The organism is Bradyrhizobium sp. CIR18 (genome assembly GCF_014198295.1).
Classification (GTDB): domain Bacteria; phylum Pseudomonadota; class Alphaproteobacteria; order Rhizobiales; family Xanthobacteraceae; genus Bradyrhizobium.
The window spans coordinates 2,975-60,645 of record NZ_JACIHF010000025.1; the positions used below are offsets into that span (position 1 = coordinate 2,975).

36 protein-coding genes, 5 pseudogenes and 1 riboswitch (1 of these 42 cut by a window edge) are annotated in these 57,671 nt (G+C 58.6%); of the genes and pseudogenes, 22 read left to right on the plus strand and 19 right to left on the minus strand.

Translation table 11 applies throughout. The features are described from left to right. Window positions 1–1,374 (plus strand): Ulp1 family isopeptidase (locus GGD65_RS38040; RefSeq protein WP_246783558.1); only part of this gene is annotated, 1,374 nt, incomplete at its 5' end. A gap of 171 nt (window positions 1,375–1,545) precedes the next feature. On the opposite strand, the pseudogene GGD65_RS38045 reads toward GGD65_RS38040, so the two are convergent. The 3 genes and pseudogenes from GGD65_RS38045 to GGD65_RS38055 all read right to left on the minus strand — a co-directional run. Then, window positions 1,546–2,091: pseudogene (locus GGD65_RS38045) on the minus strand (transposase); the annotation flags it as partial. A 7-nt stretch (window positions 2,092–2,098) separates the two neighbouring features. Continuing rightward, on the minus strand, window positions 2,099–2,407 hold the full coding sequence (locus GGD65_RS38050) for a hypothetical protein (RefSeq protein WP_409362781.1): 309 nt from the start codon (window positions 2,405–2,407) through the stop codon (window positions 2,099–2,101). Window positions 2,408–3,130: 723 nt separating this feature from the next. Next, complete coding sequence (locus GGD65_RS38055) at window positions 3,131–4,681, minus strand: acyl-CoA dehydrogenase family protein (protein WP_183238540.1); 1,551 nt, start codon at window positions 4,679–4,681, stop codon at window positions 3,131–3,133. A gap of 477 nt (window positions 4,682–5,158) precedes the next feature. Here GGD65_RS38055 and GGD65_RS38060 point away from each other — a divergent pair, with 477 nt between their 5' ends. Then, window positions 5,159–5,776 (plus strand): alpha-L-arabinofuranosidase C-terminal domain-containing protein, encoded by a 618-nt coding sequence (locus tag GGD65_RS38060; RefSeq protein ID WP_183238541.1) that lies wholly within the window; start codon window positions 5,159–5,161, stop codon window positions 5,774–5,776. A 492-nt stretch (window positions 5,777–6,268) separates the two neighbouring features. Here the strand turns inward: GGD65_RS38060 and GGD65_RS40630 are convergent. Further along, a pseudogene (locus GGD65_RS40630) lies at window positions 6,269–6,698 on the minus strand (alpha-N-arabinofuranosidase); the annotation flags it as partial. On the opposite strand from GGD65_RS40630, the gene GGD65_RS38065 reads away from it, so the two are divergent. Both GGD65_RS38065 and GGD65_RS40635 read left to right on the plus strand, forming a co-directional pair. Beyond that, window positions 6,591–6,851: a hypothetical protein gene (locus GGD65_RS38065; protein ID WP_183238542.1), complete on the plus strand. Its 261-nt coding sequence runs from the start codon at window positions 6,591–6,593 to the stop codon at window positions 6,849–6,851. The pseudogene GGD65_RS40630 and the gene GGD65_RS38065 overlap by 108 nt on opposite strands. 64 nt (window positions 6,852–6,915) lie before the next feature. Then, a pseudogene (locus GGD65_RS40635) lies at window positions 6,916–7,215 on the plus strand (transposase); the annotation flags it as partial. A gap of 756 nt (window positions 7,216–7,971) precedes the next feature. On the opposite strand, the gene groL reads toward GGD65_RS40635, so the two are convergent. Both groL and GGD65_RS38075 read right to left on the minus strand, forming a co-directional pair. Further along, the gene (gene groL / locus GGD65_RS38070; protein WP_183238543.1) at window positions 7,972–9,612 is read right to left on the minus strand and encodes a chaperonin GroEL; all 1,641 of its coding nucleotides are present in this window, start codon (window positions 9,610–9,612) and stop codon (window positions 7,972–7,974) included. An 84-nt stretch (window positions 9,613–9,696) separates the two neighbouring features. After that, window positions 9,697–10,011 (minus strand): co-chaperone GroES, encoded by a 315-nt coding sequence (locus GGD65_RS38075; protein WP_183238544.1) that lies wholly within the window; start codon window positions 10,009–10,011, stop codon window positions 9,697–9,699. 1,081 nt (window positions 10,012–11,092) lie between these two features. On the opposite strand from GGD65_RS38075, the gene GGD65_RS38080 reads away from it, so the two are divergent. Then, window positions 11,093–11,740: an FkbM family methyltransferase gene (locus GGD65_RS38080; protein WP_183238573.1), complete on the plus strand. Its 648-nt coding sequence runs from the start codon at window positions 11,093–11,095 to the stop codon at window positions 11,738–11,740. Between the two features lie 693 nt (window positions 11,741–12,433). On the opposite strand, the gene GGD65_RS38085 is transcribed toward GGD65_RS38080, so the two are convergent. The 4 genes from GGD65_RS38085 to GGD65_RS38100 all read right to left on the minus strand — a co-directional run bounded on the left by GGD65_RS38085 (window position 12,434) and on the right by GGD65_RS38100 (window position 20,204). Continuing rightward, window positions 12,434–13,600, minus strand: a complete 1,167-nt coding sequence (locus tag GGD65_RS38085; protein ID WP_183238545.1) for an acyl-CoA dehydrogenase family protein — start codon at window positions 13,598–13,600, stop codon at window positions 12,434–12,436. 2,502 nt (window positions 13,601–16,102) lie between these two features. Next, window positions 16,103–16,840 (minus strand): carbonic anhydrase, encoded by a 738-nt coding sequence (locus tag GGD65_RS38090; protein WP_183238546.1) that lies wholly within the window; start codon window positions 16,838–16,840, stop codon window positions 16,103–16,105. Between the two features lie 10 nt (window positions 16,841–16,850). Beyond that, on the minus strand, window positions 16,851–17,606 hold the full coding sequence (locus tag GGD65_RS38095; RefSeq protein ID WP_246783564.1) for a thermonuclease family protein: 756 nt from the start codon (window positions 17,604–17,606) through the stop codon (window positions 16,851–16,853). A 1,800-nt stretch (window positions 17,607–19,406) separates the two neighbouring features. Further along, window positions 19,407–20,204 carry a nodulate formation efficiency C protein gene (locus tag GGD65_RS38100; protein ID WP_246783559.1) on the minus strand — a complete coding sequence of 266 codons (798 nt, stop codon included), beginning with the start codon at window positions 20,202–20,204 and terminating at the stop codon, window positions 19,407–19,409. 940 nt (window positions 20,205–21,144) lie between these two features. Continuing rightward, window positions 21,145–21,348: riboswitch (cobalamin riboswitch) on the plus strand. Window positions 21,349–21,451: 103 nt separating this feature from the next. On the opposite strand from GGD65_RS38100, the gene metE reads away from it, so the two are divergent. Next, a complete protein-coding gene (gene metE / locus GGD65_RS38105; protein ID WP_183238548.1) occupies window positions 21,452–23,797 on the plus strand; it encodes a 5-methyltetrahydropteroyltriglutamate--homocysteine S-methyltransferase in 2,346 nt (781 codons plus the stop codon). A gap of 1,149 nt (window positions 23,798–24,946) precedes the next feature. Here the strand turns inward: metE and GGD65_RS38110 are convergent. The 7 genes from GGD65_RS38110 to GGD65_RS38135 form a co-directional block, all read right to left on the minus strand. Further along, a complete protein-coding gene (locus GGD65_RS38110) occupies window positions 24,947–25,546 on the minus strand; it encodes a hemerythrin domain-containing protein (RefSeq protein WP_179733731.1) in 600 nt (199 codons plus the stop codon). 1,209 nt (window positions 25,547–26,755) lie between these two features. Further along, window positions 26,756–27,361 carry a response regulator FixJ gene (gene fixJ / locus GGD65_RS38115; protein WP_183238549.1) on the minus strand — a complete coding sequence of 202 codons (606 nt, stop codon included), beginning with the start codon at window positions 27,359–27,361 and terminating at the stop codon, window positions 26,756–26,758. Further along, window positions 27,358–27,720, minus strand: coding sequence for an ATP-binding protein (locus tag GGD65_RS40640; RefSeq protein WP_246783560.1), 363 nt, complete (start codon window positions 27,718–27,720; stop codon window positions 27,358–27,360). Before GGD65_RS40640 ends, fixJ begins: the two co-directional genes overlap by 4 nt. 51 nt (window positions 27,721–27,771) lie before the next feature. Further along, a complete protein-coding gene (locus GGD65_RS40645) occupies window positions 27,772–28,590 on the minus strand; it encodes a PAS domain S-box protein (protein ID WP_312017773.1) in 819 nt (272 codons plus the stop codon). A gap of 137 nt (window positions 28,591–28,727) precedes the next feature. Beyond that, complete coding sequence (locus GGD65_RS38125; RefSeq protein WP_246783561.1) at window positions 28,728–28,979, minus strand: hypothetical protein; 252 nt, start codon at window positions 28,977–28,979, stop codon at window positions 28,728–28,730. Window positions 28,980–28,981: 2 nt separating this feature from the next. Next, complete coding sequence (locus tag GGD65_RS38130; protein ID WP_210317522.1) at window positions 28,982–29,302, minus strand: hypothetical protein; 321 nt, start codon at window positions 29,300–29,302, stop codon at window positions 28,982–28,984. Window positions 29,303–29,444: 142 nt separating this feature from the next. Continuing rightward, the gene (locus GGD65_RS38135; RefSeq protein WP_183238551.1) at window positions 29,445–29,783 is read right to left on the minus strand and encodes a hypothetical protein; all 339 of its coding nucleotides are present in this window, start codon (window positions 29,781–29,783) and stop codon (window positions 29,445–29,447) included. Window positions 29,784–30,537: 754 nt separating this feature from the next. On the opposite strand from GGD65_RS38135, the gene GGD65_RS38140 reads away from it, so the two are divergent. From GGD65_RS38140 to GGD65_RS38155, 4 genes are all read left to right on the plus strand, one after another. Continuing rightward, a complete protein-coding gene (locus GGD65_RS38140) occupies window positions 30,538–30,765 on the plus strand; it encodes a hypothetical protein (protein WP_179733738.1) in 228 nt (75 codons plus the stop codon). Window positions 30,766–30,994: 229 nt separating this feature from the next. Continuing rightward, complete coding sequence (locus GGD65_RS38145; protein ID WP_183238552.1) at window positions 30,995–31,297, plus strand: hypothetical protein; 303 nt, start codon at window positions 30,995–30,997, stop codon at window positions 31,295–31,297. Window positions 31,298–32,572: 1,275 nt separating this feature from the next. Further along, window positions 32,573–32,884, plus strand: a complete 312-nt coding sequence (locus tag GGD65_RS38150; RefSeq protein WP_183238553.1) for a hypothetical protein — start codon at window positions 32,573–32,575, stop codon at window positions 32,882–32,884. A 756-nt stretch (window positions 32,885–33,640) separates the two neighbouring features. Further along, a complete protein-coding gene (locus GGD65_RS38155) occupies window positions 33,641–33,826 on the plus strand; it encodes a hypothetical protein (protein WP_091966228.1) in 186 nt (61 codons plus the stop codon). A 923-nt stretch (window positions 33,827–34,749) separates the two neighbouring features. Here GGD65_RS38155 and GGD65_RS38160 read toward each other — a convergent pair. Next, window positions 34,750–34,938, minus strand: a complete 189-nt coding sequence (locus tag GGD65_RS38160) for a hypothetical protein (protein ID WP_183238554.1) — start codon at window positions 34,936–34,938, stop codon at window positions 34,750–34,752. Between the two features lie 871 nt (window positions 34,939–35,809). Here GGD65_RS38160 and GGD65_RS38165 point away from each other — a divergent pair. From GGD65_RS38165 to GGD65_RS38210, 10 genes are all read left to right on the plus strand, one after another. After that, window positions 35,810–36,910, plus strand: coding sequence for a sulfotransferase (locus GGD65_RS38165; RefSeq protein WP_183238555.1), 1,101 nt, complete (start codon window positions 35,810–35,812; stop codon window positions 36,908–36,910). A gap of 271 nt (window positions 36,911–37,181) precedes the next feature. Next, window positions 37,182–38,081, plus strand: a complete 900-nt coding sequence (gene cysD, locus GGD65_RS38170) for a sulfate adenylyltransferase subunit CysD (protein WP_183238556.1) — start codon at window positions 37,182–37,184, stop codon at window positions 38,079–38,081. Then, on the plus strand, window positions 38,081–39,964 hold the full coding sequence (cysN, locus tag GGD65_RS38175; protein ID WP_183238557.1) for a sulfate adenylyltransferase subunit CysN: 1,884 nt from the start codon (window positions 38,081–38,083) through the stop codon (window positions 39,962–39,964). Before cysD ends, cysN begins: the two co-directional genes overlap by 1 nt. Before the next feature lie 2,276 nt (window positions 39,965–42,240). Continuing rightward, entirely contained in the window at window positions 42,241–44,655 is a 2,415-nt protein-coding gene (locus tag GGD65_RS38180) for a 2-aminoethylphosphonate--pyruvate transaminase (protein ID WP_246783562.1), read from the plus strand. Window positions 44,656–44,686: 31 nt separating this feature from the next. Continuing rightward, a complete protein-coding gene (rtxC, locus tag GGD65_RS38185) occupies window positions 44,687–45,745 on the plus strand; it encodes a dhydrorhizobitoxine desaturase (protein WP_183238559.1) in 1,059 nt (352 codons plus the stop codon). A gap of 29 nt (window positions 45,746–45,774) precedes the next feature. Further along, window positions 45,775–46,560 (plus strand): gamma-glutamyl-gamma-aminobutyrate hydrolase family protein, encoded by a 786-nt coding sequence (locus GGD65_RS38190; RefSeq protein WP_312017774.1) that lies wholly within the window; start codon window positions 45,775–45,777, stop codon window positions 46,558–46,560. Window positions 46,561–46,722: 162 nt separating this feature from the next. Next, entirely contained in the window at window positions 46,723–47,592 is an 870-nt protein-coding gene (locus GGD65_RS38195; protein ID WP_312017775.1) for an EamA family transporter, read from the plus strand. Beyond that, window positions 47,589–48,875, plus strand: coding sequence for an ATP-grasp domain-containing protein (locus GGD65_RS38200; RefSeq protein WP_183238561.1), 1,287 nt, complete (start codon window positions 47,589–47,591; stop codon window positions 48,873–48,875). The genes GGD65_RS38195 and GGD65_RS38200 overlap by 4 nt, the downstream gene beginning before the upstream one ends. After that, the gene (locus tag GGD65_RS38205; protein ID WP_183238562.1) at window positions 48,875–50,212 is read left to right on the plus strand and encodes a glutamine synthetase; all 1,338 of its coding nucleotides are present in this window, start codon (window positions 48,875–48,877) and stop codon (window positions 50,210–50,212) included. The genes GGD65_RS38200 and GGD65_RS38205 overlap by 1 nt, the downstream gene beginning before the upstream one ends. Before the next feature lie 756 nt (window positions 50,213–50,968). After that, window positions 50,969–53,218, plus strand: a complete 2,250-nt coding sequence (locus tag GGD65_RS38210) for a hypothetical protein (protein WP_183238563.1) — start codon at window positions 50,969–50,971, stop codon at window positions 53,216–53,218. A gap of 120 nt (window positions 53,219–53,338) precedes the next feature. On the opposite strand, the pseudogene GGD65_RS38215 reads toward GGD65_RS38210, so the two are convergent. After that, window positions 53,339–54,370: pseudogene (locus GGD65_RS38215) on the minus strand (IS5 family transposase); the annotation flags it as partial. A 326-nt stretch (window positions 54,371–54,696) separates the two neighbouring features. Here GGD65_RS38215 and GGD65_RS38220 point away from each other — a divergent pair. Both GGD65_RS38220 and GGD65_RS38225 read left to right on the plus strand, forming a co-directional pair. After that, window positions 54,697–56,232 (plus strand): S10 family serine carboxypeptidase-like protein, encoded by a 1,536-nt coding sequence (locus GGD65_RS38220; protein WP_183238564.1) that lies wholly within the window; start codon window positions 54,697–54,699, stop codon window positions 56,230–56,232. A gap of 863 nt (window positions 56,233–57,095) precedes the next feature. Then, window positions 57,096–57,671, plus strand: a pseudogene (locus GGD65_RS38225) (IS5 family transposase); it runs 184 nt beyond the window's last position.

Below are 57,671 nucleotides of genomic sequence, written 5' to 3' on the forward strand. Positions count from 1 at the left end.
CAGATGCGAGACGATGCTCAGTCAGCGGCGGCGGGTGGGGCTGCCGCCAGACCGCCGGTCTTCACTGAACTATCAGACGCGCCAGCTCAGTCGTCAGACATCTACCGCGGTCTCAACTCTTTCGTTGATCTGCCCTACACACCGCAGCAGATGCGAGACGATGCTCAGTCAGCGGCGGCGGGTGGGGCTGCCGCCAGACCGCCGGTCTTCACTGAACTATCAGACGCGCCAGCTCAGTCGTCGGACATCTACCGCGGTCTCAACTCTTTCGTTGATCTGCCGTACACACCGCAGCAGATGCGAGACGATGCTCAGTCAGCGGCGGCGGGTAGGGCTGCCGCCAGACCGGCGCTCTTCACCGAACCATCAGACGCGCCAGCTCAGTCGTCGGACATCTACCGCGGTCTCAACTCTTTCGTTGATCTGCCCTACACACCGCAGCAGATGCGTGACGATGCTCAGTCAGCGCCGGTGCTCAGCCCTCCCGGTAAACCCGCGTTCTTCGTCGGGCTGTCGGGCGAACTGCAGGAGCTTGAGGACATCGGAGATCGAGTCGACAAGGATTGGCAGGATGGCTCCCAGCCGGTGCCGGATTTCTTACTCGATGTCCTGGATAACATCGGGGTCCTGCCGACCCAGTTCAGCGGTCCAACCCAGGTCTCCATCAACGATGAGACCCGCTCGATCACATCGGGGCGGCGAGGACGCCGCGGTACGCAATTCATCCATCATCCTCGCCCGTCCCCTGTCCCGGGTGCTCAGATCGGCCCCTCGGCTACCGTTGCCTCTTCCGGCCACCGCAGCGGACCCATGCTGGCCCCCACGCAGTGGCTGGGTGACGAGCATATTCAGCGGGACTATGAGCTCCTGGCGCAGGAGTTGCAGCAGAGCAATCCGCATCTCGCCGCCCGGACGCGGTTCGTGGATCCCTTGATAGCCCAAATGTTGCGATCCCCCTCCAAGGAGGTCGCCGAACGAGCATTAGGGTGGGTTCGCCATGATACAGCCGACTTCCTGTTCCTGCCGGTAAGCGATGCCAGCGATGCGGATAGACATCAGCGCGGCAGTCACTGGTCGCTGCTGCTGGTCGATCGCCGCGATCAGGGCCGGCCGGTCGCCTATCACTATGACTCCACCCGGGGATACAATGACAGGCCCGCAGCGGAACTCGCAGGACGGCTCGACGCTAGCCTGCAACAGGCCCCGATAAGACAGCAGCAAAACGGTTATGACTGCGGCGTCTTTGTCGTGGACGGCACCCGGGAACTGGTTAGGCGCTTGGCAGCAAGAAGGCCGGACCTGAACCTCAACAATCTTGTCATCAGTCGCCAGGCACTGCGGGACCGACTAGGCGCTGGTGTCGGCCTCAACTGAACAGGGTGCGCGACCGAGTGAAACGCTGTTCTCGCCGATCGAAGATCCGCAATCGGTGTATTTGCAGGGCATCATAGTGTCTCACGTGAGGAGCTGAGTAAGCACACGACGAAGACCGCCTGATTGAGCATGCGCGCGGCACAACGAGCTCTATGATCGGTTGTGTGAAGGTCACGCGGCTTGCTGACCGGCGGGCTTATCGGCCTGACGGAGGAGCTTCCATTCCCAGGGCAGCAGTTCGTGCAGGCGTGTCGCGGGAAGATCGGCGATCCGGGCCAGGACCTCGGCGAGACAGGCCTTGGGCTCGACGTCGTTGAGGCGGCAGGTCGTGATCATCGGCAGTACGATGGCGGCACGGTCGGCGCCTCGCTGGCTACCAGCGAAGGTCCAGTTGCGCTCCCAAGGCGATGCCTCTCAATGCGCGCTCAGCGCAATTGTTGTCAAGCAGATCCTGCCATCGTCGAGGAAGCGGGCGAAGTCGTCCCAGCGCCTGAGCATGTAATTCATAGGCTTCAGGACCTCGGAGGAGCGCGAGAGGGTTTCGCGCCCGCGCAACAACCAGGCGTGCATGTGCTCAAGAAGCGGCTTGCTCTTTTGGTGGCGCACGGCGCGCCGCTCGTCGGCGTCCCGGCCGTTGATGGTGCGCTCGATCTCGAACAACGCATCGAGGCGTCTGACCGCCTCCAGCGCGATCGGAGAGCCCGGTTTGCCCTGCACCAAGGCGTCAACCGAGCGGGTCGAGATGACGGCGGTGAGCGCCTTCTGGGCCATGCGCGGCGGCTCCAGGAAATCCGGAAAATAGGAGCGTTTGCGCTGCTTGAGGACCCGAAGCTCGATCGTGCCGGCCCGGGTCTCTCGAGGTCAGGTCGCGGCAACCGTTGCGTTCGGCCAGACGCTCGGGGGTCTTCTCGCCATAGGCGGCGCCGGTCTGGCAATCCATTTGCGGCTCAATCACGGGCTGGGCGGCAAAGCCGATCATCTCGCGCAACAGATCGGCATCAGAGGTCTTCTCCACGAGCGTGCGCAGGTTCATGGGCGGCTTTGCTCTACCGAGCTACACTATCACTCGGAACACGGCGATGAGCTGATGATCGCCTTGGACGAGTGTCGCAAGTTTAAGGGCGGTTATCGAATGGCTCGATGATATTGATCCTAAGCCAGACCGTCAGACGGCTTACACATGGCTGATGGGCTCAGTATACTGCTTCGCCGCTCATGCCCGAAACAACATGAAGCTTCATGGCATGGCTAAGTCATGGCGATCATCTCGCTGCGGCATGCGCTTCGACGCCTCGTTCTAATGGAGCGAAACGGTACCAGGAATGAAGGGCGTCGGGCTTTTGAGTGGAGGGCGGCACTTCACGGGTACATAGCGCTTCTCAGGCGCAATACGAGAAATGTAGGAACACGCATCACGATCGCGCAGTCGTCAGCCGCGAAAGCACGGTGGCGTCAGTATCGACCATGGGGGACCGCGAAGCGGTGGCTGGCCATCATCGATAGGGTAGGGAGCGTGCTGAAGTTGTTCGACGCGGCCCATTCTTCTGAAGCGGCGCCGGGTCGAGGAGCGGATCGGGTCCTCCTGAACGCGAAAGCCTTTGCTGCTGCGGTGCGCCGGGAGCGAGATTGGCTTAGGCCCTCATAGCAGTCTGCCGGAATTAGACGTGGCAGTGCTCAGGGATGCTTCGCCTCTCCGCAGCTGCATCATCGCGCGCGGGCCCACCAGGTGGGAAAGACCTCCGACATCCGCCAGATGTCAGACATACTGCACCAGTCTAAGGTAATCGTCTGCGAGGACAGGTGAGCGAATAGAACAAGCCGCGTCTTCAAGGAAGTTGGTCAGAGTCCGACTAGCCCGATTGCGGACTTCGACAGATTGCCGGATCGGCGCGCGAGTACGGAGGGTTGCAAGTTCGGAACTGACCAGGTCAGCCGCTGCTTCGGCGCAATCTGAGGCAGAGAAGCAACCAGCAGACATGATAGCTTTTGCCAGTGCCAACGTGGTGAGCCAACCCGCATAGATCAGCACGGCCCCGTCTGTCTCATTGAGCCCAGAGAGCTCCTCAATTGCAGCAGCATGGACTGATGCCGCTCCAACTGACCGAAAGAGATCGGCTATTTCGTCACGCGTGGCTTTAGAGAGGAGGCAGCGGCCAAGATGTGATAGGAGCGCTTCAGTCGGACCTTCGAAGATGCGAAGGATGCGAGCGTCTCGATAGATTTTCGCTAAAGGCGCTCCCTCATCGTAACCACGGCCACCTAACAGCTGGACGCATTGATCAGCAACAAGGCCGCACCACTCCGAGGACAAAACCTTCGTTGCCGACGCAAGGTGGACGTTCGGCGCGCCCTGCGCTGAAACAAGTCGGCAGGATGCGGCCAGCATCGCCTTCACGACTTCCCGCCGCAGCACCATCTGTCCAAATAATTGCTCGATGTAGCTGTTCTCGATCATACGCAGTTTACCGAACCGGCGATGGCTTGCATAAGAGGCTGCTACCTGGATAGCGCGCTCAAGGGCTCCAAGACCCATAGCAGCCACACCGATACGGCCGCGGTTCATACTAGATGCCGCCGCGCCCCAGCCGTCTTGATCGCGAGAGAGCACGTAAGAACGCGGCACCTCGACATCGTGGAACTCCAGGGTATTTTGAATGATGCCACGTAGACCGAGTGTGCGATGCTCGTGCGTGACCTTTAGGCCTGGAGTTTGCCTGTCAACGAGTACACCAACGAGCCGACCTTTCGCATCGGGTCCAGACGCGCGCGCAAAGCAAACGATCCAGCGAGCCCAGTCAGCGAGGCCGATCCAGATCTTGCGGCCAGAGATACGAACTTTATCTTCGCGCATGAGAGCCGAAGCCTCTATGTGCCTCGGGGCCGAGCCAGCTCCGGGCTCAGTCAAAGCGAAAGCGCAGAGATCGCCGCGTGTTGCACCCCAAATGATATGCTGTTGTTCGGGGATGTGCGGTGCCGCTTGGATGCAGGGCAAGGCCAGGAAATTATGGATGACGAGGGTAGAGGCAGCGGAGACATCGAAAGATGCAGTGGCGGAGATGAGATTGATGGCCTCCTGCAAGGGAAGAGCTAATCCGCCATGCTCCCCTGGTGTGGTGAGCCCGAACAGTCCATGCCTTGCCAATATGCTGTGTAGGGTCGGAGGGAATGCTCGGCGGTCATCCGCGTCAGCGAAATTCAGCTTACTGAGGTCAGCGATCAAACTGGAGTATAGTGCAGCCGCACGGCCCTCGGCTCTGCGTTCCTGCGCCTCGCTAAATTGGGCGTAAACTTGAGTATAGATAGTCATAAGGCCCACAATGAACCCGGTCGCGCTTCTTGCCAATTCATCCCCGTGGCTATCTCGGTTACACATTGGTATAGTGTGGATGCAAGCGCAGCATCAGCACGTTCTCCGGTATTCGAATTGCGGCCGCTGCGCTTGTCGATATAACCTATCGGAGCCACGCGCTGGTAGGGCGCGCCGCTCTCGAACGGGCCGATTGCTTGTCGGGCGACAGACGATGATGGTATGATGTCGTGCAGGCGCAGAATGCGGCGGCCTGAAAGTTTGTCGTACGCCGTGCAGGTAATCTGGGCCGGGCGCGGCGGCGGACGCGCTGATCGCGGCAGGGGACTATCACCCATCACTGCCATGGCCACGATCATTGGCCCTGGTACGATCGGCAGCGCTCACATCTTTGCGATGTGCTCACGCTCTCGGCATAATAGCGTTCGCGAAAATCATGCTCAAGCAAGAGCCTAAACCGCGATCACGATTGATCCTTTGGCCGGTTCATCGTTGCGCGACATGCCTAGTTTCGGCCAATGGGAGGAAACGGTCCTCGAACACTCCTTCGACTACGTCGACCACATTTCAATCCATACTTATCTCGGGAATTACAGTCACAGCGCCTCATTTCTCGCGAGCACCGACGTGATGGACGGCTTCATCGATGAGGTCATCGTCCTAGCTGATGCGGTTGCGGCCAAGCGGCGCTCCAAAAAGCGTCTTATGCTGAACGTCTGGTATCGAACGCGCAACGAGGTTGCCCCGGCGGTAGACCGCTGGCCAATGGCGCCCCCGATCCTTGAGGAAATTTATACAATGGAGGACGCCCTCGCCCTCCGGCGGCACCTGCATTCCCTGTTGAATCACGCCGATTGGGTGAGAGTTGCCTGCCTGGCGCAACTCGTGAACGTCATCGCGCCGATCAGGACTAAGACAGGCGGAGGTGCGTGGCGCCACACTATCTTCTTTCCTTTTTCGCATATGAGCCGCGTTGGTCGCGGAAGCATTTTGCACGCGCAAGTCGAGACGGAAGCCTGCTATGCGTCGTACAACAATACTGACGGTAGACTGGTCGGACTTTTCCAGCGCCTGATGTGCCGTATCTCAAGATAGCGGCAGTCGCCGAACAAGGTGGCGGCTTGTCGCTCTTTCTGCTCAATCGTGATCTGAAGCAGGAGATGGAGGTGAGCGTCGAGGCCAGAAGCTTCGTTCCCCTGACAGTTCACGAGCGGCTCGAGCTCCGGCACGATGATCTGATGGTGGCAAATACCGAGAATGCGCCGGACAAGGTCAAGCCGGCGCCCTCGCAAAGCGCGGCCTTTGCCCGCGGGAGGTTGCGACGCTCAAGCCGGCGTCATGGAATGTGTGATCTACCTTGCGCCACGTTGAGAAGATGAAGGGCCCGCGAAGGCGGCGCGGCCAAGATGATGCGACGGGTGGATCCTACCATCGAACTTGCGGTGTGCGGCCTCGGCAATGAGATGGCGGGCTGTGGCAGATAGCGCAAAACAGTGCCGCCGCTTACGGGGTAGTTGCAAGAGAGGCCACCACAGCTCGATCCCATGAGGTCGTCCGCCAGCCGAGCTTGCGGCGGAGCTCCGATCACGCAGTTCCTCCGGGATGGTTGCAGTATTCGACCAGATTGCGAGCGGCATCGCCGCCGCGGGTCCCCAGATTGACGGCAATCATTGGCGCGACATCGGCCGCCGTGCACCAGTCCGTGAAATTCATTGGTGCCGAAGCTGTTCGGCTCGGTGCTGAACCAGGCCAAGTGGAGGCGCGCCGGCCTCGTCTCTAGTGGTCCAACGCCGTCCTCCCAATTGTAACCGGAGACGAAATTGCCGCCAGGATATCGAACGAGGGTCGGACCGAGCTCCTTCACCAGCGACAGCACGTCCTTCCGAAAACCTCTTTTGTCTGCGCTCCGATGGCCGGGCTCGTAGATGCCACTATAGATGCATCGGCCCAGATGTTCGACGAAAGCACCAAACAGACGAGGGTCCGTGTGACCAATGGTGAAGTCGCGATCGATCAGAACCTTGGCTTTCATCATATTCTTCTCGGCTGGCCTTCGGCTGATGATAGTTACGACGTGGCTGATGGTGTGCGAAAGGAACGAATCAAAATTCGTGCCGACACCGGAGAGAACTCCATGAAGCCGATCCGCATCTATTGTGGGAGTTGCTGAGTGCGGGCCTTCGGCAGCGACGTCGGGAGATACCGGAAAGGACCCATAAGGAATTGGGATGTCGACGATCCGCATCGAGCAGGGCAGCGAGCTAGTCTCGCGCAATCTTCTGAGGGCTACAGCAAGGCGTCACACTGTGTTTGGCGGCCCGGCAAGCCAAACGACAGTGCGTCCAGGCCCTTCAACGGTCGCTTCCGGGCCTAATGTCTCAACGCCCACTGGTTCCTGTCCCCTGCGGACGCCCAGGAAAAAGTGGAGACTTGGCGCAAATTATTATAACGACGAACGGCCCCATGGGGCGATCGGCAATCGACCGCCGATTTTGCTGCACAACCACCTCGGCGCAACCAGCCCGCCAACGTGATAAGGCGAAGAACTCTAGTTTTGGGTGGTCCAAACTTCGGTCTCGCTACAAGAGGCGTAAAACTCTAGTTTTGAGTAGTCCAAAGTTCGGTCCCGCTGCATCCTCACAAAAAGTCATTCCCCGTGATCTGCTTGGCCGTATGCTCAACAGCGTCGATTGCGCAACCTGCTGACACACACTCTCTGTAAGACAGATATCATGGTAGGACGCTGCGGCGAAGTTGGCGGCCCCTAGGCGAAGCGGAGGCCATCCGCGGAAAAAAATAGAGCGTACAGTAAATCATGACACTTCGGCAGGATATCTCGTGGTTTTTGATGATGCGCATTCTCGCTGAGGGGTTGCAAATAAGCCTCTCGCCATCAGATGTAAGTGCGAGCCAGGAAAGGGCATGTGGGCGCTTGGGTCCACGCGTCAGGACAGGAAAGTAGGCAAGAGGGTCGAAAGCGGTAGGCGGCACCGGATAAACCCAGACGAAGGGTTCGAACACTCGGCAGAGGCAGCTTCGTGAGACTCAAATAGCGACAGGCCCATTTCCATCGCAGTGCTGGACCCGTTTTACCTTGGCCAAGGCTCTGTCGCCGCCGAAGGAAAAGTCACAAGCAAGTTCGGTCTGGACTCTACCGCCGTTCATACGGATTAGCCGATGGGTTCGGCCTTTGGCGCGGCTTGCTAGGGCTACGTTGCAAGCTCGCCGAAGCAAAACCCTGGCATTCGTGCCAGGGTTTTGCACGGTCATCGACACTTTGAGAGAGTGGATCAGAAGTCCATACCGCCCATGCCGGCGCCCGGGGGCATCGCGGGACCGGCGCCGCCCTTCTTAGGCAGCTCGGCGACCATGGCTTCCGTTGTGATCAGGAGCGCGGCCACCGAGGCAGCGTTCTGGACCGCAATACGGACCACCTTGGTCGGGTCGATGATGCCCTTGGAGACAAGATTGCTATACTCGCCTGTCTGCGCATCAAAGCCATAAGAGTACTGCTCGTTGTCCAGGACTTTGCCGACCACGATCGAGCCGTCTTCACCGGCGTTCATCGCGATCTGGCGGGCCGGCCAGGAGAGCGCCTTGCGCACGATCTCGACGCCGGTCTTCTGGTCGTCGTTCTTGGTACGCAGACCCTTGAGCTGCTCGGAGGCCCGGAGCAGGGCGACGCCGCCGCCCGGGACGATGCCTTCTTCCACAGCCGCGCGGGTCGCATGCATCGCGTCATCAACGCGATCCTTGCGCTCCTTCACCTCGACCTCGGTCGCGCCGCCGACGCGGATCACCGCGACGCCGCCAGCGAGCTTGGCAAGACGCTCCTGGAGCTTCTCACGGTCGTAGTCCGAGGTGGTCTCCTCGATCTGCGCCTTGATCTGGGCCACGCGCGCCTCGATGTCGGCCTTCTTGCCGGCGCCGTTGACGATCGTGGTGTTCTCCTTGTCGATCATCACCTTCTTGGCGCGACCGAGCATGTCGAGCGTGACGTTCTCGAGCTTGATGCCGAGATCTTCCGAGATCGCCTGGCCGCCGGTCAGGATCGCGATGTCCTGCAGCATGGCCTTGCGGCGATCGCCGAAGCCCGGAGCCTTGACGGCCGCGACCTTCAGGCCGCCGCGCAGGCGGTTCACGACCAGGGTCGCGAGCGCTTCACCTTCGACGTCCTCGGCGACGATGACCAGCGGCTTACCACTTTGCACCACGGCCTCGAGCAGCGGCAGCAGCTCGTTCAGCGAGGAGAGCTTCTTCTCGTTGATGAGAATGTAGGCGTCGTCCATCTCGACGCGCATTTTGTCGGCGTTGGTGACGAAGTAGGGCGAGATGTAGCCGCGGTCGAACTGCATGCCCTCGACGACGTCGAGCTCGGTCTCGAGCGACTTGGCCTCTTCGACCGTGATCACGCCTTCGTTGCCGACCTTCTTCACGGCGTCAGCGAGGAACTTGCCGATCTCGACATCGCCGTTGGCCGAAATGGTGCCGACCTGGGCGATCTCCTCATTCGAGGTGACCTTCTTGGAGTTCTTCTGGAGATCCGCAACCACGGCTTCGACCGCGAGGTCGATACCGCGCTTCAGGTCCATCGGGTTCATACCGGCGGCAACCGACTTGGCGCCTTCGCGGACAATCGCGGCGGCCAGGACGGTCGCAGTGGTGGTGCCGTCGCCGGCAGCATCCGCCGCCTTCGAAGCTACTTCGCGCACCATTTGCGCGCCCATGTTCTCGAACTTGTCGTCGAGTTCGATGTCCTTGGCGACGGCAACGCCGTCCTTGGTGATGCGAGGCGCGCCGAACGACTTGTCGAGCACTACGTTGCGGCCCTTCGGGCCGAGCGTGACCTGCACGGCATTGGCGAGGATGTCCACGCCGCGCAGCATGCGGTCCCGCGCGTCTACTCCGAATTTGACTTCTTTGGCTGACATAAAGATTCCCTCAGTTCTTGTTTTCTCATCCTTCAGCGCGCCTAAGTGGGCGCTCGTCAGGGAGTGAGCTGTGCGAGCGCTTGGTTAGGCGGCCTTCTTCTTGGGAAACACATCGGTGAGAACGCCCATGATGTCGCTTTCCTTCATGATCAGCAGCTCCTCGCTGTTGATCTTGACTTCGGTGCCCGACCATTTGCCGAACAGCACGCGGTCCCCGACCTCGATGTCGATCGGAATCAGCTTGCCAGTCTCATCGCGGCCGCCCGGGCCGATTGCAATGACTTCGCCCTGCGAGGGCTTTTCCTTGGCTGTGTCGGGAATGATAATGCCACCAGCGGTCTTCTCATCGGCGTCGATGCGCTTGACAACGACGCGGTCGTGAAGCGGGCGGAAATTCATGCAAGTCTCCTGAGCGTTGAACAAGTTAGAGATAGTCACATTGTGACAAGCCCCATTATAGCAAGGATCAGGCCAAAAATGAGCTGAATGATCAATGCCTGCAGTTCTACTGAATCGTAGCCTGGCCAGCGTTTGTCCTTGTCCGGAAGCAAACGCCCACAGCTATACAGCCCGTCAAGCTGTTGCGAAAATGACATTGCGTTTCGTCGAAACACCCGGATTGGGCCCAGGGGTCCTCAACACTGCACGGGCGGCCGTTACACCGATCGAAGCGCCGCGTGTTTCAACGACGCCGGCTTGGCTGGCAAATGATTGCGTCGTCTGACGGCAGCATCTAGCAGTTGACGCCGGCGACCTGCACGAGACCCAATCGATGAGCAGCGCTCGATCAGTCTGACGTAGTCGCAATAATATGCCAACTATCGCGAAAACTCAGACGATGTTCCTGTTGGAGGCGGCGTGCTCCAAGAAAGGCCATCTTCGAATTGTCCGTCTCCAGACGTCTCACGGTCGCTCAAACCTGTTGCATTTACCCCGATCGAGTGATCGAAGATGATCGCTGCGGAGGCGTGCGCGCGGCAACGCGTGGGTCGGAGCTTTGACCTCATACGCTCTTCTCCGAAGGACAGATGATTCCGAAGAAGGGATCGCCCGGAGCTGCTCGCAAATGCGTCAGCGAATCTGAGATGATGACCGTCAGTCGGCAGAGCACATTTTGCGCAACTGTGATCGAGGTGATTGGCTAGCTGCTGCGCACGAAAGATCAGCCTGCCGGGCACGTTTCATAGAGAACCGACGGCTGACATTCGGCGCGAAGCCGTTCCGCCGCTCCGAAAGGCGGACCGGACACGACGATCTAACTCACAGTTGGCGCGGCTCCCAAAACAAGCGGCAGTTTGTATTGCAGGGCAGTCGCTGCAGCTCCCGGGTCGACAGGCCTCCCTTTTGGTGTTGATGGCATTAGGGACCGACGGGCATGTGAATCATATACGTTGATATACGTTGTGCCGGCGCGTCTGGCGTGTGATTTGGCGTCAAAGACGAAATTCATCCGATCTCCGCGCCCATGGAAAAAGCACCTGTGTCGTCTGCCGAAGTTCACCAGCACATTGTTTCACGTCTTCAGAAGCCGAATCCCGTCATCCTCGATATCGGCTGCAATGACGGGACCGATACGGAACAGTTTCTCAACCTCTGCCCGCAAGCTCAGCTCTACTGCTTTGAGCCGGACCCGCGAGCGATCGCGCGCTTCAAGAAGAAGCTGGGCCCTTCCCTCTATAGGGTGAAGCTGCTTGAGATCGCGATTAGTGATCGAAACGGGATGATCGACTTCCATCCAAGCAATGCAGATGGTGATGCGAAGGAATGGGACCTCTCCGGCTCAATACGCCGCCCGAAGAATCATCTTACTGAGTATGAGTGGGTTCGGTTCGATCGCCCTGTCTCGGTTGAAACGCGGCGGCTGGACGACTGGTGCAGCGAAGCCAAGCTGAATACGATCGATTTCATCTGGATGGATGTCCAGGGGGCCGAAGCGGACGTTATCGCCGGCGGCATGCAGACCTTGAGCAACACGCGCTTCGTCTACACAGAATATAGCGACCGCGAGCTCTACGAAGGGCAGTTGTCCCTCCAAGCTATTCTTGACCTGTTGCCATCATTCGAAGTGGCGGCCCACTATCCCCGCGCGGTGGAGGGTGACGTATTGCTCGAAAATAAGCGCTTCTAGTGGCGACCCATATCGGGCGCCTCATTCATTGCTGGTAAACCTGACCGGCGCGCTTAGCTGCCCAAAGCTGCACAACGGGTGATCATTCGAGCGGATAACGATGGCCGGAGGGGCGCTCCGGTTTCCGGCTGCCATTGCAGACCCCGCGCACGACATCCGCGTCGGGCGGGGAGTGGGTTTCCAACACTGCCACGATCGGAACGGTCGTCAACGAACTCGGTCTGCGCGACTCGGTACTGCGACTCTGGAAGCCCCGGCAGGAGCCGGCATCGGCGGCGTTGGGCCCGCCACGCAGGCGACGCCGATGTCGGCGCACCAGGCTTCGGAGATCGTCCGCCTACGCCAGGAGAACGAACGGCCAAGCAGGGAGCGCGATATTAAAAAAGGTCGGACTTGGGAGCTTTGTGAGTTGAACCGCGAGCCGTTGCGCTGAAATGCAAGTGGATCGTGCTCGACACGACCATGAGCGAGGCGGGGGCGTAGAGACCTATGAGAGCGCTCGAGGGTTGCTCCACGGATAAGAAGTGGTGTTTTTGAGGAGCGCCTGACTGCAAGGGTCTCTCTCTCTCTCTCTCTCTCTCTTGTCCTTTAAACAAGGCCGGCACGCCGCGAGGAACTGTAGCTGCAGACAGCATCATATCGCAGGTCCGGCCATCCGTTGCGCCGCGGCGTGTGGAACGTTTATGAACCACTTCATGGAAATCCCGGCTGTGCTGCACTTCCGAGCAGGAGTCGGCCGGCGCTTTGGAGCGTTCCCTCGTTTAAAGCCGCGTGCTGAGCAACCACGAAGCTGTCGCACATGGCCCGCGCCAGATTGCTGGTGGTAGAGAGCGACGCACTTCCAGCGAGACCGCTCGCAATGTTGCAGACCTCAGCGCTCTGCCGCGCGGCGTTCGTCGCGGCGAGTCGCATCAGCGTCGCTGTGTTCGGGTTTACCGCATCCTTGAGCGCTTCCTTCCACAGCTGCTCGGTGGCCTCATAGAAGAAGGAACGGGCGGAACGCAGCATAGCTTCGGCTCTCGCCATCTCCAGTTGGACATAGCCGCGCTCTGCCATCACGGGCGCTCCAGTGATTGAGACGCGGCTTCCGGACATGGCGATCACCTCGTTTAACGCGGAGCGCGCAATACCGATGCCGACAATCGCATGCGCCTGCGCTGCGAAAGTGACGGACGGATAACGATAGACCGGCGCGTCGAGTGTCGGCGGACCGCCGCGGATCAAGGTCCATTCCTCCGGTACAATGACATCGTTGACAATGACGTCGTGGCTGCCGGTGCCTTGCAGGCCGATGACGTCCCAATTGGGGCGGATTGTCAACTTCTCGGCCGGCATCACGGCTACACGGGCAAGGCCCCCGGTCGGATCGTCTTCCACGGTGATGCCAACGCCTATCAGATCCGCGCCCGGTGAGCCGCTGGCGAATGGCCACACGCCGTTTACGACGAACCCGTCGCTGGTTCGCCTGGCGGGCTGAAGCGGGAAAAGCGCACCTGCCAACACCACGTCAGGTCCATTCGCGTATACCTTGCGAAGCGTGTCGTCCGGAAGAGCAGCGAGGTAGCGAGCCCCATCGCCGAAGCTGGCGACCCAACCGGCGGAGCCGTCGGCTTCGGAAATGCGCTCGATTAGGCGACAAAAATCGGCCGGCGTTCGCTCCTCGCCGCCAAATCGCTTGGCGACCAAAGCCCGATAGACGCCAACGCGCTTGAAGCCCTCGATGATCTCGTCTGGAATCTTCTGCGCGCGGGCGAACTCATTTCGGCGCGCGCGGATATCGACCAGTAGCGGCGACAGATTATCCCACGTTGCAGCCGTAGCGTCGGTTTCTGAAGTGATATTCTCTGGTGGAGCGTTCATGACCTGTCCTCGGTGCCTTGAGCCGATCGATGCGGCGCTTCACTGATTTGGATTGCGCGCGCATGGCGAAGCCGGGCCGGACTTATACCCAGTCGGAAGGGATCGTCGGAACTGTCGCAGTTGATATCGACTGTGATGGGGTTACATGCGGTTGCCAGTCCAAACCACACCCAGAACGGATTGACTCAAAGAGAAGGTGTTGAGGGCCTGGAAAACTGACGGAGATATGTCTGTCGATGTTGTCATTGAGGCTGAACCGGCAAAGCGACCGATATGCGGCAGCGAGATCGATCCGCCTCTGCTGCACTATGTCTCCGACGGCTGACGGCAGCGCTTGTTTTGTCATCTCTTCTCCAACGGACGATTTGTCATACTTGGGCTCGGCGGCTCGAACCAACTGTGAATTCCTGACTTGGCGACCGCAAGGTGGCCAAAGCCTGCTGCTCTTTTCCATGCCCCAGCAATCGACGTGCCATCAATCATGGTCTGGAGGCCGTGTCTGAATCCAGCGAGATCACGTGGCTCGTGCCTCGCCGGCAGGATGCTCGCGCCTCCCGCGTCTGATTCCAGGCACAAGATGTCATCAACCGAACGCGACGGAAGGAGAGCGACTGAAGTGGACCTCGACCGCGAACCAGCCGGGCTCGGCTTGCCTGTTGGAGTTTCAGGCCCGCTCCGATCTCCCGACATTACCAAAAGCGCAATTTACCGCGTTCGCGACTGTGGATGAGCTGTTGGTTAGAAGCGGACATCAGACGGCAGGTGTTTCAACAAACGTGACGGCAGCGTCAGGGCTGCCATTGCAATCAAGTCGCTGTCCTATGTACTGAAGAGTGCCGCCGCTCATGCAAGCGAAAGGCAAAGCTTCCTGGATGCTTTGAGTTTTCAAGGTGCGCCAGCAACGGTCCGCCTGTTCCTGTTTTGTCGTACCAAACGCAACAGATCGCACACATTCCTGACGTGACTTACCCTTTTCGGCGCCTCTCTCTTCAGCGCCAGATGCCTCAGATCATGACTGAGCTTGTCCAAATCGCCAGCAACAGCGACACGATTGGCTGCTCGTCCTTGCTGCTGAGATCAGTGCTGTACAGGACTCTGAGATAGGAGGGGCGCGTCCGGGGGGGCGTGATTCGGGCGCCGAAACTGGAAGTCTTCTCACGGTCGCTCCGGTACGCACCGTACGCTTATGATGCGATCAGATCACTCTCGCTGAGAGTGTGCATTGTCTGGCTCAGTACGAAGCTTGCGCTCATGGCGGAGCCAAATCTGCCAAATAACCACCCAGGGCGGAACCGTCTGCGCCGCAACGGTAACTTCTTTCGCATTCCTTCGGAAAGGCCATTAGGTGCGAAGAACTGGCGGCGCAGGTGTCTCCGCGTGGCGCTGACGTCAAGGTATGCAGCGGCATCACTGATATGGACGCGCAGGCCTTGGTATGCTTGTTCTGCCTGGCGTATATCCTATGGAATGACGTCAAGCGCGAGCCGGTTTCCGGCGTTGAGAGATCGGAGTGCGCTTGCTCGCGATATGTACCCCAGCCGGGGACTTGTCCGCCGGACGCCAGTACACGACGGATGACGCCGACGGCGCTCGGCGTCTTTTGACAAGCGCGCGTTCGATCTTCCTGCAAATGCGTGGCGCGCCAGTCATACGAGAAAGTTTGTGCGACGAAGGCTCGATCGCGCGCTGCCGCGGGGCCGGGATAGTTGATCAACAGATACGCCGCGACCTGCCAAAATCGAAACCGAAGCGCGGTCATCTACGTAATCGAAGCACTCCAGTCGCCAATCATGGTGACGACTCAATAAGCGCCGGACTGGCTGCAGTTGTGCGTCCTTCGGGGAAGGAAAAACGCGCAGGCCTCGGCTCGTGGCTGGTTGACGCGAGACAGTTGCCTCCGGCCGCTTTGAAAGAATGGACGGCAGATCTTTATCTTCTTTTTATAGCCATCACAGTCGTTCACCATTGATGGCAGATGCGGGGGAGACCGTCCGGTCCCGACGCGAGTAGCATTTTTCTTTACATCCGCCGGATGGGTAGTCTTGGTGGTCGTAATCCTGCTCTATGTGATCTTTCTTCGGCCCTAGCTGAGCCTGGTGATCATAGCAGGACCAGAGGGGGGCTGCCGGATCGCGGGTGAGAGCAGCCGGAATTGTCGCGTGTTCCGTTAGGCCGAGAGCTCAGCCCCTGCATGCCTCGCACCGTGATCTGCCGCTTGCACCACCTCTGCTGGCCTAGCGCATCAACGGGCAGGCATGAATAGTGTCGCCCGCGGTATGAGTGTTTCTTGGTGCTGGCCTCGCGTTGCCAACATGAGCACGTAGAATACGATAAGAATTAAGAGGCCGCGCATACCAAAGATCGTCTCGAAGCTAAGATAATTGTGGATCGGATTGTATTCGGTGCATTTGATGCAGCCGAAACGTGAGCGAATCGCACGGAACTCGACCGAAGCCCTACATCAGGCGGCAAACGACCAGCCGGCCGGCGAAGGTGCCGGCGTCAGCTCAGCAAATCGACCCTGCCGGTGTCGAGCCGATACAGGCCCCCGACGACCTTCAGTCTGTTCTGCTCAACTGCCGTGTTCAGAATCGGCCCCGTCGATTTTAGTTTGTTGACGTTATCGATTACATTTTGTCGGGTTGCTAGGACGAACGTGTCACCGGTTTGCTGGCGAGGTACTTTTACCGCAGGCGCAAGCGCAGCGACGAGGGATGAAATGTGCCCCGGCGGCGGCTTATCGTCGTGGAGCGACTTGATCGTGGCGTCTATCGCACCGCAATGGTCGTGGCCAAGTACCAGGATCAGCGGCGTGTTCAGCACGGCCACCGCATATTCCATACTGGCGAGCGTGTCATCGTTGGCGAAGTTGCCGGCGACGCGGCAGACAAACAGATCGCCAAGTCCGCTGCCGAAGACAAGTTCAGGCGCTACGCGAGAATCGGCGCAGCTCAGAACCGCGGCATATGGATTTTGCCCATCCGCCAAAACCTGGCGCTCGCGCTTGAAATCGTCGCTTCGTGATACGCCCTGGACATAGCGATCGTTCCCTTCCATCAGCCGGTTCAGGGCAGTCTCCGGCGAGATCAGGTTATCTGGCTTGGGCGGCGTTTTTGCTTCCTTCGCAGCGACAATGTTGTTGCCGAGCCGCAGGCAAACTGACGAAATAGCGAATTGCAACAGCGAGCGGCGCGAAGGCGCGATCTTGGTCAGATAGGTCGGAGAATGGCCTGCATGCATGCATCTCACCTCATCGCGCGGCTTTACGCCACCCGGTGGCTTCGGCTTCCGCTTCGCTGCAAAGCCAGCGTTCACCGGGCTTCTTCGTCATGTCGATTTGTTCGTAACTGAGTTGCCCGGGCAGGTGAAAAATGCGCTCGCCGTTGCGGTCTACGGTGCCCTTTATCAGACACTCGGACGAGGGCGGGTCCGATAGCAGCGCGGATCCGAGCAGGAGTTCCTGAGCGTCGATCGGAACGGAGCTCGCGCCGATGATGATCGTCCCCTTGTTGCGGCGACGCCAGTCCCAGGGCGCGATGAACGCCCCCGACCACAGCCCCGCATACGCTTTGCTCGCCACAACCTCATAGACAACGTAGGTTTGGGTAGAAGGACCCGACGATAATGCCCAGCCGGAGCGTACCATCCAGGCGTTCACGTCCTCGCCTTCTATGAAGCAACTGCCACGTGATCTGCCGTATTCATCAACTCCTGTGGTATGACAATCCCACGTTCGTCCGTTCGAATGCTTGATCAGCTCGTCGCGAGCAGCTACGCCGCAAGTCCATTTCCGACCGTGGGCGTCGAGGCAAATCTGGTCAGTCTCAGGAGCTTCGATGCCTGAGAGCCGAAGCTTAGTTTGCTCGATCTGGATCGTATTGCCGTCGAGGATGCGAGGAGGGCCGCTGAGCTTCGCTGCGCAGACCGGAGATGTGATGACAGCGAACAATGCGACCATCATTACGCGGTGTTTCATCTCAACAATAACCTCTCGCTCTTGATCCATGTTCACGCACGATCCGGCGCTGCCACATTCGACTGCTTAAACGCTATGTCCGTTATTCGGCCGACATCTTTCGACGTTTGCTCTATGAAAGCGTGGCCGTCATTTCCAAGCTACGACCTGACGCTGCGTGAGGTTCAAGCGATTTCTTCCGGTGTGCGTGTCGCGGTACCCTTCGAACCTCGCTGGGCTCTCTCTCTCTCTGGGCGCGCACTGCACCCTCTCGACCTGAGAGGAGGAGATCCCCATCGCTCGGCCGCGAACTCGGTGCGGGAGAAAGCCGAACCTCGGAACGCTGTTTCTCACGCGGTCGAAGAACAAAAGTCGCCTGTGAATCTTGAGGGTCGAGTGGAAGTCAAGTGGGAGGAGCAATCTGGCTATGCTTTGTGGCGGCCACCATCGGCAAGGCTGCCGAGGGTTTCAGCAAGAGCGATGCATTTCGCCGTAACTTCTCGTCAGCAAAGACTGATGTTCGAAAGAAACCTGGTCTTGCTTCTTCTGAAATCTGGACAAAGCCGCCACGGAGTTCTGCTCAATGCCCGTTGCGCAAAATGAACCGGTATCGTTTACGCAAACCGCGCAAGACCCGGAGGCCTCTTTCGGAGAGTCAACCGGGGTGGTCGTTGATGCCAATTCCATTGTGGCTTTTCGCACGTCTGCGCTGCACCATATCTCGTTCGTGGTGCCGCCGCCGCGTTCGTACAAGGACCGGATTGTCGTGACCCAGGCGGCGACTGGCGGCCGCTCTCTCGTGGTACGCTTCACCGCCATCACATGTGGAGAGTTACCCACCAAGCCCGGCGTGAGGGCGTGCGTTTGCGTCAGGGAAATTTGGAACGGCAACCTCCGTGGCTTCGTTGTATACGCACCGAGCGAGGGGTAAGCCGCCCGCGTGTTCGGAGGATCGCGAGTGCCATCCTGATGCCATTCGGTGCGAGGCCTCGATCCACAACATGGTTGCCCCATCGCGGCACTCGGGCGGGGTAGCTCTGGTGCAGTTTAGCCGACTCAAGCTACAAATCATTCGCAACGATCTCACTACACAATGGGAATGAAATGGTTGCAGCCCCCCGGGATTTTCCGGTCTCTTCCAAGGCGCTTGAAGTGGATGGTCGACTCAGAGCCGAATTCGCAACCAGAGACGGCGCCAGGGCACAGGCGGAGCAGAACTAAAGAGGCGTTTTCCCACGCTTCAAATCCGGATCTTTGACGCGCAGACGAATGCGCGCGAGGAAATCTAGCGCCGACTCAGTTCGGTCCTCGAAGCCGCGCGCACGGCTCCGCGGCTCTCGCCGGGGGCACTCGGAAAAGGGGTCGGTGCTCAGAGGGCACTGCCGGCCCACTAACACTGCCCGATTACCGTCTTAACGCGTTTCGTCGCAGCACTCGATCCCGCGTGCCGCCTCGGCGTCGGCATGCATACGCTCTTGCGGGTGCCAGTCAGTCGCGCGATGGGCGGCGCGCACGCCGGATCGGGCTTGGGCCCGAGGCATCTTCAGGCCCGGTCCCTTGAAGAGTGGCATGGAGGAGCTGGTTCCCTCGCGGATTGGTGTCCTCCCACCGCGTCGGGCGCGCTGGGGGCCAAATCTCGCCAGCTGGAACGCGCCGCTGAGCTCGACTACTCGCAGAAGGAATCGGAAGTAATCGTGCTGCCCGACTTTTTCCTGACGGGCTGAAAGCTGCAGGAAAGGCTCGCGACTGCTGAAGGCGTAAACACCGACATTCTAGAGCTAATATGTCTGCAGTTGCTCAGACGTTCGGCCGTAAAGGAGCTACGGCGCGATCTTGCTCTGCGCGACCATTTTACCGAGGGCCTTCGCTCCCCTCTAACTCTTCCTGTTCCTTTGGCTCCATGCGAGCGAACCAGGAGCCAGGAGGAAAGGCCGCGATACGCTTGGCAAAGGAGGATTGCGGCTCCCAATCTTGCCCTTCGCTCTTCTCGAAAGTGATGACCCCGTTGTGTGTAAAAAAACGGGGGCCTGGGATATTACAGTTCACTAAAAGCAAAACGCGCCACAGATCACCTTTCTCGGTCGGCTTGTCATTCTGCTTCGGCAAGTAGTCCACCCCAACAGGTTCGACGATAGTGCAGCGGCCCTGCCGCAGAAGATCGCCGAGCCGGCCTTGCATGGTCGTCACAAAGTTGAAGTTGCTCGGATCATGCAGAAAGCCAAGATTTGCGTCCCTTTCGCCGTCCTTGACTTCACTGGCGATCAACGAGAGCGCCAGGGCGCGCCAGCCCAATTCCATCGGTTTGGCATAGGTCGACGCAAGTTGAATCGTGCCGTCGAGCGCGACCTTCCAAGTGATAACGTACTGTTCGTCTGATGTATCGACGCGGTGCCTGGTCCACGAAACGAAAACATAGTCATTGTCGTCAAGTTCAGCGACGCCCCACATTCGAGGGACGAACTGCGCCACCTTCGAGACATTGGAGATAATTTGTTCTATTGTCTCGCCGTCTTGCGCTCGCCACGTTGACTTGAATCTTTCGATAAGGGGGCTCTCGTTGGCGCGAACACTGTTGCTCGTCGCAGCCAGCCCGGCCAGGCAGATCAGGGATTGACCGAGACAAAACCATAACGCGCGTCTTCCAGACATTTTCCTCATAACTGTCGGCCTATCTGCTTTCATCCATACGTCATAAAGCGGGGCAACCTTTAACCTGTTATACGCGAGCGCAAGAAGTTAGCGGCGACGCGGCGGGGAGTCCGATGGTGTCCCGTGCGAGCAGGCGCTCCCCTCTATGTCACGCGCCGCTAACTTCGCTGCCGGCGACAGCCTCAATTTGCTGTGCTGGACTTGCCCAGCAGGAGGAGACTGGGCATGCCGAAGTCTTGCATTCTTCGTGCCAGGTAATCGGCGGCAATTCACACCGCTTTTGTGTCCTCTTTGTCGACTTTCCGACTGGCCCAGGTCTCGATGTTCCTTTCAGCGCTATCCAGCGCGGCTTATGCATCCTCGTCTCGCGACGGTTTGGTTCGGTATCGTTGCCAGAATGTGCGTTTCGATCTCTGCCATGCGTTTGGGCATTTGCGGCCAATGGGCCATGGTGCGTTTGGCGCTCCCTTCGCGCCACGCGGCGCTTCGAGAACAGCCTCAGTCCGGAGCGCTTTGCACTCGACGGCCAACGACGCGAAGCCGATCTTCACCGCCGAGCATTTGGAGTCTTGCTGAACCGCAAATCAACGTGCTGGCAGGGTATGTAGCTGGCTTCCCAGCTTGGGCCTATTCAACACGGATCCTGTTGGCCGAGAAGGTGGCTGGATGGTGGACGTGCTCAAAGAACCGCTGGGAAGCCGGGACGCGCATCAAATGCGTTCTGCTCGAGGCAGCAGTCCCGACCGCGCAAGTCGCATTTGTCCCTTCCACCGATCGGGCATGCGGCAAAGGGAGCAGCTGCGATGGTCATTCCAATATCGCTGACTGGAGAGCGCTTCTACGTCGACTCAACGATAAGATGCACGGTCATTCGCGTAGCGGATATCGCAGCACCAGCTTGAGACATAATCTGAGAGGTTGACGGAAGACTTCTCTTGCCGATAATCCAAGTCGTCGAGGTTCTCCGGTTCCCATTTGATCCGGAGCTAAGAGGGAAGCCGGTGACAATGCCGGCGCTGCCCCCGCAACTGTGAGCGGCAAGCCGCTGTCCAACGACGTCACTGAAGCCTGCGCGGCTTCGGGAAGGCCGGACAGAAGCGATGACCCGCGAGCCAGGAGACCTGCCCCGACAATATATTTGTCCACGGGGCGGGGTGTCCCGGTGGTGCGCCAAGCAGCCGTCGCACCGCGCGACTTCCCCTGCCTGCGTCCGCCATGGCCTTTGCCCCCAACATGGGGTTCACGCTATGACTCTTCTCTCCCTTCCGGTTGCCACCCTCGGAACGCCACGCATCGGTCCAAGGCGCGAGCTCAAACTCGCTCTCGAAAGCTACTGGGCCGGAAAAAGCAGCGAACAGCAGTTGCTCGAGGACGCAGCTGGCCTGCGTGCCGCGAACTGGGCTCGTCAGAAATCTATCGGCGTCACGGTTATTCCATCGAACGATTTCTCGCTGTATGATCAGGTGCTCGACACAAGTGTCATGGTTGGCGCCATCCCGGAGATCTACGCCTCGAAAGCCGAATCCGTTTCGCTCAAGACGTACTTCGCCATGGCCCGCGGGTCACAATGCGACGATCAGGATGCGAGTTGCGGTCACGGACCGCGCGGATTTGGCGCACCCGCGCAGGAGATGACCAAGTGGTTCGACACCAACTACCACTACATGGTCCCCGAGTTTCACAGGGGACAGACTTTCAGGCTATGCTCTCGCAAGCCGATCGAGGAGTATGAGGAAGCCAAGGCCCTTGGCTTTCAGACCCGCCCTGTCCTGATCGGGCCGGTCACATTCCTAAAGCTCGGCAAGAGTCCCGATCCTGCGTTCCAGCCACTCTCACTACTGGATGAATTGATACCGGCCTATATCGAGGTTCTGCAGGAATTGGCCAAACGTGGGGCAAATTGGGTTCAGTTCGACGAGCCCTGCCTGGTTCTTGATCTGGATGAGAGGGCGCGACAATCTTTGCGACATGCCTATGACCGGCTCGCCAAGGAGGGGCCGGCCATCAAGATCTTAGTCGCCAGCTATTTCGGCGATCTCGGGGACAATCTGGACACCGCCTTGAGCCTGCCAGTCGCCGGACTGCACCTCGATCTGGTTCGAGCGCCACAGTTGTTGGACCAGATCATCGCTGGCGGCCGAAGTGATCTAGTCATGTCACTCGGTGTCGTCGACGGCCGGAATGTATGGCGGTCGAATTTGTCGTCGCTGCGCCAGCGGCTCGAACCCGCGATTGCGAAGCTCGGCAAGGATCGTGTACAGATTGCCCCATCCTGCTCGCTGCTTCATGTGCCGATTGATGTTGAACTCGAAACCGGGCTCGCTTCCGACGTCAAGAGCTGGCTTGCTTTCGCGGTCCAGAAGATGCGAGAGCTCGCGAACCTGGCGCGGGCACTCGCAGGCGACCAGAATGTTGCGCTAGCTCTTGCCGAGTCGGAATGTGCCGCGACTGTCCGCCGGACTTCGCCAAAAATCCATGATGCCAATGTCGCTGTCCGGATGAAAGCGATCGATCAGACCATGCGTCGGCGCGCGAGCCCATCTGCCCGTCGTGCCGAGATCCAAAGCAATCGTTTCGGACTACCGGCTTTTCCAACCACGACGATCGGATCGTTTCCGCAGACCAAAGAGGTCCGGAATGCCCGTGCGGCGCATGCCCGAGGCGCTATGAGCGACGAGCAATACGACAGGTTCCTCAAGGAGGAGACGGCGCGCGTCGTACGCTGGCAGGAGGACATCGGTCTCGATGTCCTCGTGCACGGCGAGTTCGAGCGCAATGACATGGTGCAGTACTTCGGTGAGCAACTCGCCGGCTTCGCATTTACCAGGAATGGATGGGTGCAGTCCTACGGATCGCGCTACGTCCGGCCACCGATCCTGTTTGGCGATGTAGTGCGGTCGAAGCCTATCACCGTAGGCTGGTGGCGCTACGCGCAATCACTAACGAGGAAGCCGATGAAGGCGATGTTGACCGGACCGGTGACGATCTTGAACTGGTCCTTTGTTCGCGATGATATTCCCAGAAGCGAGGTCTGCCGCCAGATTGCGCTCGCGATCCGAGACGAAGTCCGCGATCTCGAGAATGCTGGTGCGACCATGATTCAGATCGACGAAGCTGCACTTCGCGAAGGATTGCCGTTGCGTCGGTCGGAGTGGACCGCCTATCTCGATTGGGCCGTGGATTGCTTCCGCATCTGCTCATCCGGCGTCGCTGATCAAACCCAAATTCATACACATATGTGCTACTCGGAGTTCAACGACATCATCGGCGCGATCGCTGCAATGGACGCAGATGTCATCTCGATCGAGACATCGCGGTCGAAAATGGAACTACTCGACGCGTTCAGGAACTACGAATATCCAAATCAGATCGGGCCGGGCGTGTACGACATCCACTCTCCACGCGTTCCCGAGGCGGGCGAAATGAAGGAGCTGATGGCGTTGGCTCGGACCCGGCTGCAGGATTCGCAGCTCTGGGTCAATCCGGACTGCGGCCTGAAGACGCGCAAATGGGAGGAGGTTCGGCCGGCGCTAGCGAACATGGTCGCTGCCGCCCGCCAACTGCGCGCTGCATTCGATTCGCGAGGCCGTTGATCCGGGCTTGGATCTCTTCTCGACAAAGTTGATCCTCTTGCGGTCATTTGCGCTCTCCATAATCGATGGAGCCTTGGGAACACAAAAAAAAGGCCCGGCCCCCGCTTAGCGGGCCGGGCGAAAGTCTGGGAGGAGCGACGCTGATGCGTCGCGCGGGCTTCGGCGGAAGAGAGGACAACCGCCGGTTCGATTACGGCAAGGACATTCGCCGAAAATCTGAGCCCAGTTGAAGCACAAGCTCAGCATAGCTCAATTATGCAGTGGTATGCGACCGTATAGCCTGAAGTGTATAAATATACACCAAGGTTTGTCGCTCAAGAGCACGTCGGCAACGATTACGACAGCGACGAGGGGAGGTGGTGATGCGGGGCGGTCACCGCAGGCACGAGCCGCAAACTCGGTGCGCTTTCCTGCCTGGAAACCTTATGCTCGATCAGCGACGATACGAAAAACCTGGCAAGCGTGGACAATGCATGAGCGGTTGCTGTTGATTTGAACCCTGCTTAAGGCAGTTGGTCGACCGGTTCCACCCGATAGTCGGGTTTCGGCTTGGGCCTCTGTTTGAGAGTCTATGAGCGGACCACGCGGAGGATGTCATGAGCTTGAAGATGGCACGGTGCCGATAGGTTGCTCCTCAGCCGTGAGCGTGGTCCTGCCCTCAACATAGGCCAGTTGAATGATGGCGATCTCGGATCCGACACGACTCGGCTCGGCGCAGAGTTAGACCGGACGTCCAGCGCCTTGCCGTTCGTGCTAAACGTACACGGGCGAGCAGTGCCTCGCGGATCATTCAGAGCGTGCCGGGCAGGGAAGGAGTGGGAGTGCTTCGCCGCACCCGCGCGGCCGCAAGGTCCGTCCTACGGGTCGGCGGATATGCGAGACATCCGCTTCGCGCGATGTCACTGCGCAACTGCCCAACCTGCGACGGTCATACTGTGGAACGTCCCGGAACCAGAGCTCAGAAAGGCTCGGCCATGGCGTTTGCACGGGTGGTCGAGGAAGCGATCTTAGTGTGCAGAAGCCATTTTGGCGGTACGGCAGCCTACGTGCCCGCGAACACACCCCCATTTTCATTTCGGCAGGATGAGCATAAGGTCTAATCCCTGCTGTAAAACGGCAGCGACCAATACGGCCCGTCTCGGCGCCGTGTCAGGGATTGCCGGCCTTGGTGGACGATAACGCGACCGAGCTGCGTTCGGCCTCAGCTTCTTGCTCCAATTTCAGAATATGCGCTCTTAGCGCATCGGAAGTGGCTGCCGCTGTCTCGCCGAACAGCGGATCTCCATGATCGGTGACGGCGGAAGCGATTTCGGTCCATTCCTGTGCCGAAAGAGCCTTCAGTGCGGCCGGAAAGAAATCTCGTTCTTCCCACATCATGTGGCGCCGCTCGCATACTATAAAGTCGCGTATGATATTGCCGACGTCTTGCCGAGCGAGCTCACGATCCGTGAGGATGGCGTCAATAGCTCGCGCGAAGCGGTGCAAGCGGTCGACGACTTCCTGGTGTTCAAGCGCCAGATCGCCGACGATTGCAGCTGCATCCGGATCGCAAGCCTTGAGCTTGGAAAAAATCAAGTCTTCCTGTGGATGATGATACACCTCGGGGTAAACCTCGAAATAGCTGATAATCGCGCGAATGACCTCATAATCGGGACGGATCCCTTTCTCAAAAATCTCCAATTCGCGTTGGAGAGCGGCCAGAAGCAGATCAATGTTGCGATGCTCTCGAAGCAAAAGATCGATGATCATTGCGGTGCTCCTGGAGGCACAATTTAGGCCGGAAGCGTTTCTGCCACTTGCAAGATCGCCCAAGCCGAGTTCGGTGTCGTTTGCGCTGCAATTTTCCGCGCTGTTCGACGCAAAAGAGTAGCGCGCTTGAATTTGAGCTGGCGTAAATCAACTTAGCCGAAGTGTTGAGGTTGCCCACGCAAGACGCTTGTTGGATAGCAGGTGGTCTCGGTAAAACTGGCGGCCTGGGCGTGCATGGAGGATCCTATCTTGCGAACGTCGATGGGACGCAGATTGGCTGATCCTGACGAACTGGAAAATTTGGATGTTTTCCCTAGGTAGAAGTCCCTAAGTATTTACACGTAAGTGCCATGAGCAGGGCGTCTTGAATGGGGGCGGCGCGGTCCCTTGTTTGCTCAAACATGTTCAAATCGGATTACAAAGCTGCATGCTGGCTTCGGCGGCCGCGTCCATGGAAACAGTCGGAAGCGCACGGCCGCACCCGTGAAGAGCTCCAGGCAGCCCAAAAGTTGTCGTCCACCGCCACTTTCAGCTCGCCGCAGGAGGTCTTGTTCGGGCCGTCAGCATCGGTCGGCCGCGGAGGTGACGAGGTGGATATTGACGGCATCCCGATCGATGTACGCTGGCCGACGTGGTCGACGCGCTCATGATGATGCGATCCGCTGTCGTACCCCCTTAATGGTGTGTGACGATGGTTAGGGCGGCGCGCCTCGGCCGGAACCGCACTCAGCGCGCGCTGGTATGCCGGCGTTCCGTGCCCGCAGTGCCGCTTCGGCTCGCTCCAAAGTACGCGACCGTTCGATTTCGAAGACCGAAGTGACTGTCGCCCAGCCGGGCGCAATGAGCGAATGATGGTCCTCTCGTAGCCGATTGCCACAGCGTCAAGATGCGCACTTGTGCTCAATGCGATGGAAGTCGAACCGTTCACGGCAGCCCGCACCGGGAGCTCCGTTGGCGGATGGACCAGTAATTTGCCGAACTATGCCGTTCTCCGGGGTGACAGACCTGCTATCCATCGGAGCACAAATTTGGGCCGACTTAACTAATCTTCGTCATGTGCCGTCGTGATTCAAGTAACCAGCAGCGTGTGTTGCATCGGTAGCCGTCACCGAAAACATGATCCGCTCGGCGCGGGTACGCCTGAAAACCCTCCGTTCGACTGCGCAGCTTGGATGCATGAATAAGCCATTCGCGCCATTTGCGCTGGTGCTAGAGTCCCGCAGTAATGGCGATCCGCATCAACTCAGACATGCTGCGGGCATTGGTCTTGGCCATGAGGTTTGCACGGTAAACCTCGACTGTCCGGGGACTGATGCCGAGATCATGGGCGATCACCTTGTTAATCTTGCCGGCTAATAGTCCCTGCAGGACGTCACGCTCGCGCGAGGAGAGGCCCGCGAGGCGGGCTTCCGCCTGCAGTTTCGCTGCGTTATCGGTTAGTTTCGTTGGCCGCGCTTCCAAAGCGCTATTGATCGCACGCAATAGCACGTCCTCCACGAACGGCTTCTCGATGAAGTCGACCGCACCCGCTTTCATCGCTTCGACTGCGAGCGATACGTCGCCATGACCAGTTATCAAAACGACGGGGCAGTTGACGCGATTGGCCTTCACTTTACTGACTAGTTCGAGACCGCTCATACCCGGCATATGGATGTCTGACACAATGCAATCAACTGGACCGCTCGCCACGTCATTAAGAAACGCGGTCGCCGTCTCATAGGTTGCTACGTAGAAACCGTTTACATCAAGAAGAAACGCGAGCGAGTCCCGCATTGCGGCGTCGTCGTCGATCACAAGAATGCGCCGCCCAATCATGTCTCTTCATTAAGCTCCGCAAATGGCGCGCTGAACTGAAGGATCGTGCTGCCACCCGGATTCGCTTCCGCGACGATATATCCGCCATGCGACTCGATAATCGTCCGGCATAGTCCCGCACCCATGCCATGCCTTTTAATCGTGACAAAGGGCTGGAACAGTCGGTCGGCGATATCAGCGCTGATGCCGGGGCCTTTATCGGCAACGGTAAACCTCTCGAGGTTGGCAGCTTCGCGGCGCCGGCAGGAGGCCATGGACTCGATTGCATTGCACATCAGGTCCAGCGCAACCTTCTGGATCTGGATCTGGATCTGGATCTGGATCTTGTCGACGATCATGTCGCGGTCGCTGCGGGTCATCACGCGTACGCCTTGTTCCTTGGGGCCGACTAGGCCAGAGCCACAGCTTGTTCAAGGAGCGTGGGCGCCTCTCCACAGTGTGCAAGCCCCTGACAACGAATTCCTGCCTGCGCTTGATGATATCTTTGGCGCGTAGAGCCTCTTGGGCGGCAAGTTCGAGTGCATCACCAATGCAGTTGCGTCCGATTTGTCGGGTGCCAGCAGAGCCTTTGTTCGCGCATATTGCTTGTAATTGCGGAGAGCGGGCGGTTCATCCTCATGGGCAATAGACGATGCCATCTCACACCAATGGCGGTCGGCCGCGACACGTGCACGAGTTCGGATGGCAGATCTTGCAACCGTCATTCCTGCGCCCGCTCTTAGTGACGTTTCGGATGAAATCGGTGAGAGCCGTTCGGCGCGCGCTATGGCCTCACCGACGGAGGTCGAGCCGTCGCTCCATTCGCCGACCACGATGCGGCCCATGCCGATGATGGGCCGCTCGCCGTTGGCCACATAACGTTCAATGTAGCGCTCATGCTCGGCGCGGTAGAGCTGCGGCATCAACCTCGACACATTCATTCCGACCACGTCGTCCGGAGACCAACCAAATAAACGCACTGCCGGGGCGCTGAACGAGCGAGTGATGCCCTTCTCGTTAATCACGATCATGGCGCCCGCGAATTCCGCGATATCGATCATGTTTGCGGGATCGGTAATGAGACCTTTCACAAGAAGGGCCATGCTGTAATGAGGCAGAGCAGAGGAGCGGCGTTCGCCCGGCCGCGGCCGCGACGAAAGCAGCAAAACGAGGACTGGAAGGTAGATGTCCGTGAACGTGAGGTCCTGAAGATACGGATTTAGCGCCGGGCACAGCACGAGAGCCAGCACGGCGGCTGCCGCTGCAGTGCCATAGCCTTACCGGACGTGGTCGGACATGTTTCCTGGTAGACCCTCTCATTCGATTGACTCTACATTGTTTCCCACGAGAGGCCACCGGAGCAGAACGCGCCTCAACTCAGACCAATCTATTGTGCAGGATGGCCGCCGCTATCTGGCCATATGCGCCAGTGCGTCGGCTGCACGGCCACGTGTTCTCTGGTCTTGGCCTTGATCCAGCCGCCGAAGGTCCGGCGGCAAGGAAAGACCACCCGGTGAATGGTATTACCCTCGATCACGGCAATCTCCAGATCCCGATCAAAGGGCGGCGCCGTTTCGAGCCGCTCCCAGGTCAGGTCGCCAGTAGATCTTGGACGGTGTTCATTGCTGCTGGCTGACAAATTCAGGCAACCTTCTGAACTACGGACCAGATGGCTTGGACCGCCGCGCGAGCAGGCTCAGCCCAATATTGCCCAGGCGGCGTGGCGGCCGGGGTTTTATCGGCCGTGGCGCCGTTGAACCTATCGTGCCGGGACATGATCGGCTCGCCAACCGAAATATTAGGATTGACGCTGCGAAACAACTCCCGGGCTTCGGTCGAATCGATCTGGATCAGCTCAAGACCTCGGCGGTTGGTATTAACCGCCGTTCTGCAGAAGCTGAACTGAACTGCCGCTCCCGCAATCTGGCGCGCGGCGGGACGAATGTCCCCGTGGTCTGTCATCTCGAACATCCTTCGTTGGGAAATTTCCTTGTCCCACGGCGTCAGCGTCGGGCATTGGGTTGTGATGACGTCAGCCGCGCCCTTGTGACCGGGGCGGCATCCCCGAGATGCCGGAACTCGCTTGACTCCATTCGGAGGGGGCCTAGCTGCGCTCGGCGTCGATCATCGCGCCCGTCCGCGGGTCGATGAAGTGGACGCATTCGCACGCGGCGCAGGTTATTGTGTGCAGGTCATCGGCACGCGGCTCGGGTACGTCCGGCCGCAGTCCTTGAACTCGGTCGCCGGTATCTGGACGTGAAAGGATGATGGGGCGCCAAGTCTTTCTGTCTGCCATGTGTGTGACCTTGGACGGGAAGCTCACTTCTATCAGTAGGCAGTCGCCGCAGTATTGATACAGGTCAAAAAGAGCTGATGCGTATCCAGAATGGCCAAGCTCGAGCGGCTGCTGCGAGCCGCACAGGCCCGCGTTGGCAGGCGACATGTCCCAAGTCGGGCGATCCGCCAGGACCTCGCGTTGGTCCGCAACACGCCAGCGTGTAGCGGGGTTGATTTGAGGCACACCGCTCGCGAATGAGCCACGACAGCATTTGTCCTCAATGCTGCGATAGCCGGCAAGCAGATGGTCAATTGATCGCTCACCTCGTATTATCGGTGGCCTTGCCGGGCAGATCCCAGCCATAGGCTTCGGCGCTGAAGTCCTGAACCCTGGGCTCATCGAAACGTTGGATGCGACAGGCGTGATCATCGGCTTTGCTGTCGCGGCCGCACGGGCGGTTCGCCTCATTGGCCCCCGATCACGTGCGCGTAGGTCTCGCAGGTCCCGGCCGCCGGCGCGCGTCAGAAATGGCTCTGCCCGGTGGATTGGCGCAATGACTTGCGTTTGCGGCAATGCCTCGTGAGACCATCAAGTATCGCGGTGTAAAGTTCGCGGCCTCTCAAGTCTCCATATTGCCAGCGGTTGAGTATGGGATCGATAGAGATCAATAGCCGGCATCTCGGGCGTACCGGCGCATGCGGCTCTCAATCGTCTCTTCAGACATTCTCGATTCGTCGGCGACTCAATTTTGTCAGTCCAGGGCATGAGCAGAGCAGAAGGCGTTATCCCTCGGCCCAAAAGAGTGCGACCCGCCAAGCGAGCGGACAACCTCTTGGGGATGCTGCTTGAGGCAGATCAAATACTCTTGTGGCGCGAATGGCAGAATGGTGGATAAGCAAACCCACAAGAAGAGGATGCCATGCCTTCATTTAATGTTCGGTTCATTAAGACCGTTTGTGACGATACCGGACACGAACATCGTGCCTGTCAGGCAGCGTTCAAGGTCGATGCCGCCTCGCTGAGTGCTGCTGCACAGCAGGCGGAGAGCAATTTCTGCAAGCAAAAGAGTGTTCGCGATTGGACAGTCTTCGCCGATGTGATAGAGCTTCGAACCCCGCCTGCATTGCCGCCGGCATGGGCTGGTTAGCTTGACTTTGGCTGGGGAAGACCAGCGCGCTCTCCTGAACATTTAAGCAGGCGCCTGGCACTTGCCGGTTTTTTCCGAGAATGCGCTTGCTGCCGTTATGGAGACGTGTTGCGCGATCTGCAGCGGGTGAGTGGCCTATGTCAGACCATGCAAGTCCGCTCAAAGACTGCCCGAATGAACAGACCCTGCGCGCTCGGCCGTGGGATATCCTCCCGCTACGCTTTCGCGATTGATTGCGCTCAACAGTTCCTCGCCGAAGATCTTGCTTCCTGAGCATGCCGGCATTCAAAGAGGGCCGACACAGGACAAGCCTCATTGCCGCCTCGAAATCCACGACATGGGCGAAGCAGTCCTTATGTCTGTATCGCTGTTTCTGCCTACGTTTTCTGCTTTGCCGCAGCGACGGGAACACGATCCCGCGTTTACCTTCTGCGTATTGCTCGCTTTCGCCGCCAGCCTGGCGCCGCCGCAACGGCCGGCGCGACTACCGCAGGCGGAGATGATAGGTCTGCCGAACTACAACTCGGTCTGATCAAATTCGCCTCGGTAATGGCGATGTGGCCGCTGGATAAAGTAAACGCAGTCTCAAAGGGCGCGGCGTATTGCATGAAGACGCTCAACACAAATGGTAAGTGCGCTCCACTTGCTCGGGGCGCATATTCCTGACAAGGACGGAAATATTCCTAAAACGCGGATGGTCATTATCGTGTCGATCTGACGAAGGCTGAGCCATATCGACCTCATGTCGGCCAATGGTCAGATGTCAAGGGCACAAGTTGGACCGAGGAGCGTAGCACTTTGCGGCTGGCGAATCTCGCGTTCGCGCTATGAACGCCATGTCTGTATTCCGTGACCAGTGCGCGGTAAGTTGGGATGTGAACACGTTCACGTCCGGCGGCACCATCGCGCCCGCGACGGTCATCACGCACATTGAAACAGCAGCACCCGAGTACGATATGATCGCGCGGTCAGGGATAAACTCAGAACAAAAGAAGATGGCCACGCAAGACAATGCTCAATCAAATCCGTCCGCGCGGCAAAAGTCCGTCGCATCACAGATCGGGCCTCTGTCTACTGAAGGACAATTCAGTTCACTGGCTCGTTATCGGTCCAACGGTTGCCTGCAAGGCTTATTACCTTATCGAGAACAACGCCCCCATGAGGGGATCTGTTAGCGAAAAAAAAGGCGTGCGAAGGCTCCTGTATTCTCGGCAATGCGGAGCGCGCGAAGGAGAAGCGGGATTGCGCCATGCGCGCTCAAGTGCAGGCGAAATCCGGAGAAAACTCGCGTGGAGTCTTAAAGCGCAACTGTTGCTTCGATGTCACCAAATGTATGAACCCGCGATCTACGCTTGTATCAAACGAGGGACGACATGTTCGATATTTATTTGAACGGAAGACGCGATCTTTTGGTCGTTCCGCGAGGGTTTGCGATCCCTGCGGGGTTAGCCGGCAGTTGGAAGCGAAAGAAGCGTGCGGTGCGTGCAGTGAGCAATGTCATTCGCCAAGATGTGGAACAGCGCGGTTACCACCGACGTAGTTTGATCTCAAATCGGTCGAAGACGGCAGTTGAGACCTCGTCACACGCGTAGCCAACGCGGCTGTCTCCGCTGACCCACTTCAAAACACTCTGGGCAGGATGTCGCCGATGCCGTCGAGAGCCTTGCTTACCGCGTCGGCGGCAGGTGGGTATCCTGCTTCATCAGGCTTATGGCGCAAGGTTTCTTTTGAAAAGCGGCGCACGGCGCTGCGGCTTCCCTCAGGATAAGTATTTTGGAGCTTTTCCTCGACTCGATGGCGTGCTCGCGTGAGTTTTCAGCTGTCCATACTGAAGATACTTTCCGGCCAGCCGCACGGACGGGCGAGCATCGAAGTCGTTAAACAGCATTTGGCTATCTATTACAGCAGCGGCCCAGAGTGGCCGGCGCGTATGAAGCGCATCGCGAGCCGCGCGCCCCAACTCGATATTTTTGGCCAAAGGCTGATCGAGCGAGAGGCCGGGTCCTGGATTATCACCGACGAGGGAAGGAAGACTCTTGAAGGGCTCGAACTGCTAGATCTGGGCGCTATGCAGGGGCAGGTTGGACGGGAGATCGCGCACCAACCCGAAGATGAGTAGCCGCCCCTGGGTTTCTTCGCAGCTACAAACGAGCGCGCGCAGAAAGCGCTCCCCGGCACGAGCCCGCGCAAGGGCTATCGGCGTGACGGCTTGTCGCTCAAGCCCTTGCTGATGGCCACGTACCCCGATTAGATCGCCCAAGTTCAGTTTGGACATAATGCAGTGGCTATTGGTACTGTGAAGCGCTCCAACGCGACCAAGGGACGATATGTCTTCATTCAACTCAAGGAATGGAGGAGCTGATGTCTTCGTGCACTCCGACGCGTTGAGCCGAGCCCGGACGACCGACACGAAGACGTGAGCAATCTAGTATACGCGCAAGCCCCATGGGGTCTCTGGCGTTTAGATAACGAGCACGCTAATCGTCAAAAGGTGACCATAGCAAGAGATCGCCACGATGTCTCAGAGGGCCTCGATGTTTGATCGCTCCAGACTTAATCCAAATCACGAAGCTCCCCGAGATGCAGCCGTTCAGGTTCATCGCGATTGGCTTTCTCATTCCAGAACATGTTAGTCTACGTTCTTAGCTTCGAATAGAGAGGGGTCGATTGGGGTTGCGTTCAATTATAACGAAGCCTCTCACACACAGCGTCTGTACGAAGTTTACAATTCCACAGTTGCACTAGTCCAGACGCGCTGTCTTCCGAAAGCATGACCGAGCTAATACCCGGCGCGAGTTCCGATGCTGTCCTTTTTTTACTGTCGCGCTGCGAAAAAACTATGTTACAAGCGCCCTTCTCAGAAGGAGCATTCATCGTGAAAAAAGCAACCAAGAAACGCGTTAAGCGGCGCGAGTGGACGAAGGCAGATATCAAAGAACTCAAAGTCCATTCGAAGGCTCGGACCCCGGTCATAAAGATAGCAAAAATGACTAAACGCAGCGCCGGCGCGCTACGCCAGAAGGCCTTAAATCTCGGAATCGGACTCGGACATCAGCGTTAATTTTGAGCGACGCTGCCTAATGGTGCGGTAGGGCGGCTCGCGGGCCGCCCTCTTTTGTTATAGAAATTTGTCGCACATTTGGCTTGCCGATCCGCGCTGAGAGAGTTTTTCACGCATGTGCTGGATGCCTTCAATGTCGCGGAATGCGCTCCTGCGCCTCCTCATCTTTGATCAAGAGACTTGGAAGGGGGGGCGACGGCCGCTTGCGATGTATGATCGCGAGTGAAGACATAGCCTTGGTCATAGCCCTGTCTCGAAGATGAAATTCGGAAACACTCGGTCCCGGAACGGATGCGATGGACCCCAACGCCGAGTCCTGGACGCGTTAGCTTTCGAGAAGCTGACCAGTCTCGGCCGAACTCCCGTAAGGGTGGAATCTAGCATCCGTTCGGGCGGCAGCTTCTTCAGCTTCGGCGAGGCAGTCTTGGCTGCGCTGGGCAGAACACATCGGCTGATCGCCTTAACCGAATGGAAAGAACCTCGCGAATGGGGCATCCTCGAAGCTCATGCCAGACTAAAGTTTGGGCGTAAGCGGACCGCGCCGAGCCTGTTGGCTAGCTTGAGCTCCGAGACGATTTGGCGCCCTCAACAGCAATTGAAAAAGCGCTCTGTTAGCTTGATAGATCGCGGCCGAGCGGTTACGTCCTGAACCCGTCATCACCTGCGCGCCCTCGGCGTTGTGCACGGACGACAACCACCTTCGACCGCGCTGCTCCAAGACATATTCGAAGGATGGGAGACTCATGGTCAGCGAGCTCCATTTCTAGGGTGCGTTTGGTCTTCATAATGCCAGGGCGGGCCCTTTCCAGGCGATGCCTCGCTGTAGCAGGCTTAGCAGTGCGCTCGCTTGATCGGTCAACGCCGCTTTCATCAAAAGCGAGCTCATCCTGCGGTGCCTGTCGTGGCGCCAAAGTCGCGAGATGCTAGCGCGTTTTGGCCGTCAGCGCCATCTGTAGGATCCGGGCATCCTTTGCGGAGGACTTATGCCGCAGCAAACCGTTGTTTTCTAGCAGCCTTGAATGGGTCGTCACGAAGGAAGGGTCGACGTGCATCAATCGTGACGCTAGATTGACCGGTACACCCTTTCCTTTGCCCAAATAGGTCACCGCCATCAGGATCGTCCACCGTGGCCCAGTGATGCCCAGCACAATGGTAGGAAAGCTGGCAAGTTCTGCGAGACGCGCATGGATTGATCTGCTCTCCCACATGAACGGCCGGACAATGTCGTCTCCGTCAGTATAGATGCGGCCAAGAGCGCTTGCTGGATCAGGTAAAATCCGGCGGCATATTAAGCCAGGTTCCGTCCTTGACAACCGTCCTTAGCGCCGATTAGGGGAGCGCCAGGGTTGCAAGAGCAGATAAATCAAATAGTTGGTATGGTTCGGACGGATGGGCTTGCGCACAACAGGCGGGCCGGAGCTATGGCTCAGTGACTTGACTGACCAACGGCAGCATTCAGGGCAAAGTTGCGTCAGGATCGATACGCGCTGACAAGATAGCTGCGCCCCGCCAAGTGAGATGTCCGCGATGTAGTCTGCTTCTTTGCCGCGCTTGCCGAGCTGTCCGCTCTTGTATGCCGAACATCAGCGAGGTGCATGTCGCATTTACGGCGTCAATGCCCCAGCGTCGGGCAGCTCATGACTACACGTAATAACCTTCCATTTACCGCGGGCGGTCTTCGGCAAACGTCCGTATAGTTCTTCCCAACCTTCCCATATCGCGATCAACCTTCGTGCAATTGAGGTGGCGCTTTACTTCGTTTCAACTGTCGGGAGATCGAGGAGGCAATTGCAGTTATGCTTCCGTGATCCCGCCCGATTGATCAAAACTGAACGGTTCTCAAGTCATGAGTGGCAGACAAAATTCTTGTCGTTTTGACGCCTTGTACGCATGCGGTTGCCCATGTGATCGCGCGGCTGGCGTTTTTCGCTCAATCGAGCGAGCGCCGACAGGGTTTACTTTTCAAGCACGAGGGTCTGAACGATGAGCGGACGTTTTGGCCGTTCGCCTGCGGTGTGCTTTCTCCTCGGTCTTCCGCGATCCGGGACGACACTCCTGGCGCACTTGCTCCAACACCATCCAGACATCGTGGCTCCGCCTGAGCCCTGGTTGATGTTGGCGCTTGAAGCATTTGGCAGGGTGGATCAGCGTCACCCGGCGGGCAGCTCACTGATCAAGGCCGCGACCTCCGAATTCCTGGGGCGGATAGATCGCACGATCGTCAGCCGCGCTTTTGCCGATGCAGCATACGATCAGTATCTGGCAGAAGCGGGCAAGCGCATCATCATAGACAAGACGCCACGCTATTGGACGGTGCTTGAGTTTCTTGAATCTGTCTATCCAGAAGCGCCACATATCCTTCTGATGCGCAATCCGTATGCCATCGCCGCTTCACTGAAATCGACGTGGGGCATCCCACTGCGGACAGAAAGCTCGCATTCGGTTAGCGTATCCAGCCTCGCCGATCTCATGCTCCGTCTGCCCGACGGCATCATAACTTCACTCGCCGATTTGGTTCTGGGCCTTCCCAAGCTCGCCGCGCACCGCACTCGCCCGCAGACACAGTTCGTGCAATACGAACTGCTCGTGGCGCATCCGGACGAGGAAACCCGGCGTCTGTTGACGGGGCTCGGCTGTGACCCAGCGGTCGTCGCATCGACTGGGATGAGACAAGCAGATTATCTTCGATCCAGCAGCTTTGGGGATCGAAAAATCCTGGAACGAAACGCCGTCGACGAAAGCTCTGTCACGTCATGGCAATCTCAATTGAGCGTCGAAGAGATGCAGACCGTGACTGATTTGGTTGGCGCTGAGCTTTTGCTGGAACTCGGATATGAGCAGGAACTGCTGCATGCACAGAAAGCCGGAGTGCTGGATAGGGGAGGTGAGGTAACCGAACTCTATCGTCGAATATTCCGAACCTGGTGGGATTTGCGAAGTGCCAAGGCCGGAGCATTATCCGGCCCCTCTCACGCTGGAGAGCCGCTCCACACTGCTTGGAACGTTTCGGAGAACCGCGACGCGGCTATCGAGATGTTGCGAGGCGAGGTCGCGCGGCTTGAGCAGATCCTCAATATCTCATAGGGCGATCTGAATGCTTGCGATCAAAACACGCTGGTTGATTTAGATCCTTAACCCGCACGAGTTGATCTCCCGATCGGGTGTGACGCCGGCGCCGGTCGCAACAGCGGCGGAATGCGATATGTTGCCGCGACTGCAAGTCTGCTGTCCAATGGGGCTTGACCTCATGGACGAGCCTGCCGCTTGGCCGGCCGTTTCCGCCGCGGATATTCCCAACTCTGAGCTGGAGCCGTAGAACGGCGAAGAACAGAGATCCTGCATCGAAAAGAAATATATGCTGCCGAAACATCTGCGCCGTCTCGAAGCTGAATCGATTGAAATCATGCGTGATGTGGTCGCCGAGTTCAAAAGGCCGGTCATGCTATACTCGATCGGAAAAGACTCAAGCGTGATGCTGCACATTGCGATCAAGGCGTTCCATCCGGCAAAATTGCCTTTCCCCCTGCTCCACGTCGACACGACCTGGAAGTTCCGCGAGATGATCAGCTTTCGAGACGCGACAGCCAAGCGGCTCGGGCTCGACCTGATCGTCCATATCAACAAGGAGGGCATCGCGCGCGGGATCAATCCGATCGATTCCGGCTCCACGCTCCATACCCAGGTGATGAAGACAGACGCGCTGAAGCAGGCGCTCGACCTCCACGGATTTGATGCCGCCTTTGGTGGAGCCCGGCGCGATGAGGAAAAGAGTCGCGCAAAAGAGCGGATACTCTCCTTCCGTTCGGCCGGACACGTATGGGACCCCCGTAACCAGCGGCCGGAGCTTTGGAGCCTGTTCAACACACGGATCCGCCAAGGCGAAACCATGCGCGTGTTTGCGATGTCAAACTGGACCGAGCTCGATGTGTGGGAATACATCATGCTCGAGAAGATTCCGGTCGTTCCGCTCTACTTCGCAAAACAGAGACCGACAGTGCGTCGAAATGGTGCGACGATCATGATCGACGACAAGCGATTGCCGCTTAACTGCGACGAGACGCCGGAAACGCGGATGATCCGCTTTCGCACGCTTGGATGTTATCCTTTGAGCGGGGCTATTGAATCCGATGCGATGGCGATCGAAGACATCGTCGCGGAAATGCGGACTGCGACTCTGTCGGAGCGCCAGGGACGCCTAATTGATACCGATGAAGCCGCTTCAATGGAGAAGAAGAAGCGGGAAGGCTATTTTTGATGTTTGTAAAGCCGACAACGGAAGCGGTCCCTCCCAGGACAAAGGATCAGCTGCGATTCATCACGTGTGGCTCGGTGGACGACGGCAAATCGACGCTGATCGGCCGATTACTGCACGACACCAAGATGATCTACCACGATCAGCTCACGGTGCTGGAACGCGACAGCATCAAGCACGGTAGCACCGGAAATGACATCGATTTCGCGTTGCTCGTGGACGGCCTCGAAGCCGAACGGGAGCAGGGCATCACGATCGACGTCGCCTACCGCTTCTTCACGACGCCGCGGCGCTCCTTCATGGTGGCCGACACTCCCGGCCACGAGCAGTATACCCGCAATATGGCTACCGGCGCCTCGCATGCCCAGCTCGCCATCATCCTGATCGATGCCCGCAAAGGCGTGATGGTTCAGACCCGCCGCCACTCCTTTATCTGTTCGCTGCTCGGCATTCGTCATGTCGTGCTGGCAGTGAACAAGATCGATCTTGTCTCATACAACAAAGAGTGCTTCGATCGGATCGCCCGTGACTATCTGGCCTTTGCCGCCGGTCTCGGCTTCACCTCGGTCGTTACGATCCCGATCTCGGCCCGCTACGGCGACAACGTCGTGGACCGCTCCGCTCATGCCAACTGGTATCATGGTCCCTGTCTGCTCGAGCATTTGGAGAGCATTGACATCCCGTCCGGCACCGCAGGCCAGGCTTTCCGCTTTCCCGTCCAATGGGTGAACCGCCCAAACCCGGATTTTCGGGGCTATGCCGGGACGGTGGCTTCCGGGAGGATCTCGGCAGGAGACGAGATCATTGTCGCCGCGTCGGGACGGACCACGCGCATCAAGCGGATCGTGACCCACGATGGCGACCTTGTCGGCGCCGAAGCCGGGGATGCGGTTACCATTACACTGGAAGATGAAATCGATATCGGCCGTGGCGACATTCTGTCGCGACCGGACGACCGACCGAAGGTCGCCGACCGGTTCGCCGCTTATGTGGTCTGGATGGACCAGGAGCCGCTCGCTCCCGGACGCAATTACGTCCTGCGGATTGGATCACAGACAATTACCGGCAGCATTACCGCAATTAGGCATCGGATCGACGTCAACACCTGTGAGCATCTGGCCGCCGGGATGCTTTCCCTCAACGAGATCGCCTTCTGCGATGTTGCGACCGCAATGCCCGCAGTATTCGATCCTTACGAGCTCAATCGAAAGACCGGATCATTTATCTTCATCGATCGTTACACGAATCGTACGGTCGGGGCCGGCATGATCGCCTTTCCGTTACGGCGGGACACCACTATTGCTAGGCAAGCGCTATCCGTGGACAGGAGGGAGCGCGCCGCGCTCAAGAATCAGAAGCCTTGCGTCATCTGGTTCACTGGCCTGTCTGGCGCGGGAAAGACGACGATTGCCAACCTGGTTGATCAAAAGCTGTGTGGCATGTCGCGGCATACCATGCTGCTGGATGGCGACAACCTCCGGCACGGACTAAACGCGGACCTCGGCTTCTCGGAGACGGACCGCGTGGAGAACATTCGGCGCGTCGGTGAAGTTGCCAAGCTGATGGCGGACAGCGGCTTGATCGTCATCTGCTCGTTGATCTCGCCATCTAGGGTCGAGCGGGACAGGGTGCGCGGCCTGGTTGGCAAGGAAGAGTTCATAGAAGTCTTTGTCGATACGCCGATCGAGGAATGCGCTCGGCGAGACCCAAAAGGCCTGTATTCAAAAGTGAAATCCGGCAAGATCAAGAACTTTACCGGGATCGACTCGTGCTACGAAGCACCAACAACACCGGAGCTTCATCTCAGGACCATGGAGCAGACCCTAGAGCATTCAGCGGAAGCGGTTGTCGATGTCTTGAGGGCGCGCTCAATCATTGATGGTTAGATGTCCCTCGCATCGCACCATCGATTCGCAGCAATATCCTGCCGGCCCGGCCAAGGCGATTCGGCTCAGGCGGGCCTGCGATCGGACTTTTCGCTCTAACGGAACAAAATTGTCGTATCCACTCCTCGACTGCCCGCTTCCGGTTACGTGCCCGAAGTGGATGGTCAATTCAAGAACGAGTACGCGAGCAGAGACGGAGATGGGCGGGAGCGGAGGAGCTCAAGAAGGCGCGGTTCCATGCTCCAGATCAGAATCTACGACGCGATGACAAAGGCCAGAGAGGAAGTCCGACTCCCAGTAGGTTGAGTTTCGCTTAGCGCTTCTTGCTACGCGTGCGGCCAGCGACACGCCGAGCTCCCATAAAGCCATGCCAGGCAGCGTCTCGGCCGGCTTCAATCTTTCGCGCAGCAGTATGAGGGTGGAGCCTCGGTTTTCCGAGCCTGGCCGCATCCAGCGAGCGGGCGCTTGCTTCAGTATATTGACCAATCCGAACTTAGCAGTCGGCCCCGACTCCCTCCCGTCGCGACTGTGCCAGCATTCGGGAAGCTTGATTCCTTTTGGCCCGCCGCTCGTCGACCGATCCGGCCCGCGTACGTCCCGCGCGTTCGGATCGCGAGACAAAGCAGCCGCGAACACTAGCCAATCCTGCGCTGCGCTACGGGCTTCCGCCATGCTTCGGGTTCTGCTCCGTTCCGCCTGCCCCCCGCTGATCGCCATGAAGCCGGCGATGGGCGCGGCCGAAAAGGCAAGCGAGTTCATCCATGGCAAGCGACAAGGGCGTGCCTTGATGATCCGCTCTGGTCAACCGTCAAGCTATTCGACCGCGCGGGAGACCGCGTCTAATGCGAGCTCGCCATCAACGAGCAGGCGCTGCAGAGGCACGCGAGCAGAAGGGTCGGAGGTGCGATCCGTCCAACCACAGCGCCTCACGGCCGAGGTACTGGCGCTCATTGAGTGCCGCGGCGCAATGGAACTCCGGCTCACCCTGGGCCTCACGCGTTGGACCAACCGTCGACTACAGCACGCTCACAAAGCCGATGATTGATCCGTAAGACGTTCTCGCCGCGAAGAACCGAGAGATGCTACTAGCCTAGCGATTGCTCGCAGAGAGAACACATGCCACTCATCTGGAGTCGGCTCGATGTAGTCCTACCAGAGCAGGATGACATGTTCTGCTTCACGGCGACTCCCCGAAAGGTGTCGAACTGATCGTCGCTAAAGGGCCAGCGATCCAAGGTCGCCCAATTGTCTTCAAGCCGGGCTCGGCCACAGCCTGCCAGGGCCGCTCCATTCAAGTGCAACGACGTGATACCGGCAGTCATCTGCGACGAGGGCGTACACTTTCCAGGCACCACCATCCAGGGGGATCTCGCCGACACGGCGGAGAGCACGTACACCAGCTGGGGGTATGGCGAGGATCGTACGTGAACGGGCAGATTGGGCCATCACTTACCTGCAGGTATCGCGCTTGCAGGCGGAATGCCGACGATCCTGATGTCGAACTCTCAAACTATTCTGCCTCGCTGTGAATCTCCGCACTTTGCTGCACCCGTCGGCTTGTCGCCGCCAGATGGGAGTGCGTCAGGAAAAATTCACGCGAGAAAATCCCGCGAGAGGGTTGAAACGCCCCTAACGTCAAGTTGTACGATCTCGAAATGGACAACGACAGTCATCGGCGTCCCAAACCATCCAACGAGCGACGGAATGCGAATGCATCAAGTCTCAAGCCCCGGCGACGATCATCAAGTGTGCCTTGGCTTGATTTGCATCCGGGCGCGATGACGTCCGACTGCATCGTTTTCCTAACGTGAAGTTTGCCTGAATAGAAGGTTCACCGCGTAAGTCGGTCGCCTGACCTGCTGCTTCGCGACGCAAGAAGCCGACGGCGCTCAAGTCTGCGCCTGTGTGATAGTTGGGATAAGAGCGCGCGTCGGCGCGACTTGCGTTCGAAGGCGCGCTCCCAAAGCCAATTTCTAGGAGGTGTGAATGGCATCGGTGATGAGCTTTATGAGGGATCGCTCCGTATCTGCGATGAGATATGGAGGGTGCCATCCGGCAGGTGTTTCGGGCGCCGACCTGAAACGCGCCCGCGATTTATGGCGCTTGCCCCGAAGCTGTTGACCCGAGGAAGTCGACGCTCGCCACAGGGGCTCCCTGGTGGCTCGGCGTTCTCCAGATCCATTCACAACTACAACTCGAGGAGGAATGATTTGACAAGACAGCGCTCTTTGCTGACGCCTGGTCCATTGTCGTTATCGCTGGCAGTCAGGAGCCAGATGCAGCTTGATCTCGCATCGCGCGATTGCGAGTTCAAGGAAGTGACCGCCTGCATGAGGCGGCTGATGCTCAGCTTGCTGGGAAATGCTGAAGACTATTCGGTGGTGCCTATTCAGGGAGGCGGCTCTTTTGCAATGGAAGCCGCTCTCTCTTCATTTGTGTCCCGAGCCGACAGGCCGCTCGTTTGCATAAACGGCATCTATGGCGAGCGCATTCTACGAATTTTGCGGCTGTGGGGCGTCGAAGCACTGAAGCTTGTCAAGCGAGCGACCGATCCTTTGGATCCTCAAGAAATTGGCGAGCATCTGAGCCGAAATCCTGGCGTTACGCACCTATGTTTCGTGCATTGTGAGACGACAACCGGAATCGTCAATCCGCTGGACGCGATCGTGGAGGAGGCGAGGCGACGTGGCGTAAAGACCATCGTCGATGGGATGAGTTCTTTTGGCGCCCTTAATATCGATCTGAGCCAGCGTGGAGCTGACGTCCTGGTCACCTCGAGCAACAAGTGCATAGAAGGGCCGCCGGGAGTAGCGTTTGTCATCGCGTCTCGCGAGCTGCTGGAGAATGCGGTTCAAGAACCGAGGTCGTTTGTGCTCGACGTGAGAGATCAATGGCTCTCACTCGAGCGCACCGGTGAGTGGCGATCGACCCCTCCCACCCACATCGTTCAGGCAACGACAAAGGCCCTGGAGATTCTGCACGAGGAGGGCATTGATGTCAGGCGCTGCAGGTATGAGAAGGTCAGGGACGATCTCGTCAAAGAACTCGAAGGACTGGTGTCTCCGCTGCTGTCCACGGAGTTGCAATCGCCGGTCTGCGTCGCGTTCAGTGCGCCATCCGGAATGGTGGACCAGGCAGGATTCGATGGGCTGTATCGCCACTTGGCGGCCCATAACCTTTACGTCTACTCGAAGCTGCATCTTCCGACGCGGAGTTTCCGCGTCGGTTGCATTGGGGAAATCCAAACCAGCTGGATCGAGCAGTTGGGCTGCGCTTTTCGTACATATTTCCGGTCCGGTCAGGCTCGGTCAGCGGTGCCGATGTCGGTCCAAGAGACATGCGGGGCTCGCGTAACGATGCCGGCAGCGCGAGCGGCTGGGGACCCGCAGCGGCCGTTTTCGGCCGAGACTGCTGTTCTGCATGCGGGCTATCGACGTGACGTAGCGACAAAAGCCGTCGCAGTGCCGATTTACCAGAATACAGCTTATGAACTCGATGGCGATCTAAACCACATTGCCGACGTCTACAACGTTAAGGCCGATGGGTTCACCTACACAAGGATCATCAATCCAACGACGCGCGCGCTGGAAAGGCGCTACGCCGCCGTGGATATGGGACGCGACTCGCTCGCCGTTGCGTCAGGTCAAGCAGCGACGTTCCTTGCTATCGTCAACCTGTCAAGTGGCGAAGTGGGGGACAATGTCGTCGCCTCTCCGTATCTATATGGCAATACCTGGAACCTGCTCCACAACACATTAAAGCGTCTTGGGATCAGCGTGAGGACGGCCGATCCTCGAAGGCCTGAGACGTTCGAACGTGCCATTGATGATCGCACGATATGCCTGTTCGGAGAGGTGATTTCGAATCCTTGCCTGATTCCGCTCCCCGTCAAACAGCTGGCCGACATCGGCCGAAAGTACGGCGTGCCTTTGGTCGTGGACAATACGACGACGCCACTGGTATGCCGGCCGTCAGATCTCGGCGCTGCTGTTACGACGTACTCCGCAACGAAATATATATGCGGCCACGGCACGACGCTCGGTGGACTGATCGTTGACAACGGCGAGTTTAGCTATCGGGGAGCCTCTCGCTTTCCCTTGTTCAACCGTCCCGACGATGCGCATGGCGGAATTGTTTGGCATAACGCGGTGCGCGATGTCGACGATCTTGGAAAGAGCGAATTTCTTCTCAAGGCTCGCATGACCTGGTTGCGCGATACCGGCGCGGCTATCGCCCCGTTTGCGAGCTTTCAGCTGATCCAAGGGCTTGAAACGCTGCCACTTCGCATGAAGCAGCACTGCGCGAATGCCAGGATCGTGGCCGACGTTCTCAAGGAGCATCCTAAAGTGCGCCGTGTCTTCTACCCGGGGCTCTTTGAAGGCGCCGATCGCGAAACCGTCGAACAGACACTCAATTCTGCATACGGACACGGCGCGATGGTCATGTTCGAAGTGGAGGACGAACATGCCGGGCGCAAGTTCATCCAGAACGTCGACTTGATGTATCACGTTTCGAATGTAGGCGATGCCCGCACGCTCGTGACCCATCCTGTCTCGACGACCCACACCACGGTCCCGCGGGAAAAGCGCGAAGCCGCCGGTATATTTGGCGGCTCGATCCGGCTTTGCGTCGGCATCGAAGATGTCAACGACATCCTGCGCGATCTGGACAAGGCGCTTTCCGCAATCTGACAACCTGCAAGGCGATCAGGAGGAGGTTCTCATGAATCAGGCAGACGCTTGGAAATTGAGGTCATCACGCTATGAGGCCGTTCAATTCAGCCGAGAAATCAATAGGCAGCTCTCCGAGCTGAGACCCGACAACATAACGGGAGCCGCCTATATTGCAAAAGATTACGCTGTCATCACAGCGTGCACGCTCGCGACTGTGTCCGTCTCATGGTGGCTCTACCCGCTGGCCGTCCTTCTAATTGGTGCCTATCAGCGCGGATTGACAACCATCGCTCATGATGCGGCTCACCGCACGCTCGCGAAGAACACGACCTGGAACTATGTCTTGGGCATTCTGTTCGCTTCCTATCCCCTGTTCCAGCGCCACTGGGCATACCGGATCTCGCACGTCTATTTGCATCATCCCTATCTCGGAGACCCGGACAAGGATCCCGACCTGAAGTTCTTCCTGGCTAGCGGCGTCTACGACGTGCTGCCTCCGGAGCGGTACGCTTTCAACATGATCTGGAAGCCGATCTTCGGCGGCGCGACAGTAGCGTATCTAAAGTATCTTTGGACCAATCGATTTTCGATCACAGAGGCCGAGGATCAGAGTCGCTCAGGCATACTTGTCGACAAGTATGGCTTCTATCTCTTCTGGATCAGCATCCTGGCCGGGTCATATACTGTTGGGCTGCTCCATATCGTCGTCCTGTTTTGGATCGTGCCCTATCTCACCACGTTCCAGGTCCTCGGCTGGTTTATCGAGCTAGCCGAGCACTCACCTATGTGCGAAACCGAGACGCAGAACGTCTATCTCACCAGGAATCGGAAAGGAAATTTCCTCGAGCGGGCCATCCTCGGACAGAATCTGGATGAGTACCACCTTGAGCATCACCTTTCGCCGGGTATCCCGTTTTGGCTGTTGCGCAGAGCTCAGAAAATCCGAATGCAGGATCCGAATTACGCGAAGGTCGCGGCGACCTGGGGCGGGCTCTTTGTCAAGGGACCTCAAGGTCAACGTAGCGTCATAGCTCAGTTAAAAGAGCGAAATCGACGCTTGTATGAGCAGTCCGTTGCCGAGGTTCGCACCCGAGGGCAGGTTACGTGACGTTGCTACGGCCAGAGAGCACCCGAGCCGTGGTCGGCGTCACTTCGAACCGTCTTCTTGTCGATGGTGTGCATCGCGACTGGTTGCGGCGCAAGTACTTACAGGCACTCCATCGTTATGCGGGAGTGGCTTGCGTCATATTGTCGACGGTCGACGCCGAAGATGCGAGGGAGGAGGTAGCCCCCGCGATCATGCGCCGGCTCGACGGCTTGGTGTTGACAGGTGATGAATCGAACATCGACCCCGCCGTCCTGAGAGCGCCTGCGTCCTTGACGGAGGCTGATCGGCAGGACGTTCAGGTCGGGATCCTTGACCGTCCGCGGGACAGGCTCTCTGCCCTAACCATAGAGAGCGCCATCGCGCTCGGAATGCCTATTCTGGGCGTCTGCCGTGGGCTTCAGGAACTCAACGTCTATTTCGGCGGCTCGCTCCACTCATCGCTTGCGGAGTGGAGGCCGCAAAGTGGCGCGATGCATGCCGAGAAGCCAGATCGTCCAAGAGACCGTCAGTACGACGCCGCGCACAACGTCAGGATATGTTCCGATGGCGCGCTCTTTCCAATCGCAAGGACGATCGAAGCGCAAGTCAACTCGCTGCACAATCAAGGCATCGAGGCGCTTGCCCCGGCGCTGAGGCGGGAGGCGTGGGCGCCTGACGGCTTGGTCGAGGCGGCTTCGGTCATTGGCGCCCCGACCCTGCAAATCGGTGTGCAATGGCACCCCGAATGGCACGTCTCAACCGATCTCCTCAGCAAGCAACTGTTCAAGGCATTTGGAGAGGCGTGTGTTGGGTACTACCGAACTAAGAAGAACTAGAGGTGGGTTGTGACATTTCAAACCAAACGTGGTCCGTGCACGGCGAAAGGACAGTCACTCGGAGCCGATGCACGCGTCCGGTCCTGCGAGGGCCGTGTGCCCCCTCGAGGGCACAGGAAGACTGGGCGATCGACGAATCGCTTCACTCTGGGAGTTTTCTTTGTGGCGCTTTACGTCGTCGTGAGCGCGGCAGGCGAGGTTTATGCGGCATCGTATTTTCAGCAAGCGGATGTGTTCGTCGCGCTCCTGCTGTCCTTCGCTGTTGTTTGTCTGATGTTCAATCTCCTGGCTGGCCACGAGCGAGGCGAGGCAACGGTGGCGAAATGGTCGCTCCTGGTCTTCGTCGCGCTCAATGTCGTGACAGCAATCAGCTGGATCGGCCTATTTATCGGACTGAAATATGCTGAACCTGCGATCGTCGTCGCCTTCATGGTGGCGCTGGGGCCCACCGCAACAGTGTGGTTAAACGCACTGATCAGGCGCCAGAGTGCCCCTCCAACATCCGATATTGTCGTGAGCGTTACGATCGCCACGATCGGGAGTTACATGATTTGGATCTCGGCCAGCGGCCACGCAGGCGTGGAGTGGGGGGCTCGATCGTCCTTTGGCATCGTCTTGGCCATCGTGGCCGGCCTATCGCTGGCCCTTACAAATATACTTGTCAAACTGCTGTTCGACCGTGGGTTTTCTGGCCGACAAGTCCTGGCGCATCGCTTTTATGGAACGATTCTCTTGCTGCTAGGACTGGTCGACCATTCATCTTTCGTGCCTGAGATCTCGCAGCATTGGTTTGCGATCGCGACAATTGGGCTGTCGACGATCCTTGTTCCTTTGCTCTTGATCCAGCAGGGCATTCGCCGCGTAGAGCCCTTCACAGTCAACATGGTCCTGTCCACCGCCCCTATCATCACCTTCCTGTTCCAGTACTTCGATTCTCGCATCGTGCCTTCGTCACATACGTTCATTGGAAATGTTCTCATTACCGCTGTTGCTCTCGGCAACATCTACTTGCAGTATCGGAGATCCGCATGAAAGAACGGAATTGTGTAATCGTAGACGCATACTCTACCGGCAGATTCCTACCGGAAGAGTTCAAGCGCTATGGAATTGGAACGGTGCATGTGATGTCGGCTGCACAGATTCCGCCCATATTCCAATCGCATTTCAATGCCGACCTGTATGGTGAAGTCATTCGCCCCAGCGAGCGCATGGGGTATGACGACATCGTTGAATATCATCTCAAGGCTCTCCATGGCCGGGAATTGCAGTTCGTTATCGCGGGCTGCGAGACCGGAGTTGAACTCGCCGATTCTTTGTCGGAGCGGCTGGGTTTACCATCAAATGGGACCGCGCTATCCGCTGCTCGGCGTGACAAAGCGCGATTGTCTTGTGCGCTGACCTTTGCAGGCGTGCGATCGATCAGACAAGTCGTGTCCGACAGTCCTGTAGAGATCGCGAGCTGGAAGCGCGAAGCGAAGTTCGATCAGATCGTGATCAAGCCTCTGAACAGTACGGGTACCGAGGATGTGTTCTTTTGCTCGACAGATGCTGATATTCAGCGGGCTCTAAGCGCAATTGTCGGGAAGACAAACCGTGTCGGAGCGTTGAATCGTTTTGCCCTTGGGCAAGAAAAAATAAACGGCCAGCAATACACCGTAAATGCCGTCTCGATCGACGGGGAAGCCTTCGTTACGGAGGCCTGGACCTATGACACGGTTCCTATTGAGAGGGCGTCATCGGTCTGCTCACTTGAGAGATTGTTGGAGGGCAGCGAACCAATCGTTCAGGAACTGTCCGACTACTTGGTGCGTGCGTTGCAGGCACTACAGATCGTCGACGGACCGGCTCATGCTGAGATCATCGTCGATGATCGGGGACCGGTCCTGGTGGACCTCGGAGCGAGGCTTCAAGGGACCATGTCGGCAAAAGCACGAACGATGGCGTTGGGGCACAACCATATGTCCCTGACGGCCTGGCGCTACGCAGATCCCAAGGGTTTTGGTGAATATATGAGGCTGCGCGGGCCCTACAAGCGGCAGGCTCACGCACTTTGTGTCTCGCTGATCTCAGATATGGGCGGTGTCGTTGCCGGTTACCCGGGACTCGAAGCAATCCGCAAGCTCCCGAGCTTTGCGGATGCCATTGCATTCGTTCCGATTGGTGAAGAGCTAGTTCCCACGATCGACTTGGCGTCAACACCAGGCATCGTTTATCTCGTGAATAGCGACTTGACTCAGCTTGAGAATGACTATCGCAAGTTGCGAGCAATGCGGATGGACCAGGTGTTCGATTTAGTGATGCAGGATCGCGACTAATGCCAACTGATCCCAGGTTGACCGGAGCGAATCCAGCCCGCGCGGCGATGGTCGGCGTAAGCGACTTCGATGGCGTTCTGCGAGGCAAACACGTCTTGGGTGAAGATCTCTCGGATGGAGATAAAGTTATCAAGTTCTCTGAAGCGGTGCTGGCGTGGGATTGTACGGACCGGGTCATTCCGGCCAGTTTCACGCAAAAGCCGCTATCAGCGTTCGGAGATGCTGACCTGCGTATTCTGTCAGGCACCGGCCGTTCGGTGTCTCATCTTGGCGATCAATATCTCTACCTCGCGGAGTTCACGGGCGCACATGAGAACATCTGCCCGCGCGGTATTCTGCGTAAGGTCCTGCGAAGGGCTGCTGAACACGGACACGACTGCACTGCCGGATTCGAGTTTGAATTCATGCTGTTTAAGGAGAACGCAGACACGATTGAAGAAAAGCCGTTCGGCGAATGGGCTCCTCTAACTCGCGGCCCGTTCGGCTACTCGATTGCGCGCTCTGTCGCGCAACATGAACTGTTCGATGAGATCCTGGCGCTTTGTGAGAAGGCTAGAATACCTCTCAGCGGACTGCACTTTGAAACCGGACCTGGCGTGGTCGAAGCTTCACTTCGTCATTGTGATGCGCTGGAAGCTGCCGATCGAGCAACCATATTCAAGTCGATGATAAAGGCCTGGGCGCAAAGGCGAGGCATGATGGCTACATTTATGGCCAAGGTTTCCGAGGAATGGCCCGGCCAGTCCGGGCATATTCACATCTCGATGTCCTCGGATAGTCAGAATGCGTTTTACGACAGTGATGCGTTCGGCAACGTCTCGAAGCTTATGAGGCAATTCATCGCCGGACAACTAGAATACATGAATGAGTTCTGTGTGCTCGCTGCGCCGAACTTCAACAGCTACAAGAGATTGGTACCTGGCTGCTGGGCACCAATCTGTCCAAGCTGGGGAGTTGACAACCGCTCCTGCGCGGTTCGCGCCATTCCGGGAGAGCCATCTGCCCATCGCCTGGAGTATAGGCTGCCTGGCGCAGACCTGAACCCATATCTCGCGCTCGCATGTGCTATTGGTTCGGGAATATTGGGTGTTGAGACAGGTCCGGCACTACCGGCTTCGATCGTCGGTGATGCAAGCGCGGAAATGTGTCGTCCGTCCGCCAGGCTGCCTCAAAGCCTGTCAGAGGCAACTTCTCGGTTTGCAGAGTCTGCAGCGGCAAGTGATGTCTTCGGAGAAAGGTTTGTTGAAGCGTTTTCTTGCTCGCGCCGTTGGGAGTGGGAAGCCGTTCAACATCGGGTCACCGACTTTGAACGTCGGAGATACTTCGAGATCATTTAGCTTGAGCTCTTCGACAGTTCTGAACTTCATCCCTCTGGCGGGTGCCGGCCGCATTGCGGCTGCCTGTTCCGCTGATGTTGGACTTCATAAAGGGCAAATGTGCGTCACTCGTTAAGCGAGGACCTCGGGATCGCTGAGATCTGCTGTTATCTGCTCTGGGGCAGCAACCGCGATTGCTCCGTTGGGGTGCTAGGTTATATCTAACGTCCGGTCCTTCTCGTGAGCTTTACATCGGCAAGCAGATGGTGGAGCTCAAGCATGCGCCCCGTTGGCAGTTATCCCTCGCAAGCGGTCGAGCAGGTGCCGTGGTGCGCGCGCTTGCCTGGGTTGGTCCCAAAGCGGCAAGACAAGCGCCGCGGTCCGTCAGCCTGGCGGCCCTTTTGATGATTGACGCTTAACATCTATTTGAGCCGCGTGCCGCGACGCCGCGGCTTCCAAATTTTGGACAATGCGTTGACGGCGGTGGGATCGAACTGTGCAAGCCCCAAAGGCGCATATTTTCATGTTCCAGATGAGTAGGGTCGCCGCTGGCATCGACGTGCGGCGAGGCAACGGAATGCGGACAGGCGCTACAATCGACTATCCCGCACCTTATGGGTCATCCCCTATTGCTGCCTTAGCACCACAACAGCTTCCATGAAATTGGAACTCGGACGGCGGGGTGGTGCATTCGGAGAGCATCCTTCGTCAGCCAACCGTCAGCCAGGTGGCCTATCCAGGGACGCTGCGCATTGTTGACCGTATGGGAGATGGAACATGACGGGCATTGGCCGACCTGGCGAACCGCACGTTTGGGCTGCGGGAGCCGACACCGCGTCGGTATCGAGCAGTGCGCATTCGGAACCAAAGTGTGTCCCTGCGGAAGGCGACCGAGTTTTCAACTCCGTCGTGCAGCGGATGCGCTCTGAAGATAGCATGGCGACGCTCGCGAGCCTGCCCTCAGGTTCGGGTGTGGCAGTCCCCATTTCTTCAAGCGGTGAGGGGATCAACGCAGCGAAACAAAATATGGACGGCCTGCTTGAGGAACTTGATGCTTGCCACAGTGCTGCCATGGGCGCTCAGAGCTCGTCTGAGGCGCAAGAGCTGATCGATCAGGTTGTCAAAGCTGGCGCAGCAGTTCTGGACTATTACGCGAGCCTGTCTCCAGATGTGGCGCGCAGCATTCTGTCCGAAGAGCAGGCTTGCCGAATTCGTGACCGGACTCTGGATGCGGGGAACGAATGCAACGCGCTGGCCGCACCGACCATCTACGCCTTGGAGAAGAGTAGGGAGAATGCGGGAAAGATACTCGAGCGGATGCGCCAATCCAATGCTCCGCCCGACCAGCTGATTCGAGCGGCTTCCGGTGTGGCGAAACACTATCTGGCCTGCACGGAGTGGTGGGAAAAGAAGGCATTGCGCTCTGAACGGATGCAGTCCGTCTGCGCAGCCACTGCCAGCTTGCCAAGTGCAACGGCCGAAATGCGACAGGCCGAACAGGCGACACTACGGCTGCATACCGGCTGGGCGCTGAATACGAGGTGCGTGCATCTGCAATCGCAAGTCCTTCTCGCGCGGGTCATGATTGAGTCGCACGCGAGCACGCTCGACCCGGCCGTCAGGCAAATCCTCTTGGGTGAGAACGGTCGGGCACGTCTACTCGGAACCTTCATGGGCGATGTTGTTCCGGCATTCCTCTCAACGGGCGACGCTGTTCTGAACAGCAAAGGACAAGCCCTCGACGCAGAGCACTGCGCCGTTCTGGAAGGGGTCATGGAGCGGCTATCGGAATTTGCGTCGGCGCTGCCCAACATGGTTGCCGAGCTAAGGAATAAGGGAGCAAGTCCCGAGCTTCCGTTGGATCTGTTGGATCAGATCGTGGAAGGATCGTGGGTCACGGCCCATGAGGTCATGCGCCTGCTAGCAGTGCAGCCGAAGACACCAGCCATCATTGCACCGCCAACGGAGGCTGGCCTTGCGTTACCGGCCGACGCTGCCGGCAACGACCCGGCGGCCGAAGGCAGTCCAGCGCGAAGGAAAGGGAAGGGCAAGCGCAGGCAGGCCGGAGGTGCGGGGAGTTCGGCAGCCGGGCAGCCCGAGCCGCAGCTCGCTAGGCCCGACGCCGTTACGACGCGAACCACCAAGGTTATTGTGCTCTCGGATCTGGGCACGAAGAAACTCGCGAGCCCGGAGGAGGCGCATACGAGGATGTCATCCTCCGCGAGGGAACACTTGGCGATATGGCAGGCTCCGCCATCGAAGGAGACACTGACGCGCCTGCTCGCGCGATTGGACGAACTCTTGCAATTCGATCTGCGCAGTGAGCAAAGAGCCATTTCGCAAGCGCGCCACATGAAGCCCGAAGATGCTAACCACGTCGTGGACACCGTGGTCGAGCGGCTGCAGAGCCAATCTGCGGAGATTGAGGCCTGTGTAGCCGCGCTGGACGAACCTCGCCGACGCGGCCTACTCACGCCTATGCAAGTGCCCGAAGTGCACGACAAAATAGTCCGCCTCAAGGCAATGTTGTCGGAGGTTCAGGGGCAGGCACATGCTTTGAATGCGCGAAAGGCTTCGATCGAGATCGATTGCATGAAGACCTATGCGTTTCCCTCGCAGAAGTACCTCGAACGGTTGCAGGCGGCCGAGGAGTTGGCTCCCTTGGAGTCACCGCGCGCGTTGAAGGGTGAGCCAGGAACGCTGTTCGAGATCAAGCTGCAGCCTACGCCACTGCGCAATGGTACGGTGAATCCGATGTGGGTGCACATCCATACGAAGCGGCCGGTCTATGCGTGGCAGTTAACGACATTGGATGACGCCGAGTTCGCCGCTTGCCACGTGAAATCCAACGAACAGCGCGGCTATAATCGCCTCTGGCAGAACGCTCGAGCTGCAACGGGTCACGAAGACGTCGTGATCCATCGCGGCAAGCTTACGCCTGCGTTCTGCAAGTCCTTGTTAGGTTCCGCTTTTAGCGGCTATCCAGGGTATCCTTTTGCCGGAACGGAGCGCGGGGCACGCAGGTGACTCGAGACTAGTTAAGCGACTCGATAGAATGCCGCTTGTGGTACGGCATCGGTCGTCTTCGCATCCGGAGCCCAAGGTGCGGTTCATTCGGCCAAGGATCCACAGGCTCCAACTCCTGAGTTAAGAAGCCGGATTGAGCTGTGTTGGAGAGGCGAGCGTTCGCCGTTAGCAACTCCAGGAAGAGGCCCAAGAGTTCTCTGAGCCAGGCGAGGATGCGGCGGAAGTTGTGGCCGACGGCTGAGAGGACGACGTTGGCGGCGTCGCCGGCGCGGCCCTTGAGGTAGCAGCGGCCGAGGTCGCCTTCGGCCTTCATGTGCCCGATGATGGGCTTGATGGCAGAGCGACGGCGCAGCTCGCGCTTGATGACACCGAAGACGCCCCGCTTCTGGCCGGAGATGAAGACGCGACGGGGATTTTGCGCATGTGGCCGCGGTACCCCTTGTCGACATAGGCCCGCTCGATCGGACAGCCGGTGAGCGTCTCGGTGCGCTCGATACGCGCGCGCGCACGTCCCGCAGGGGGTGCCCATCGTACGGATTGTCGGGCATTGCGCTCGCGTGCAGCACGAACAGGCCGCCGGGAGCGCGGCGATTGTTGGTGACGACGGAGGCCTTCACGCCGAACTCGTAAGGCGCGGCGGCCTTGGCTTTGCCGATGCACTCCACCACCGGAGCATGGAAGGAATAAAGCTTCCACCCGCGTTGGCGCTGCTGCTGCGAACGAATCTGCGCGGCCTGGCCGAGCGAAAGGGCGAAGGCCTCCTCCAGTGCCGGCTGGCCCTCGATGTCGCGGCGAATGTCGCGAATGATCCGGCCGAGCCTGCTACGCAGGATGCGCAACTGTCGCTAATGCCGCCTAACTGTTTGGCGTGAGCGTAGCGGGAAGCCATCATCGCGGCGGCCTTGGCCACGCGAGCGTAGGATTGCCGGAGCCTGACCCGTGCCTTCTCGCCAGGCGATTGAGGCCCTTGATGGCCGCATGCAGCAGCTCGGCATCGGTCGGAAAGGTGATGGCCTTCGGCTGCACCGTGGTATCGACCGTGACGCGCTTGAGGTCCTGGCTGCGTAACGTGCCGGCCTCGTGCGCCACCCGCAGGCTCTCGGCCAGCAGCAGCTCCAGCTTATCGCCGAGCCGCTTGCGCCAATGGCTCAGCCAATACTCACTCTGACGATGGCGGCAAGGTAAACGACGGCCAGGAGATTTCTCGTAAGCTTGTCGTAGCCGGTTGTAACGCGCTGAAACTTCCTTGAGCCGGCAGAAGCACGCATCGATAACACCGCATGCTCGTCGGCGAGTTGGGGGTCCACCCGGTTAGATTTGTATGCACGGAGGGAATTCCCCCTTTGTGCGCGCACGCGGTGATGATGACGACTACTGGCTCTAGTAGGTTTGTTGTACCCCCAAATGGGTTAGCGATCAGAATTGCTTTGACAGATAGGTTCCGCGCACAGGGTGCGCGCCGGGACAGGAGAAACTCGATGCATTTGACCGCGCTGCGCCACACCTCTCTTGCGCTGATCCTGTTTGCCTGCGGGGGAATGGAGAGCGCTCTAGCCGCCGATTCGGCGCCTGTTCAGGTCACTACGCCGCCCGGCCAGAAGGCTGGCGCTGGGCAAACGCCGAGTATGCGATCGCCAGCCGAGCAGCATCGCCTGCCGCCGGACTCCAGCACCGCGCAAACGCTTGAGCTCCCCGGGCGGAGGCTTTCTTTCGTCGCGACCGCCGGCTCCATCCGCCTATTCGACGACAAGGGCGAGCCCCAGGCCGACATCGCCTATACTGCCTATCAGCTTGACGGAGCCGACCGCGGCTCGCGCCCCGTAACATTCTTCTTCAATGGCGGACCGGGCTCATCATCGGCCTGGCTTCACCTCGGTAATGCCGGACCGTGGCGGTTGCCGATCAATGCGGACGAGGTCACGCCATCGACCTTTCCGGAGGCGCGGCCAAACGCGGAAACTTGGCTCGATTTCACCGATCTCGTGTTTCTTGACCCCGTAGGCACCGGCTATAGCCGCTTCGTCGGAACCGGCGATGATGCGCGCAAGCAGCTCTATTCCGTTGACGGCGACGTCAACGCGCTCGCGCTGGTGGTCCGCCGCTGGCTCGAAATGCATGACCGGCTGTTGTCGCCGAAATACATCGTGGGTGAAAGCTATGGCGGGATTCGCGGGCCAAAGGTTGTCCAGCAGTTGCAGATGCAGCAGGGCATAGGCATCAAGGGACTGATTATGGTCTCGCCACTGTTCGACTACAGTCAGTTTACCAGCACGAGCCTGCTGCGATACGTCGCAACCCTGCCAAGCTATGTCGCGACCCTGCGCGAAGCCGAGGGTCCGGTAAAGCGATCTGATCTTGCCGACGTGGAAGCCTATGCACGCGGCGAGTTTCTGGTCGATCTCATGAAAGGCCAGGCGGACAATGAAGCGACCACGCGCCTGGCCGACAAGGCCGCAGCGCTGACCGGCATCGACCAGAAGGTCAGTCGTAGGCTGGCGGGCCGCTTCGGCCTCCCGGAGTTCCGCCGTGAACTCGAGCGTAAAAACGGTAAGTTAATTGGCAATTATGACGCCTCGGTGCGTGGCCTCAATCCGTATCCGGACTCCAATTTCCCACTTTCCGCTGATCCCTCCAGCGATACGCTATTGGCGCCTCTGACCAGCGCCACTGTCGATCTGCTTACGCGCAAGCTTAATTGGCGGCCGGACGGGTCTTACGAGCTGCGCAACGGCGCGGTTGGGCGGGCTTGGGATTTCGGTCGCGGCTCTCCAGAGTCCCTTTCACAGCTGCGCCAGATTCTGGCAACGGACCGGAAGATGAAATTGCTCGTCGCACACGGCCTGTTTGACCTCGTCACCCCCTATTTCGCATCGCAGATCGTGCTGGATCAGTTGCCGCCGTTTGCCTCGGCGCCGCGCCTCAAGCTTGTAGTCTATCCGGGCGGCCATATGTTCTATTCACGAGATACCTCGCGCCAAGCTTTTCGTGCAGAGGTCGAAGCGATGATGAAGTAACGCCGACGATTTGATCACAAGCAAGTTCGCGTGAGGCGAATGACTCGCCGAAAGACTTGTATCTCACCTAAAGTCAGGAGCAATGCTCCTGGACGGCCGAGGTTATGATGCGGACCGGAAGAAGGCGCATCGGCCAACATTCCGCCGCGCTGCAATCGCTGAGATCCAATCAATCTTCGCCCGCATCTCTATTTGAACCGGAATTCCGTCGAGCGCTTCCTCAACAACGTCGAGCATACCGGCGCGTGGCACGCGAAGACAAACTCACCGCCAACTACCCGGCCCTCATCCAACTTGCATCGCATCAATCAGGCTGTGGGTGCATGTTGATGAGTGCCCGTGCCAAAGCTGGAACGATCTTTGCTACCATCTCGCGGCTGGCTCAAGCATGCAAGAAGAACCGGCGCGCTGAGAGTACATCGGGTCTGGCACGAGCAATGTTCTACGGCTATGAATCAAAATATGTCGCTTGCAAGAGCAAACTCATCTTGCTCCTGGCCTCGACCATCGTTTCGCTCTCTGCAGCGGCACCTGCATCCGCTGCGACTTTTGCGCTGCCATCCGCCGCCTCTGAGACATCCGCGGCAGCGACCCCAATTCTGCTAGCCCGCGACGTCGCAGAGCCTCTGCCTGGAGCGCTCGAACGCCACAAAGCGAGGACGGCACTAATACCTCCAATGAAAGTGGACAATTGTCGATGCGACGACCCCCTAGGGACCCTCGAGCCGGCGACATTGCACGTCGTAGAATTCTTAGCAGCCTTTTTCGGAATATGCGGGTTGGTGCTTTACCAGTTAGGGTCTGTACCTCATTAGCGAACTCTGATTCCCTCGCAGCGAGTTGATTCCACGCGGGGGACTTCGATGCGCAAAGGACTGTTCTGGCTCAACGACAAGCAATGGGCTCTGATAGAGCCGCATCTGCCAACGAACCAGACCGGACCGGTGCGCGACGACGATCGACGCGGCATCAGCGGTATCATTCACATGCTTCAGTGGGGCGCACGCTGGCGCATTGCCCGCCCGACTATGGTCCGTACACGACGATCTACAATCGTTTCAATCGCTGGGCCAAGCGCGGACATTGGCGGGCGATCTTTGAAGCGCTCGTCCGCTGCGGCAAAGACGGCGTGACTTTGTCCATCGACTCCACCACGATCAAAGCGCATCGCTCGGCGAGCGGCGGAAAAGGGGGGAGCATGAACAAGCGATCGGCCGCTCGCGCGGCGAGCGGACCACGAAAATCCACGCGCTGAGCGACCCTGACTGCAGACCTTGCGCATTTCATCTCACTCCAGGCCAGGACGCTGATATTGCCGCAGCGCCAGCCCTTTTGGAACTCGCGCCACCCATGTCTGCCCTCATTGGCGACAAAGGGTACGACGGCGACGGCTTTCGAGCCGAAATCGTCGATCGTGGTGCCAAGCCCGTCATTCCAAA

Excerpts from the sequence above, each read along its gene's own strand:
- GGD65_RS38205 (WP_183238562.1), top strand. The coding sequence starts at position 48,875 with ATGCCAACTGATCCCAGGTTGACCGGAGCGAATCCAGCCCGCGCGGCG.
- GGD65_RS38160 (WP_183238554.1), bottom strand. The coding sequence starts at position 34,938 with ATGGCGGTGACCTATTTGGGCAAAGGAAAGGGTGTACCGGTCAATCTA.
- GGD65_RS40640 (WP_246783560.1), bottom strand. The coding sequence starts at position 27,720 with ATGACCCGCAGCGACCGCGACATGATCGTCGACAAGATCCAGATCCAG.
- fixJ (WP_183238549.1), bottom strand. The coding sequence starts at position 27,361 with ATGATTGGGCGGCGCATTCTTGTGATCGACGACGACGCCGCAATGCGG.
- cysN (WP_183238557.1), top strand. The coding sequence starts at position 38,081 with ATGTTTGTAAAGCCGACAACGGAAGCGGTCCCTCCCAGGACAAAGGAT.
- GGD65_RS38100 (WP_246783559.1), bottom strand. The coding sequence starts at position 20,204 with ATGTCTGGAAGACGCGCGTTATGGTTTTGTCTCGGTCAATCCCTGATC.
- GGD65_RS38135 (WP_183238551.1), bottom strand. The coding sequence starts at position 29,783 with ATGTCGCCTGCCAACGCGGGCCTGTGCGGCTCGCAGCAGCCGCTCGAG.
- GGD65_RS38110 (WP_179733731.1), bottom strand. The coding sequence starts at position 25,546 with ATGATCATCGATCTTTTGCTTCGAGAGCATCGCAACATTGATCTGCTT.
- GGD65_RS38050 (WP_409362781.1), bottom strand. The coding sequence starts at position 2,407 with ATGAACCTGCGCACGCTCGTGGAGAAGACCTCTGATGCCGATCTGTTG.
- GGD65_RS38220 (WP_183238564.1), top strand. The coding sequence starts at position 54,697 with ATGCATTTGACCGCGCTGCGCCACACCTCTCTTGCGCTGATCCTGTTT.
- GGD65_RS38065 (WP_183238542.1), top strand. The coding sequence starts at position 6,591 with ATGGCCGGGCTCGTAGATGCCACTATAGATGCATCGGCCCAGATGTTC.
- GGD65_RS38210 (WP_183238563.1), top strand. The coding sequence starts at position 50,969 with ATGACGGGCATTGGCCGACCTGGCGAACCGCACGTTTGGGCTGCGGGA.
- GGD65_RS38140 (WP_179733738.1), top strand. The coding sequence starts at position 30,538 with ATGCCTTCATTTAATGTTCGGTTCATTAAGACCGTTTGTGACGATACC.
- GGD65_RS38095 (WP_246783564.1), bottom strand. The coding sequence starts at position 17,606 with ATGGATCAAGAGCGAGAGGTTATTGTTGAGATGAAACACCGCGTAATG.
- GGD65_RS38075 (WP_183238544.1), bottom strand. The coding sequence starts at position 10,011 with ATGAATTTCCGCCCGCTTCACGACCGCGTCGTTGTCAAGCGCATCGAC.
- GGD65_RS38180 (WP_246783562.1), top strand. The coding sequence starts at position 42,241 with ATGCAGCTTGATCTCGCATCGCGCGATTGCGAGTTCAAGGAAGTGACC.
- GGD65_RS38090 (WP_183238546.1), bottom strand. The coding sequence starts at position 16,840 with ATGCATGCAGGCCATTCTCCGACCTATCTGACCAAGATCGCGCCTTCG.
- GGD65_RS38165 (WP_183238555.1), top strand. The coding sequence starts at position 35,810 with ATGAGCGGACGTTTTGGCCGTTCGCCTGCGGTGTGCTTTCTCCTCGGT.
- GGD65_RS38200 (WP_183238561.1), top strand. The coding sequence starts at position 47,589 with ATGAAAGAACGGAATTGTGTAATCGTAGACGCATACTCTACCGGCAGA.
- metE (WP_183238548.1), top strand. The coding sequence starts at position 21,452 with ATGACTCTTCTCTCCCTTCCGGTTGCCACCCTCGGAACGCCACGCATC.
- GGD65_RS38055 (WP_183238540.1), bottom strand. The coding sequence starts at position 4,681 with ATGACTATCTATACTCAAGTTTACGCCCAATTTAGCGAGGCGCAGGAA.
- cysD (WP_183238556.1), top strand. The coding sequence starts at position 37,182 with ATGCTGCCGAAACATCTGCGCCGTCTCGAAGCTGAATCGATTGAAATC.
- groL (WP_183238543.1), bottom strand. The coding sequence starts at position 9,612 with ATGTCAGCCAAAGAAGTCAAATTCGGAGTAGACGCGCGGGACCGCATG.
- GGD65_RS38130 (WP_210317522.1), bottom strand. The coding sequence starts at position 29,302 with ATGACAGACCACGGGGACATTCGTCCCGCCGCGCGCCAGATTGCGGGA.
- GGD65_RS38085 (WP_183238545.1), bottom strand. The coding sequence starts at position 13,600 with ATGAACGCTCCACCAGAGAATATCACTTCAGAAACCGACGCTACGGCT.
- rtxC (WP_183238559.1), top strand. The coding sequence starts at position 44,687 with ATGAATCAGGCAGACGCTTGGAAATTGAGGTCATCACGCTATGAGGCC.